This is a genomic window from Streptomyces griseobrunneus (assembly GCF_046713465.1).
Classification (GTDB): domain Bacteria; phylum Actinomycetota; class Actinomycetes; order Streptomycetales; family Streptomycetaceae; genus Streptomyces; species Streptomyces microflavus.
Map to the genome: position 1 here is coordinate 6984964 of NZ_CP177080.1, position 55365 is coordinate 7040328.

Below are 55365 nucleotides of genomic sequence, written 5' to 3' on the forward strand. Positions count from 1 at the left end.
CGGTTAGTGCACTTTCGGGTGTGCGAAGCTGAGAACTTAAGCGCCAGTAAACGGCGGTGGTAACTATAACCATCCTAAGGTAGCGAAATTCCTTGTCGGGTAAGTTCCGACCTGCACGAATGGCGTAACGACTTCTCGACTGTCTCAACCATAGGCCCGGTGAAATTGCACTACGAGTAAAGATGCTCGTTTCGCGCAGCAGGACGGAAAGACCCCGGGACCTTTACTATAGTTTGATATTGGTGTTCGGTTCGGCTTGTGTAGGATAGGTGGGAGACTTTGAAGCGGCCACGCCAGTGGTTGTGGAGTCGTCGTTGAAATACCACTCTGGTCGTGCTGGATGTCTAACCTGGGTCCGTGATCCGGATCAGGGACAGTGTCTGATGGGTAGTTTAACTGGGGCGGTTGCCTCCTAAAGAGTAACGGAGGCGCCCAAAGGTTCCCTCAGCCTGGTTGGCAATCAGGTGTTGAGTGTAAGTGCACAAGGGAGCTTGACTGTGAGACCGACGGGTCGAGCAGGGACGAAAGTCGGGACTAGTGATCCGGCAGTGGCTTGTGGAAGCGCTGTCGCTCAACGGATAAAAGGTACCCCGGGGATAACAGGCTGATCTTCCCCAAGAGTCCATATCGACGGGATGGTTTGGCACCTCGATGTCGGCTCGTCGCATCCTGGGGCTGGAGTCGGTCCCAAGGGTTGGGCTGTTCGCCCATTAAAGCGGTACGCGAGCTGGGTTTAGAACGTCGTGAGACAGTTCGGTCCCTATCCGCTGCGCGCGCAGGAATATTGAGAAGGGCTGTCCCTAGTACGAGAGGACCGGGACGGACGAACCTCTGGTGTGCCAGTTGTCCTGCCAAGGGCATGGCTGGTTGGCTACGTTCGGAAAGGATAACCGCTGAAAGCATCTAAGCGGGAAGCCTGCTTCGAGATGAGTATTCCCACCCCCTTTGAGGGGTTAAGGCTCCCAGTAGACGACTGGGTTGATAGGCCAGATGTGGAAGCCCGGTAACGGGTGGAGCTGACTGGTACTAATAGGCCGAGGGCTTGTCCTCAGTTGCTCGCGTCCACTGTGTTGGTTCTGAAATAACGAACTGCCGTGTTGTTGTCCGGTGTTGGTTAATTTCATAGTGTTTCGGTGGTCATTGCGTTAGGGAAACGCCCGGTTACATTCCGAACCCGGAAGCTAAGCCTTTCAGCGCCGATGGTACTGCAGGGGGGACCCTGTGGGAGAGTAGGACGCCGCCGAACAATTTTTCCGGGAAAGCCCCGTGCCATTGGCACGGGGCTTTTCTGCGTTCAGGCGATCCAGCGGTGTCGCTCCGCCCACCCCCGTGCACGTGCCGACAGAAGCTGAGGGTAAGGTCGGGGAGCATCATTCGCACGTTCTTCACAGGAGGCCCCCGGGTGGAGGTCCAGGAGACTCGGGTCCAGACGGACCGGGTCCTCACCATCCCCAACATCCTCAGCATGGCTCGCCTTGTCGGGGTACCGCTCTTCCTGTGGCTGATTCTCCGCCCCGTGTTCGGCGGGCCCAACAGTGATGGCTGGGCGCTGCTGGTGCTGATGCTCAGCGGCATCAGCGACTACCTGGACGGCAAGCTCGCCCGGCGGTGGAACCAGATCAGCAGTCTCGGTCGGCTCCTGGACCCGGCTGCCGACCGTCTCTACATCCTCTCGACCCTTCTCGGCCTCACCTGGCGCGAGATCCTGCCGCTCTGGCTCACCGCGGCCCTCCTGGCCCGTGAGCTCATGCTGCTGGTGATGGTGGCCATCCTGCGGCGCCATGGCTATCCGCCACCGCAGGTCAACTTCCTGGGGAAAGCTGCAACTTTCAACCTGATGTACGCGTTCCCCTTGTTGCTGCTCAGCGACGGGAGTGGTTGGCTGGCTACTGTGGCCGCCATTTTCGGATGGGCGTTCGCAGGATGGGGTACAACGCTGTATTGGTGGGCAGGGATCCTATACGTGGTCCAGGTCCGCCGGCTTGTCAGGGCGGATGCAGTAGCCGATTGAGCTCGTTGATGCGGTGCCGTGCAGTGTGGCCGGCCCGCGGTGTGATGTCTTGAATGATGCCCCGACGGGCGAACTCGGCTGACCGTCGTCTCTTTTAGGAGGACGTTTCCGACATGAAGGCCGTCGTGATGGCTGGTGGCGAAGGCACACGCCTGCGCCCCATGACCTCGAGCATGCCCAAGCCGCTCCTGCCCGTGGCCAATCGGCCGATCATGGAGCATGTACTGCGGCTGCTCAAGAGGCATGGGCTCAATGAGACAGTAGTGACCGTCCAGTTCCTCGCCTCCCTCGTCAAGAACTATTTCGGGGACGGCGAAGAGCTCGGGATGGAGCTCACCTATGCCAACGAGGAGAAGCCACTCGGCACCGCGGGGAGCGTGAAGAACGCCGAAGAGGCGTTGAAGGACGACACCTTCCTCGTCATTTCCGGTGACGCGCTCACCGACTTCGACCTCACCGACCTCATCGCCTTCCACAAGGAGAAGGGCGGACTCGTCACGGTCTGTCTGACCCGGGTCCCCAATCCGCTGGAATTCGGCATCACCATCGTCGACGAGAACGGGCAGGTCGAACGCTTCCTGGAGAAGCCGACCTGGGGCCAGGTCTTCTCGGACACCGTGAACACGGGCATCTACGTCATGGAGCCCGAGGTCTTCGACTACGTCCAGGCCGACACCTCCGTCGACTGGTCGGGTGATGTCTTCCCCCAGCTGATGAAGGAAGGCAAGCCGATCTACGGCTATATCGCCGAGGGCTACTGGGAAGACGTCGGCACGCACGAGAGCTATGTGAAGGCCCAGGCCGACGTCCTGGAGCGCAAGGTCGACGTGGAACTCGACGGCTTCGAGATCTCGCCCGGTGTATGGGTGGCCGAAGGCGCGGAGGTCCATCCGGACGCCGTGCTCCGCGGGCCGCTGTACATCGGTGACTACGCCAAGGTCGAGGCGGACGTCGAAATCCGGGAGCACACGGTCGTGGGGTCCAACGTGGTCGTCAAGACCGGTGCCTTTCTCCATAGGGCCGTGGTCCACGACAACGTCTACATCGGACAGCACAGCAACCTCCGGGGCTGCGTGGTCGGCAAGAACACCGACATCATGCGGGCGGCCCGGATCGAGGACGGCGCTGTCATCGGTGACGAATGCCTGGTCGGCGAGGAGTCGATCATCCAGGGCAACGTGCGGGTGTACCCGTTCAAGACCATCGAGGCCGGCGCGTTCGTCAACACCTCGGTGATCTGGGAATCCCGCGGGCAGGCACATCTCTTCGGGGCGCGCGGCGTCTCCGGAATCCTGAACGTCGAGATCACCCCCGAACTGGCGGTCCGGCTGGCGGGCGCCTACGCCACGACCCTGAAGAAGGGGTCGACGGTCACGACCGCCCGTGACCACTCCCGAGGTGCCCGCGCCCTCAAGCGGGCCGTCATCTCGGCCCTCCAGGCCAGCGCCATCGACGTACGTGACCTGGAGAACGTACCGCTGCCCGTGGCCCGGCAGCAGACGGCTCGGGGCAGTGCGGGCGGCATCATGATCCGTACATCGCCCGGAGTGCCCGACTCGGTGGACATCATGTTCATCGACGAGCGGGGCGCCGACCTCTCGCAGGCGCAGCAGCGCAAGCTGGACCGGGTCTACGCACGCCAGGAGTACCGCAGGGCCTTCCCCGGCGAGATCGGCGACCTGCACTTCCCGTCCAGCGTCTTCGACTCGTACACCGGCTCCCTGCTCCGCAACGTCGACATCGCGGGCATCGCCGACTCCGGGCTCAAGGTCGTCGTGGACGCGTCCAACGGTTCCGCCGGGCTCGTCCTGCCGAGCCTGCTCGGGCGGCTCGGCGTGGACGCCCTGACGATCAACCCGGGACTCGACGAATCGCGGCCCACCGAGTCCGCCGAGACGCGCCGCGCCGGCCTCGTAAGGCTCGGGGAGATCGTCTCCTCGGCCCGGGCGGCCTTCGGCGTCCGGTTCGACCCGGTCGGTGAGCGGCTCTCCCTCGTGGACGAGCTGGGCCGGATCATCGAGGACGACCGGGCTCTGCTGGTCATGCTGGACCTCGTCGCCGCCGAGCGGCGCAGCGGACGCGTCGCCCTGCCGGTGACGACCACGCGCGTGGCCGAGCAGGTGGCGGCCTACCACGGCACGCAGGTGGAATGGACGACCACCTCGCCCGACGACCTGACCCGGGTGGGACGCGAAGAGACCACCATCTTCGGAGGAGACGGGCGCGGCGGGTTCATCGTTCCCGAATTCAGCAGCGTCTTCGACGGGACGGCCGCTTTCGTCCGGCTCATCGGACTCGTCGCACGGACCCAGCTCACCTTGAGCCAGATCGATGCCCGCATTCCCCGGGCCCATGTCCTGCGCCGCGACCTCGCGACGCCCTGGGCGGTCAAGGGCCTCGTCATGCGCAGCGTCGTCGAGGCGGCCGGGGACCGCAGCGTGGACACCACGGACGGCGTCCGGGTGGTCGAGGCGGACGGCCGGTGGATCATGGTGCTGCCCGACCGGGCGGAGGCCGTCACCCATCTGTGGGCGGAAGGTCCGGACGACGCCTCGGCGCAGGCGCTGCTCGACGAGTGGTCCGCCGTGGTGGAGAGCGCGGGCGAGTGACCTCGTGAAGCCGGGTGCACCGGAACTCCCCGTCCAGGGCGTTCCGGTGCACCGGTGGGGCCATTCGGCGGCAGCCGTGGTGACGTGCGACGATGTGCGGCATGTCGCAGCAGCCCCCCGATCGGAGCACACCCTCGCCGCCCCCACGTCCCGACGCCTCCATGTCGCTGCTGAACAACGTGATGGACCACAGCCTCGACGACGGTTACGCGGAGGCCTCGGCCCGCCGCAGGGCCGACGGGAGCGCGGGGCTGCCCCGTACGCTCAAGTCGAAGCTCGGCCTGGCCGCCGGTCTGGTGGTGGCCGCCCTCGTGGTCACCCTCGGTGCCGCCGAGGCGCGGGTGTCGGCGCCGGTCGTCGCCAAGGAACGCGAAGAGCTGATCGACCGCATCAACGCGGAGACGCGGGCGGCCGACACTCTGGAGTCGGACGTCGACAAGCTCCGCAGCGACGTGAGCGAGCGGCAGCGCAAGGCCCTGGAACGTCATGGCGGGGACCAGGGGGAGCTGGTGGCCCTGCTGTCCGGGGCGACCCCGGTCGAGGGCCCCGGGGTGAAGCTCGTCGTGGACGACGCCAAGAACACCGATCAGGGCGGCGGTGGGCCCCGTGAGTCGTCGAGCTTCGCGGACACCGGCCGGGTGCGTGACCGGGACATGCAGCGGGTCGTCAACGGCCTGTGGGAGTCCGGCGCCGAGGCCATCGCCATCAACGGGCAAAGGCTGACGGCACTGTCGGCGATCCGCGCCGCGGGCGACGCCATACTGGTCGACAACCGGCCGCTCGTACCGCCGTACACGGTGCTCGCGGTGGGGGACGGGAAGAACCTCGCCGCCGCGTTCCAGGACAGCGCCGACGGCCAGTACCTCAACGCGCTCAAGGAGAGCTTCGACATCCGCACCAGCTTGTCCGAGCAGGCGAAGGTGCGGCTCCCCGCCGCGCCGAGCCTGATCGTCCGTACAGCAGAGCCGAAGGCCGCCGGCAGTGATGCGGCAGAATCAGGGAAGGGCACATCGTGATCGCCGTACTGGGCCTCGTCGTGGGAGTCGTGGTCGGACTGTTGGTCCGGCCCGAGGTACCGGCGGTGGTCGAGCCCTATCTCCCGATCGCCGTGGTCGCCGCGCTCGACGCGGTCTTCGGCGGCCTGCGTGCCATGCTCGACGGCATCTTCGTCGACAAGGTCTTCGTGGTGTCGTTCCTCTCCAACGTCGTCGTCGCCGCGTTGATCGTGTTCCTCGGCGACAAACTGGGTGTCGGCGCGCAGCTCTCCACCGGTGTGGTGGTCGTGCTCGGTATCCGGATCTTCTCCAACGCCGCCGCGATCCGCCGGCACGTCTTCCGGGCATGAGGCCGATGAACAACGATGAGAACGCGCGCAGCCGGCAGCCCGAACAGCCGGCGCAGCCGCCCGCCGCCGAGGAGGTCTCCGGACGTCAGAGGCTGCTGGCGGGCCTGTGGCCGCCCCGGCTGAGCCGGGCTCAACTCATCGTCGCGGTGCTGCTCTTCGGGCTCGGCCTGGGGCTGGCCATCCAGGTGCGGTCCACCAGCGACGACAGCACGCTGCGCGGGGCGCGGCAGGAGGACCTGGTCCGGATCCTCGACGAGGTCGACGACCGGACCCAGCGCCTCGCGGACGAGAAGCAGCGACTGGACGACCAGCGCACCGAGCTGGAGAACAGCTCGGACCAGGCCGAGGAGGCCCGGAAGCAGACGCTGGAAAAGGAACGGCAGCTGGGGATCCTCGCGGGTACGGTGGCCGCCCAGGGGCCCGGCATCACGCTGACGATCAGCGACCCGTCGGGCGCGGTCGCGGCCGACAAGCTCCTCGACACCGTCCAGGAGCTGCGTGCGGCCGGGGCCGAGGCCATCGAGGTCAACGGCGTCCGGGTGGTGGCCAATACGTACTTCGCCGGGGACGGCGGTGACATCCAGGTGGACGGCAAGAAGATCGACGCACCGTACGAGTTCAAGGTGATCGGCAAGCCGCAGGACCTGGAGCCCGCCCTCAACATCCCCGGCGGTGTGGTGCAGACGCTGGAGAAGGAACAGGCCACGGCGGTCGTGGAGCGCTCCGACGACATCGTCGTCGACGCCTTGCGACCGGCGAAGCGGCCTGACTACGCTCGGTCGTCGTCCCCATGAGTGCGCCGGGCCCGGGGGCTGGTGGACGAGGGCGCGAGGTTGCGGGGGGTCGGCGCACCGGATTGGTGGCGCGTGGTGGAAACTGTCGGGTGGATACGGACGTTGTGAAGATGTCCGGGTCGGCAGGTGTGTTCATTCAGGGTTCGTCCTGCCCCACGGGCGGGTCTATGTCGGTCAAGGGGAATCGCCCGTGAAGTTGTTTGCGAAGTTGTTCGGGAAGAGTGCACGCGAGGACAGCAACAGTGCTGCCCGCCACCGTGCTCCGCGCCACGGCCAGGGCGAGGAGCAGGAGGCGGAGCGTCCGCTCTTCCGCGATGAGGTGTCCGGTGACGGTGGGCCGGGTGGTCCCGGCGTGTCGTCCGTTGACCCTGCCGGTGCCGGGCGCATAGGTTTCGGCGAACCATCAACCTCACGTACGGGTGGAGGGTTCACCCCGGAGGGCTCGTCGATGCCGGTCTGTACGAGGTGCGGTCACCGCAATGCGGAGGCCAGTCGTTTCTGTTCCAACTGCGGCGCGCCGTTGCGGGGCGGTGTCCCCGAGCGCGCCTCGGAGACGACGTCCACGATCTCCATCTCCGGTCTTGAGGCGTACGAGGCCGAGGCGACGGGCCAGACGGCTCTGCCCTCGCTCTCCCCCGAGGCCCAGGCGGCCGTCGACGCGCTGCCCGGAGGCTCGGCGCTTCTCGTCGTGCGCCGCGGCCCCAATTCCGGGAGCCGCTTCCTGCTCGACAGTGACCTGACGACCGCCGGCCGTCACCCGCAGAGCGACATCTTTCTCGACGACGTGACCGTGTCGCGGCGTCATGTGGAGTTCCGCAGGGGTCCGGACGGTAGCTTCACCGTGGGTGACGTGGGCAGCCTCAACGGCACCTATGTCAACCGTGAGCGCATCGATTCGGTCCTGCTGTCCAACGGCGACGAAGTCCAGATCGGAAAGTACCGCCTGGTCTTCTATGCGAGCCCGCGGGGCGTGTGACCAGCCCCCGGACTCCGTCCGGGGGGACCCCCAGGAAGGCCCATGCTGCGAACACCGACAGGCGGTGCCGGTGACGGCACCGCCACCGCGGACGCGCGCTGGGTGAGCATCGGAACGGTGCTCACCCGGCTGCGCGAAGAGTTTCCGGAAGTCACGATCTCCAAGATCCGCTTTCTGGAGGCCGAGGGGCTCATCGAGCCGCAGCGGACTCCGTCCGGGTACCGGAAGTTCGCTCCCGGCGATGTGGAGCGCCTCGCGCAGGTGCTCCGCATGCAGCGGGACCACTATCTGCCGCTGAAGGTCATCCGGGAGCATCTGGACGCCCTGGCCCGGGGCGAGCAGCCCGTGCTGCCCTCGCCGGGCGGTCAGCGGGACCTCGGCGACGGGGTGTGGGACTCCCGCCCCGGTGCGGCGACCGCCGCGCGGATCGGGCGGGCCGAGCTCCTGGCGGCCGCCCAGGTCGACGAGGAGCAGCTGGAGGAGTGGGAGTCCTACGGGCTCATCGTCGTGGCTCCCGAGGGCGGCTACGACGCCGAGATGGTGACCGTGGCCAAGCTTGTGGCGGATCTGGGGCGATTCGGCCTGGAACCGCGCCATCTGCGCGCCATGCGCGCCTCCGCGGACCGTGAGGCGGGGCTGGTCGAGCAGCTGGTCGCCCCGCTGCGCCTGCACCGCAATCCGCAGACCAGGGCCCATGCCGAGGCCACCGCGAACGAGCTGGCCGAGCTCTCCGTACGGTTGCACGCGGCGCTCGTCCAGACGGCTCTGCGCAGCCGTCTGCACTGAGCTCGGGGGAGCCCGACTACCCAAACATGGCGAGCACGTCCTAGGGTTGCTGTGTGAACGAGCTCGACGTTGTCGGTGTCCGGGTGGAAATGCCCTCCAACCAACCGATCGTTCTCCTGCGTGAAGTGGGAGGCGACCGGTACCTCCCCATTTGGATCGGTCCTGGGGAGGCGACCGCCATTGCCTTCGCCCAGCAGGGCATGGCTCCGGCCAGGCCGCTGACCCATGACCTGTTCAAGGATGTGCTCGAGGCCGTGGGCCAGGAGCTCACCGAGGTCCGGATCACGGACCTTCGCGAAGGGGTCTTCTACGCGGAGCTCGTCTTCGCCAGCGGGGTCGAGGTGAGCGCCCGGCCCTCCGACGCCATAGCGCTCGCCTTGCGGACCGGCACGCCGATCTACGGCAGTGACGGCGTGCTGGACGATGCGGGCATCGCGATCCCCGACGAGCAGGAGGACGAGGTGGAGAAGTTCCGCGAATTCCTCGACCAGATCTCACCGGAGGACTTCGGTACCAACAGTCAGTGACCGTCCCGCAAGGGTGTCGTCAGCGCATCCGACAAGCCTTTCCCGGAAGCGAGACACGGGAAACCACCCTCAGGGTGATTATCACTCGGCGTGCCGAGTGTGGCGATCGTTGACGCACCCCCAGTGACTGCCTACCTTCGAGTGGGCAGGTCAAGGACGGAGGTCGGCGTGAGAAGCAGCGGCGACGGTACGGCGGCGGGTGGGCCGTATCCGCAGCACGGCAGTGGAGCCGACCACGCCATCAGGCAGCCGGTTCAGCCGGCCGCGGTGGCAGCGGACGGCGTGGCAGCGGCGAGCGATATCGGCTATCGCGGACCGACGGCGTGCGCGGCGGCGGGGATCACCTACCGCCAGCTGGACTACTGGGCCCGCACGGGGCTGGTCGAGCCCAGCGTGCGACCGGCCTACGGGTCGGGGACCCAGCGTCTCTACAGTTTCCGGGACGTGGTGCTCCTCAAGATCGTCAAGCGGTTCCTGGACACCGGGGTCGCTCTGCAGAACATCCGCACCACGGTCCAGCACCTGCGTGCCCGGGGTTTCCAGGATCTTGAGCGCATGACGCTGATGAGCGACGGGGCGACGGTCTACGAATGCTCCTCGCCCGACGAGGTCGTCAGCCTCCTCCAGGGCGGTCAGGGCGTCTTCGGGATCGCCGTGGGGGTCGTCTGGCGGGACGTGGACGTGGCGCTCTCCCAGCTCCACGGCGAGCGGGTCGACACCGGTGAGACCCTCATCGGCAACAACCCGGCCGACGAGCTCGCCCGGCGCCGCAACCGCGCCGGATGAGCGTCTGAGCGCACAGCGCAGGACAGAACGGGACGGCCCGGCACTCCACGGAGTGCCGGGCCGTCCCGTTGTCAGTGGCGTAGGGCAGCATCGGATGTGTGAGACCCGCGCCGACCATCCTCCACCTGGACATGGATGCCTTCTACGCCTCGGCGGAGCAGGCGGCCAAGCCCAGCCTGCGCGGAAAGGCGGTCGTCGTGGGCGGCCTCGGCCCCCGCGGGGTGGTCGCCACCGCCTCGTACGAGGCACGGGTCCTGGGCGTCCACTCCGCGATGCCGACGGCCCAGGCCAGACGGCTGGCGCCGAACGCGGCCTACCTGGTGCCCCGGTTCTCGCTGTACCGCACCGTGAGCGAGCAGGTGATGGAGCTCCTGGGGCGGCTCTCCCCGCTGGTGGAGCCGCTGAGCCTGGACGAGGCCTTCGTCGACCTGGAGGCGGGCGGGGTGGCGGACGACTCGGTGACGGCCCGGACGACGGGGGAGCGGCTGCGTACGGCCATCCGGGAGGTGACCGGGCTCAGCGGATCGGTCGGGCTCGCCGGATCGAAGATGCTCGCCAAGATCGCCTCCGAGCAGGCCAAGCCGGACGGCCTGGTGCTCATAGAGCCGGGCACCGAGCGCGAGCTGCTGGCCCCGATGTCCGTACGGACGCTGCCGGGGGTCGGACCCGCCACCGGGGACCATCTCCGGCGGGCCGGCATGACCACCGTCCACGACCTCGCGGAGGCCGGTGAGGACGAGCTCGTACGGCTGGTCGGCAAGGCCCACGGCCACGGTCTCCACCGGATGGCGCTGGGGCTCGACGACCGGCCGGTGGTCGCCGAGCGGGACGCCAAGTCCGTATCGGTGGAGGACACCTTCGACGTGGACCTGCACGACCGGGTGCGGGTGCGGGCGGAGGTGGAGCGGCTGGCGGTGCGCTGCGTGGAGCGGCTGCGGTCCGCCGACCGGTCGGGGCGCACGGTGGTGCTGAAGGTGCGCCGCTACGACTTCTCCACCCTGACCCGCTCCGAGACCCTCAGAGGCCCCACGGACGACCCCACGGTGGTCCGTGAGGCGGCCGCCAGGCTCCTGGAGGCCGTGGACACCACCGGGGGCGTACGCCTCCTGGGCGTGGGCGTCACGGGGCTCGCTGACTTCACCCAGGAGGATCTGTTCGCGCAGGCCGCCGACGCCCGGGAGCTGGCGGCGCGGTCGGAGGCGCCCGAGAAGCCCGCCGCGGACGACGGCGAGCGGGGCGGGGGACCGGCGGACGAGGAGCCCGCGCGGGTTAGCGCCGAGCTGCTCGCCGCCCGCCGCTGGCCCGCCGGACACGACGTACGCCACGCGGCGCACGGGCACGGCTGGGTGCAGGGGAGCGGGGTGGGCCGGGTGACGGTGCGGTTCGAGGAGCCCGGTGGTCCGGTCGGCCGGGTCGTCACGTTCCGCATCGACGACCCGGAGCTGAGCCCGGCCGATCCGCTGCCGCTGGTCCGCGACCCGGTCGACTACTCCTCCTGGCCGGCCAGCCTGCCGAAGTCACGGTCGGGGCCGCTCTCCGCCGCCGGAGGGGAGTCCAGACCGTAATGACGGTAGAGCTGCAGCTCCTGCTCCGGGGAGAGGTGCCGGCCGACGCCGAAGTCCGGCGCGCCCTTGATCAACGCGCGATCGAAGGGGACCCGCAGCGTGTCCTCGACGAATTCGCTGGGTTCCAGCGGGACGAAGGCGTCCCTGCTGAACAGACCGGTGCGGACGGCAGCCCACTCGGGCACCCCCGTCGCGTCGTCGAGATAGACCTCATCCACCGTTCCGATCTTGGCGCCCTTGCGATCGAATGCCTTGCGGCCGATCAGGCGGCGCGGATCGATATCGGTCTGCACGGTGCCTCCCACTGGTCGCGACTGCTCAGGGTGGTCCCTGTCGCTCCACCAGCACCACACAAGTGCAGATCCGTGGTGTCGGCCACTCGAGAGCTCCGGCGCAGTGGCCGCTGGTAGGCTGGCACTGGCTGCTGACCCCGTGCGGGAGAGTCCTCCGGTGCAGAATCCGGAGGCGCCGAAGGAGCAAATCCTCCCCGGAATCTCTCAGGCCCCCGTACCGCACGGACGAGGTCACTCTGGAAAGCAGGGCGGGTTTCGTGCGGGCACATGCCGGGACGGACCCGACCCTCACCGACGGTGAAAGTCGGCACGCCCCCGGGCGCGCCGGTGAAGCTCTCAGGTTGAGATGACAGAGGGGGAGGCCGTTCGGGCACCCGCGCCGTGGTGCCCCTCGCAGGTCGTGACAGACCAGGAGGCCTCCACCATGACCCCCCGTCGCACTCCGCTCTCCCAGCTGGAGCAGGGCATTCCGTTCGAGCAGCGCCACATAGGGCCCGACGCCGGAGCCCAGGCGAAGATGCTTGCCCAGGTCGGCTACGGCTCCCTGGACGAGCTGACCGCCGCCGCGGTGCCCGACGTGATCAAGAGTGCGGAGGCCCTGAACCTTCCCTCGGCCCGCACCGAGGCAGAGGTACTGGCCGAGCTGCGGTCGCTGGCCGACCGCAACAAGGTGCTCGCGCCGATGATCGGCCTCGGCTACTACGGCACCTTCACGCCGCCCGTCATCCTGCGCAACGTCATGGAGAACCCCGCGTGGTACACGGCCTACACGCCGTACCAGCCGGAGATCTCCCAGGGCCGCCTGGAGGCCCTGCTGAACTTCCAGACGATGGTCGCCGAGCTGACCGGGCTTCCCACCTCCGGCGCCTCGCTGCTCGACGAGGGCACCGCGGCCGCCGAGGCCATGGCGCTCGCCCGGCGCGTCGGCAAGGTCAAGAACGGCGTCTTCCTGATCGACGCCGACACCCTGCCGCAGACCGTCGCCGTGATCCAGACCCGCGCCGAGCCGACCGGCGTCGAGGTCGTCGTCGCGGACCTCAGCGACGGCATCCCCGCCGAGATCGCCGAGCGCGGCGTCTTCGGCGTCCTGCTCCAGTACCCGGGCGCCTCCGGTGCCGTGCGGGCCATCGAGCCCGTGATCGAGCAGGCCCACGAGCTGGGCGCCATCGTCACCGTCGCCGCCGACCTGCTGGCCCTCACGCTGCTCACCTCGCCCGGCGCGCTCGGCGCGGACATCGCGGTCGGCACCACCCAGCGCTTCGGCGTCCCCATGGGCTTCGGCGGCCCGCACGCCGGCTTCATGGCGGTCCGCGAGAAGTTCGCCCGCTCCCTGCCCGGCCGCCTCGTCGGTGTCTCCGTCGACGCCGACGGCAACAAGGCCTACCGCCTGGCCCTGCAGACCCGCGAGCAGCACATCCGCCGCGAGAAGGCCACCAGCAACATCTGTACGGCTCAGGTCCTGCTCGCCGTCATGGCCGGGATGTACGCCGTCTACCACGGCCCCGACGGACTGCGCACGATCGCCCGCCGCACCCACCGCTTCGCCACGATCCTCGCCGAGGGCCTGCGCGCCGCCGGCGTGGAGGTCGTGCACGGCGACTTCTTCGACACCCTGACTGTCAAGGCGCCCGGCAAGGCCGCGGACATCGTCGCCGACGCCCGCGAGCGTGGGGTCAACCTCCGCCGCGTCGACGCCGACCACGTCTCCATCGCCTGCGACGAGACCACCACCCGGTCCCAGATCGCCGCCGTCTGGGCCGCCTTCGGCGCCGACGGCGACATCGAGGCGCTGGACGGTTCGGCCGCCGAGGCGCTGCCCGATGCGCTGCTGCGCTCCGACGACATCCTGACCCACCCGGTCTTCCACCAGCACCGCTCCGAGACCGCGATGCTGCGCTATTTGCGCAAGCTCGCCGACCGCGACTACGCGCTGGACCGCGGCATGATCCCGCTCGGCTCCTGCACCATGAAGCTGAACGCGACCGCCGAGATGGAGTCCATCACCTGGCCCGAGTTCGGCGCGCTGCACCCCTTCGCCCCGGCCGAGCAGGCGCAGGGCTTCCTCACGCTCATCCGCGAGCTGGAGGAGCGCCTCGCCGAGGTCACCGGTTACGACGCCGTCTCCATCCAGCCGAACGCCGGCTCCCAGGGCGAGTTCGCCGGCCTGCTGGCCGTCCGGGCGTACCACCGGGCCAACGGCGACGACCAGCGCACCGTCTGCCTGATCCCCTCCTCCGCGCACGGCACCAACGCCGCGAGCGCGGTCATGGCGGGCATGAAGGTCGTCGTGGTGAAGACCGCCGACGACGGCGAGGTCGACATCGCGGACCTGCGGGCCAAGATCGAGCAGCACCGCGACGAGCTGGCCGTGCTCATGATCACCTACCCCTCCACGCACGGGGTCTTCGAGGAGCACGTCGCCGACATCTGCGGCGAGGTGCACGACGCGGGCGGCCAGGTCTACGTCGACGGCGCCAACCTCAACGCGCTGGTCGGGCTCGCCAAGCCCGGCAAGTTCGGCGGCGACGTCTCGCACCTGAACCTGCACAAGACCTTCTGCATCCCGCACGGCGGCGGCGGCCCCGGCGTCGGCCCGGTCGGCGTCCGTGCGCACCTCGCCCCCTACCTCCCCAACCACCCGCTCCAGCCCGCCGCGGGCCCGGAGACCGGTGTGGGCCCGATCTCGGCCGCCCCGTGGGGCTCGGCGGGCATCCTGCCGATCTCATGGGCGTACGTCCGCCTGATGGGCGGCGAGGGGCTCAAGCGCGCCACGCAGGTCGCCGTGCTGGCCGCCAACTACATCGCCAAGCGCCTGGAGCCGCACTTCCCGATCCTGTACAACGGCCCGGCCGGACTGGTCGCGCATGAGTGCATCGTCGACCTGCGGCCGATCTCCAAGGCGACCGGCGTCTCCATCGACGACGTCGCCAAGCGCCTGATCGACTACGGCTTCCACTCGCCCACCATGTCGTTCCCGGTGGCCGGCACGCTGATGATCGAGCCGACGGAGAGCGAGGACCTCGCGGAGCTCGACCGGTTCTGCGACACCATGATCGCGATCCGCGCCGAGATCGAGAAGGTCGCATCCGGCGAGTGGAGCGCGGACGACAACCCGCTGGCCAACGCCCCGCACACCGCGGCCGCGCTCGGCGGTGAGTGGAACCACGGCTACAGCCGCGAGGAGGCCGTCTTCCCGGCCGGGGTGTCCGCCGCGGACAAGTACTGGCCGCCGGTGCGCCGCATCGACGGTGCCTTCGGCGACCGCAACCTGGTCTGCTCCTGCCCGCCGCTGGAGGAGTACGACAACTGACGCCCAGGGGCTCACGCCTGACATGCGTCGGGGCCGGTGCGGGGATCTCCCCGGGCCGGCCCCTTCTCCGTACAGCCTTGTCCGTAGGTGTGCCTCAGGCGGCCTTCACCACGCGGCCTGCCACCAGCGGCCGGTGCGGTGCGATGATCTGACCGTCCGGCAGCAGCTCGCCGGTGTCCTCGAAGAGCAGGACACCGTTGCACAGAAGGCTCCAGCCCTGTTCCGGGTGGTGTGCCGTCAGGCGGGCCGCCTCCCTGTCGGGGGAGTCGGCGGTGGGGCAGGGTGGCTGGTGCTGGCACATGGATGCGTTCTTTCGCTGCGTCGAGTCGAGTGTCCTGCGGCTGGATGAGAGGTTCATGGCCGCCCCCGTATCAGTCGGTCCGGTCCCAGTGTTGCCCTACGGGGTTGATTCCGCAGGGATTTCGCTGCAGCTCCCGTACTCCTCTCATGACGCATCACCCGCGCGGACGGTTCACCGCAACTGCACTGTCACTTCGGGTGGTTCGGGGTGGCCGGACCGGGCTAGTCCGAGTGGGTAAGAAAGAGCCCCCGCAGTGGCCCGTTCCGCCGTCGGGCGTTACGGGCCACTGCGGGGGCCGGTTGTCCTCGGCCGCCGGTCAGGCGGAGCTGAGCAGCGGGCCGGGTGCCACGCGCAGGGTCATCACGGGCAGCAGATCGGCGACCCGGTGCGGCCGGTGCGCGGCGATGCCCGGCGGCGCCGGCGCCAGGGGCACCAGGACGTCGGCCGGGGCGAGCACACCGCCGGAGGCGTCGGAGGCGTCGTCTTCGGTGCTGTCGTGCAGCCAGAGGGTGAGCATGTACAGCTCGGGGATGGAGAGAAGTCTCGCCTGGTACGCCGTGGGCGAGGCCTCCGCCTGGCGGACCGCGAGCTCCGTCGAGGCGAGATACGGACCCTCGAAGAAGTGCGAGAAGCTCCAGCCGTCCGGGGTGAGCATGGTGTCCGCGGCGGCGATCGCGCGGCCCTCGCTCCGGATCAGGAAGCGCCAGGCCGCGAGGCGGGTTCGAGGTGCGGTCCTGGTCGGAGCGATCCGGTCCAGAACATGCACGGGAAGCGGCAGTTCGGGGCTGAGCGGTCCCTGGACGGACCGGAGGGCGGAGGTGCGCGCCTCGCGGACCGCGGTGGGAGAACCGAGGGCCGCGAGAACGCTGCGCAGGGCGGGCGCGGGAGCCGAGGGGACATGCAGCGGCATAGTGGGTCGCCTCTCACTTCGGAGACACGGTGATGCGTGGGCGGGTGCAGACGGCGCTGTCGGCGTGCGGGGCCAGAGGAGGCCGGTGACGGGCCGGTTGCGTCAACTCTCTGCCTCGTCAGGCGGAGTTTATACGACACGTGTTCACTCAGTGTTTCCGCTAGTTGCCGGGGACATTTCGCGCAAGGCGACAACCGGACTTCGAAATGCGGTTTTCCTGGTGATTTGCTCGGCCGATTTCAGCCCTCGCCTGTGCCTCTTTCGGTGGCACGGTCGGCCGAAACTCGTCGGTGATTCCACCACGCACTCTCCGGGCGAAAATGCCGATGGGCGCGTGCCGTAGGAATGTGCCCCCGGTCTCCGTCATCCAGCCTATCGGGTTTCCGGTGCTCCGTGGGGCGTTACGGATCACTTCCACTGGGCATTATCGATCGTGATGCGCACGGCCCGGTCAGCGGGCCGACCACTGGAGGAGGGACCCCTAGATGGGGGAGAAGGTCGTGGCGGGAGCCGTTGACCTGTCCGATCGGCAGGCATACCGCTCCAAGCTCAACCAGTGCCTGGAGGGGCTGGGCAGACTGCTGGCGGAGCGGAGGTTCGACCGTCCGAGGAACCTGATGGGGCTGGAGATAGAGCTGAATCTCGCGGGCTCCGACGGCATGCCGAGGATGATGAATCAAGAAGTGCTCCAGCGCATCGCGAGCCGGGATTTCCAGACCGAACTAGGGATGTTCAATCTGGAAGTAAATATCGTTCCGCACCGGCTCGGCGGCCGGGTATTCGATCAGCTCTCGGAGGAGTTGCGGACCGGTCTCGCCTACGCCCACCGCAAGGCCGGTGAGGTGGACGCGGGGATCGTCATGATCGGAATCCTGCCGACGCTCGGCGAGCACGACGTGGTCTCGGCGAATCTCTCGGACGTGGACCGCTACACGCTGCTCAACGATCAAATGGCGGCGGCCCGGGGAGAGGATTTCGCCCTGGATATCGAAGGTGTCGAGCACCTGGTCTGCTCCTCGCCCTCGATCGCCCCCGAATCGGCCTGCACCTCGGTCCAGTTGCATCTCCAGGTGACGCCCGCCCGGTTCGCCGACGTGTGGAACGCGGCTCAGGCGATCGCCTCCGTCCAGATCGCGCTGGGTGCCAACGCCCCGTTCCTCTTCGGCAAGGAGCTCTGGCGGGAGTCCCGCCCCCCGCTGTTCCAGCAGGCCACCGACGTACGGCCGCCGGAGCTGGCGAACCAGGGTGTACGGCCCAGGACCTGGTTCGGGGAGCGCTGGATCACCTCCGCCTACGAGCTCTTCGAGGAGAACCTGCGCTACTTCCCGCCGCTGCTGCCGATCTGCGACGACGAGGAGCCGCTGCGGGTCCTCGACGAGGGCGGGGTGCCGGAGCTGGCCGAGCTTGTCCTGCACAACGGGACGGTCTACCGCTGGAACCGCCCGGTGTACGGGATGGCCGACGGGGTTCCGCACCTGCGGGTGGAGAACCGGGTGCTGCCGGCCGGGCCGACCGTCACGGACGTCATCGCCAACGCCGCGTTCTACTACGGGCTCGTACGGGCGCTCGCCGAGGAGTCCCGGCCGGTGTGGAGCAGGCTGCCGTTCGAGGCCGCCGAGGAGAACTTCGACGAGGCCTGCCGGCACGGCATCGAGGCCGAGCTGCTCTGGCCGCGGCCGGGCCGCTCCGGCGGACTCGCCAGGATCCCCGCCGTACAGCTGGTGCTGGAGGAACTGCTGCCGCTGGCCGCCGCGGGTCTCGACGCCTGGCACATCGAGCCCGCCGACCGGGACCGCTACCTCGGGGTGATCGAGGAGCGCTGCAAGCGGCGGGTCAACGGGGCCTCCTGGCAGGTCGCCACATACCGCCGGGCGCTGGAGGCGGGGCTCGGCCGGGAGGCGGCGCTGGCGGCCACCACCCGGCGGTACGCCGAGCTGATGCACGCGGGGGAGCCGGTGCACACCTGGCCGGTGGGGTTCCCGGCGCCCTGATTCCCGGCGCCCTGGGGCGATCCCGTACGGGGACGGGGAGAGGCAGTTCCGTTACGCGGACGGGGGCGGCGGGCCCGGCCGGGCGTCGGGCACGATGTGCGCCGGGCCGGGCGCGCCGCCGGGGCGGCCCGCACCGGCCGGGGCGCCACCCCGCCGGGCCCGCCGCCCTCACTCCTGGGCGGCGCGTCCGTTCTGCCCGGCCGTCATGATGGCCTGGAGGATGACCGCCTGGATCTCCACCGGGTCGCTCACCTCGTACCCGTCGCCCCCGGTGATCCGCGCGATCTCCGCCACTTCCTCGCGGTCGGCGTCCGGGCCCACCGCGATGGCGATGATCGGAACGGGACGCTCCGGGTCGGCGAGCTGCTTGAGCTCAGCGATCAGCGCACTCCGGGAGATGCCGTCCTCGTCCTGGTTGGAGCCGTCGGTCAGGATCACCAGGGCGTTGAACTTGCCCTTCACATACGTCGACAGGGCCTCCTTGTAGGAGGCCAGCGTCGTGTCGTACAACCCGGTCGCTCCGCCCGGAACGGGCTGCAGCCCCGCGAAAGCCGCCGCGAGCTTCTCCTGGTGGGTGGAACCGCCCTGGGCGGGGTCGCCCAGGCGGCGCGTCGGCATCAGCTTGCGGTAGTCCTTCTTGCCGTCCAGCGTGGTGGCGAACTCCCACAGGCCGATCTCGTCGTCCGCGGTGAACTGGGTGAGCGCCTGGATGAGCGATTCCTTGGTGACGTCCATCCGCGACTGGCCGCGTCCCGGCACCGGTGTGGACATCGAACCCGAGGCGTCGACGACCGTGGTCAGCCGGGCGCTCTGGACGGTGATCGTCCACATTCCCAGCATCTCCTGGAGATCCTTCGCCGACGGTGCCTCGGCCGCCGATGTGGCGTACGGCTGCGGAGACTTGCCGCCCGCCGCCGCTACGACGGCGTTCTGGGCCTCGCCGCCGGCGGGCCGGAACCCGTACCGGGCGAACACGGCCCGGGAGCTCGTGTCGTTGAGCAGGGTCATGAAGCGCAGTGCCGCCCGGGACTGGGCCAGGGTCAGCTTCTCCTCGTCGACCAGCGTGTACGGGTAGTCCAGCAGCGGGGTGCCGTCCTCCGGGTAGAAGAGGTTGAGCTTGCCGCTGCCGGCCGCCTCCGCGTTGTGGGTGAAGGCGGCCTGTTCGGATATCAGGACCGCCTGATTACGTTTCGGATTGCCCTCCTCGGCGCCGGAGCCGCTCCGCGCCAGGGTCTCCAGCACCTGCGCGTCGCTGTCCGACATCCGCTCGGCCAGCACCTTCGCGGTCTCCGCGACCCTGGTGTCGCTGTCCCCGCCCTGCTGCCCGGACGAGGCGGCGATGCTGGTGAGGGCCAGCAGACCGGTGGCGCTGCGCGCCGGATCGGCCGCGCCGAGGCGGACCTTGTCCGAGGTGAGCGCCGCAGTGACCACCTCTGCCCAGGAGTACGTCTTCTTCGGCCAGCCCAACCGCTGCGACGCGGACGGCACCATGGCGAGACCCACCGGTGAGGAGGCCACCGAGTCCGAGGGAGAGATGGGGGTGCCCGTGCCGAGACCCTCGGCCCGGTCCAGCCAGAGGTCGGAGTCCGGCAGCCAGACCTGGAAGTCCGGGGCCTCGCCGCCGCCCGCGAGCGTGTCGGCCACTTTGTAGGAGTCGCGGGCCACCACGTCCACGTCGAGGCAGTGGCCGTCGGATCTCACCTCGTTCGCGAGGGTCTCCTCGGCTATGGCGCGAACCGCCGGTGCGATGTCCGGTGAGGCGGCCAGGGACAGGTGCACGGCGGAGTCCTCGCAGGATTCGGAGAACGACAGCAGGCCGCCCTTGACCGCCACCCCTGTTCCCGTCGCCACCGCGAGGACGAGCAGAGTGGCGACGGCGATGGTGCGACGCCGGCGCCGGGGAGACGCGTCCCCGCGTTCTTCCGGCGCGTAGGCGTCGGGCAAGCTGTGACGTCCCATGTCGGTGGTGCCCCCTGAAGACGAACGATGAACGATGAACAAGGAAAAGGGGGACCTCACCATCGGCGATGGTGGTCGTCCCCCGGCTTGTCGCGCATGATCTTCGTACCCGCATTCGAGACCCTAGCGGGACGGTGGGTGGGATGAGACGCGATTGCAGAACAAAAGGCAGGTGTACCGGTGGAGGTGGGGCGCGTGGCTGATTCTTATCCTCAAGAGGGCGCATCACGAAGGATCTTGCGGTCGGAGACCGTGCTGGTCCTGGCGCTCTCGCTGGGCGCGAGTGCGTTGTCCGCGCTCATCAGTTTTGTCGGATCGCTGACAAAACCGGGGGGTTTGAAGGATCAGGCGGCGACGCTGAACGGTTCGTACGCCCCCGGCCGTCCATGGCTGGATCTGGCTTGGCAAATGTTCGGAATCGCAACGGCCCTGGTGCCGGTCGCCCTGGTGGCGCACCTGCTGATCAGGGAAGGGGCGAGCCTGCGGACCATCGGATTCGACCGCACCAGGCCGTGGTTCGACCTCGGTCGCGGGACCCTGGTCGCGGCCGGCATCGGCAGCGCCGGGCTCGCCTTCTACCTGGTGGCCAGGGCGAGCGGGTTCAACCTCACCGTCGTCCCGGAGTCGCTGCCCGACGTCTGGTGGAAGTTCCCCGTACTGATCCTCTCCGCGGCGCAGAACTCCGTGGTCGAGGAGGTCATCGTGGTCGCCTACCTGCTGCGGAGGCTGGACCAGCTGGGCTGGACACCTATGGCCTCGCTCGCGGCCAGCTCCGTGCTGCGCGGCTCGTACCACCTGTACCAGGGGATCGGCGGCTTCATCGGCAACCTGGTGATGGGCGTCGTCTTCGTGCTGCTGTACCGGCGCTGGGGGCGGGTGGGGCCGCTGGTCGTCGCCCATACGCTGCTCGACATCGGGGCGTTCGTCGGGTACGCGCTGCTCGCCGGGAGGGTGGACTGGCTGCCGACGCCTTGAGGAGGGGCGGGGCTTCCTGCGTGTGGCTTCGCAGGACGCCCCGCAGGACGATCAGAAGGCTGTGAGCAGCTCCCCGTCGATGACGGTGACCGCCGTGCCCGTCAGCAGGGTGCGCCCGCCGCGCAGTGCCGTGCGTACGAGGCCCGAGCGGGCGGACGCCTGCAGACCGGTGAGGTCGTCCCGGCCGAACCGGGCCGACCAGAACGGGGCCAGCGCGGTGTGGGCGCTGCCGGTCACCGGGTCCTCGTCGATGCCGACCCCGGGGAAGAAGCCGCGCGAGACGAAGTCGTAGCCGTGGGCGGGGTCCTCGGCGGCGGCCGTGGCGATGATGCCGCGCCGCGAGTGGGCCACGAGGGCGGCGAAGTCCGGGGCGAGAGCCCGTACGGTCGCCTCGTCGCGGAGCTCGACGAGCAGGTCGCCGATGTGCTCACCGGTGTCGTGGACCGAGACCGGCTCCGCCCCCAGCGCCTCGGCGAGCCCGGGCGGCGCGGTCTCCTCGCGGAGCGGGGCGGTGGGGAAGTCGAGGGTGAGGGTGCCGTCCGGGTGGGCGGTGGAGGTGAGGATCCCGCAGCGCGCGGTGAAACGTACGGTGCCGGTGGCCCGCCCCGTGGTCTGCAGGACGTGCGCGGTGGCGAGCGTGGCGTGCCCGCACATGTCGACCTCGGTCGCCGGGGTGAACCAGCGCAGCGCCCAATCGGCCTCGCCGCCCGGTGGCAGCGGGTGGGCGAAGGCCGTCTCGGAGAGGTTGACCTCGGTGGCGATCTCCTGGAGCCGTTCGGCGTCAGGGAAGGCGGCGGATTCCAGCAGGAGGACACCTGCGGGGTTGCCGGAGAAGGGGCGGTCGGTGAACGCGTCGACGATACGAATCCTCATGGGGCGACCGTAGAACGCCCGCGCGGCGACGGACCAAGGCCAATCCGGGGTTCCTGGCCCCCGTGCCGGTGGTCCCGGCCGGATGGGGCCGGGTCCGGGCGCGCGTCGGCGGTTCAGGGGCAGGGGGCGCTGCCGTTGCGGCGGGGGAGGCCGGGCCGGGTGTCGTGCGACCAGGTGTGGGTGCAGCCGGGGCACTGGAGGTGCAGGACCGGACCGTCGTTGGCGATCAGATAGCGCCAGTGCTCGCCGCAGGTGCGGCGGTCCGCGCAGGTCACGCAGTGGCGGGCGTCGTCGCAGGCGGGGCAGGCCAGCCAGGCTCGGTGGGCGATGTCCGCCTGCGGATCAATGGGCAGCCGCGCGGCCCGGATCCCCGTCCGGAAGGACACCGGCGGCCACCAGCCGGTCGTAGGTGCGCTGCTGGTCGGCGTCCAGGCCCGAGTAGAGCAGGGCGTAGGCCTCGTCCTCGCCGCGGAGGGCGGCCATCGGGTCCCAGTCTGGCCCGAGCGCGGCGACGACCGCGGCCCGTCGCCGTGCTTCCTCGAAGGTCAGGTCGATCGTGAAGGGGACGAGCTCGGCGGTCCTGTCCTGATTCATGGCTGCGCTTCCGGGTGTGAGGGGTGAAACCTCACCATCTGTACCAGGCCTCCGGGGCGGCAGCGAAGGGTGACCTAGGGCGCGTATTGAGTCGTGATCATGTGTCTCGGGCGAGGTCTTTGATCCAGATCATGGAGGCCCGGAGGTGGAGTCCGGCTTGGTAGCTCTCGGGGGTCTTGTCGTAGCGGGTCGCGATGCCACGCCAGGCTTTCATCTTGTTGATCAGGCGCTCGACGGTGTTCCTCGACTTGTAGAGCTCGGCGTCGTGGCTGACCGGCCGGCCGCCTCGGCGGCCCTTCTTCTTCCGGTTGGCAGCCTGGTCCTTCTTCTCCGGGATGACCGCCTTGATCTGCCGTTTGCGCAGGTAGGCGCGGTTGCCGCGGGAGGACGCCTTGTCCCCGGCGACCGCGTCCGGACGGGTGCGGGGGCGTCCGGACGGGCCCCGGACCCGGACTTTGCGCAGGACGGGGCGGCCCGGGACGGGCACGTGATCGACCTGTACTGTCCTGTCAGATCACTTGACGCTGTCAGTGGGTCCAGATGACCCCGCCGGGGCGCCAAACAAGGACGGAAGCAGCGCGATGATGACGTCCAAGGAAACCGCGTACGCCAAGGGCGGCCTGCCACAGGCGGTATTCGATCCGGCACGCCTCGCGGCGGTGGCGGCCAGCGGGCTGCTCGACACCGCGCCGGAGGGAACCTTCGACGATCTCGCCAGGCTCGCGATGGCGATCACGGGGGCGCCGAAGGCGTTCTTCACCGTCGCCGACGGGCGCCGCTCGTTCTGGAAGAGCGCGATGGGCATGGACCCCGGTAGGGCGCGGGAGAACGATATTCGCGACAGCCCGTGCCATATCCTGGTCGGCACCGGGCAGCCGCTCATCGCGGAAGACGCACTCACCGACGCCAGGATCAAGGATCTCCCGGCCATCGGCGCCCTGAGCATCGGGGCGTGGGCGGGCTTCCCCGTCGTCTCGCCCGACGGGCACGTCCTGGGCGGGTTCTGCGTCGTCGACCACAAGGCGCGCCCCTTCATTCCCACGCAGATAGACGCCCTGCGGACGCTGGCCCGGTCGGTGTCCTCCGAGATCGCCCTGCGCCACGCCCTGCGCGAGGCCCGCGCCTCCGCGGACGCCTCCGCCGCACTGGCCCGCACCCTCCAGGACAGCCTCCTGCCGCCGCGCCTGCCCGACACCCCCGGCGTGGACGTCGCCGCCGTGCACCTGCCGGCCGACGCCACCGGCGCGGCCGGGGCCGATGTCGTCGGTGACTTCTACGACCTGTTCCACACCCAGGGCGACACCTGGACCGCCATCATGGGCGACGTGTGCGGCAAGGGCATCGACGCCGCGAAAGTCACCGCCCTGGCCCGCTACACCGTGCGTGCCGAAGCCACTCAGCACCCCAGCCCCGCCGCGGTGCTCCACCGCCTGCACCAGGCACTGACGGACCAGAAGATCAGCGACCGCTTCCTCACCGCGGCCCTCCTCACCTTCCACCCTGCCACCGACGGCCCGGGCATCAGCGGGATGTACGCCAGTGCCGGGCACCCGCCCGCCCTCATCCGCCGGGCCGACGGCACCGTTGACGAGCTGAACGCAGCGGGCATGCTCCTCAGCCCACTGCTCCCCGCCAACCTCGACCACCACCACGAGACCGCCTTCCAGCTCCGCCCGGGCGATGCCCTGTTGCTGTACACCGACGGCATCACCGAGGCCCGCAGCGCCGACAAGGGGCCCCTGTTCGGCGACGACCGCCTCGCCGACGTCCTGGCCTCCACCCACGGCCTCGATGCCACCGCCACCTTGGACCACCTGTGGCGCGAAGCCTCCCGTCACGCTGGCGGACACGCTGTCGACGACACCGCCCTGATGCTCCTGCGCATCGCGCCCTGACCGCACCACTCACACACCCGGCCCGGAGAGCAGATGAACACCACTGCCGTCCCCGTAACTGACCTGACCGAGCACGCGCCCGACCGGCCCGGCCAGGCGCGGGCCGCGCTCATCCGCCGCCAGGTCGACGCCCTGCTCACCGAGCTGGAGCACCACGACCCGCACACCCAGCTCACCACTCTCGCCGACCTGCGGGCCACTCTCGACCAGACCCTGACGCATACCCTTGTCGCCGCCATGGCCCATGCCCGCCAGGAAGGCTGGGGCCTGCGCCGCATCGCCACCGCCTCCCACTGCTCCCATGAACAGGTCCGCACTCTGCTCGCCCAGCACGCCCACCAACCGGCGCCCCCACCACCGACGCGGCTTTCCGGGCCATAGCTTCCCGACGGTCGTCAGGCCGATCACCTGTGCTAGAAGCGCATGATCACCGGCCTAGCGTTAACCGCTGTACCGCTGTTCCAAGCGCCGCGTCCAGGCCCACCGGCGCGCCGCCGAAGCCCGGAAAGGGGACGGATGAAAACGGACCGCGCCCCTTCTGGGGTCTGTAGCCTTCGGGCAACTTGACCTGTTCCGAAGCAAGTTGAACTTCACAACAATTGAAGGGGGGCCCCATGGCGCTCGAATCGGGCAGGTGGGAAATGATCACCGAGCAGAACTACGATGCCTTCCTCAAGGCCGTCAATGTCGGCATGATCCAGCGCACCCTGGCTGCGAAGGAAAAGCCCACTGAGGTGCTGACGATCACGGACGACCGGTGGGAGCTGACCGTCCAGACGGCGCTGAATACCTACAAGCAGTCCTTCGTCCTCGGCGAGCCCACCGACTTCGGGGGCGACGCGGGGCAGACCGGGACGGTCACGGTCTCCAGGGACTTGGACACCCTGACCGAGGTCCGGACGACGACGGGTGGCCAGTCCACTGTGGTCAAGAAGTACACCTCGTACGGAATGGAAGCCACCTTCACCGCGGGCGGCGTGATGGCCACCCGCGTGTACAAGCGCCTCTAGGGCGCGTATCCAGTCGTGATCAACTTGCCGGATTCGCCCTCGTGTCGAGGGCGTATCCGGTAGACCGTCTTGTATGACACGGGCGCAACTGACGTATAAGGAGTGGGAGTTCATCGGGCCGTATTTGCCTATCGGTGAGTACGGGCCGTATCCCGAGCGGCTGCGGCAGCAGTTCGAGGGCGTGATCTGGCGGTTCGGAACGGGTGGGCAGTGGCGGGAGATGCCGGCCGAGTTCGGGCCTTGGCCGACCGTCCACAACCGTTTCCGTCAGTGGCGGGACGCGGGCGTCTTCGAGGCCCTGCTGGAGGGCCTGATCGCCGAGGCCGCGAAGCGGTGCGAGGTGGATCTCTCGCTGGTCAGCGTGGACTCCACCACCGTCCGGGCCCACCACGACGGTGCCGGGATGCACCTGGATGACGAGGTCCTGACCGCCTTGGAGAAGGCCGCCGCCGAGACGGAGAAGGCCCGGCAAAAGGGGGCGCTTCGGAGGGACAAGACAGGCAGAGCGCCGGAAGCGGGCCCGCGCGAGAAGAGCGGAGGCGTATCCGGCGCCGGCACAGTCCGGCTGAAGGCCGGCCTGTTCGGGCGGTCGCGGGGCGGGCAGACCAGCAAGGTCCACCTCGCCGCCGAGCGGAAGTGCCGCCCGCTGGCGATCGTCCTGACCGCAGGACAAGCCGCCGACAGCCCCCAGTTCATTCCCGTCCTGCGCAAAGTCCGGGTCCGGGGCCCGTCCGGCCGCCCCCGCACCCGTCCGGACGCGGTCGCCGGGGACAAGGCGTCCTCCCGCGGCAACCGCGCCTACCTGCGCAAACGGCAGATCAAGGCGGTCATCCCGGAGAAGAAGGACCAGGCTGCCAACCGGAAGAAGAAGGGCCGCCGAGGCGGCCGGCCGGTCAGCCACGACGCCGAGCTCTACAAGTCGAGGAACACCGTCGAGCGCCTGATCAACAAGATGAAAGCCTGGCGTGGCATCGCGACCCGCTACGACAAGACCCCCGAGAGCTACCAAGCCGGACTCCACCTCCGGGCCTCCATGATCTGGATCAAAGACCTCGCCCGAGACACATGATCACGACTCAATACGCGCCCTAGTCGCCCGGCCGGGAGCCGGCTCCGCCTTCCCGGCGGTGTGTTCCCGGATCGGCGGGCGAGGGTGGGCGGTTGTGGATACGGGGTGTGACGGGGGCGGCCCCGGCCCGCGCGCGGCCTTGTGGCGCACGTCATAGCGGGAGCCTCCGGCCCAGGCGGACGAGCGGGGACGCGGCCATCACCGCCGGGGACAGCATCATGCCCACGGCCGTCACCAGGAGACTGGTGCGCAGCCCCCACTCCTGCGCGAGGGCGCCGCCGAGCAGCGAGCCGAGCGGGGTGAACCCCATGCCGACAAAGGTGATCGTCGCGGCCACGCGGCCCTGCATCCCGTCCGGGGTGACGGCCTGCCGTACCGACATGACCGTGACGTTCACCAGCTGGCCGAAGGTCCCGAACACGAAGTTGACCGCCAGGAGTGCGGCCACCGTCACCGCCGAGGAGCCGTACAGGGCGGGCACCCACAGCAGCGCCCCGTTACCGAGCACCGCGGCGGACACGAGGACCACGCCATGGCCGTACCGGCCCGGCAGACGCGCGGCCAGGACCGAGCCGAGGAGCGCGCCCGGGCCGGTCGCCGCGAGGGCCAGGCCGACGGTGGCGCCCGTCAGGTGCAGTTCGCGCGGGAGGAAGAGCAGGTAGACGGTCATCAGGGCCGCGAAGGAGAACTGGAAGGCGGCCGAGGCGAGGCACACGGCCCGCAGCAGGGCATGCCCGGCGACGAAGCGAAGCCCCTCACGGATCGGCTGCCGGACCCGTGGGGAACGTTCCGGACGCTCCGCGACCGGTGTGGCGCGGCCGGGTACGGCCTCGGCCCGGCGGATCCGCCGCAGGGACACGAACGACACCGCGAAGAAGAACGCGCCGGAGGCGGCGGCGACCGGCGCCGACAGCAGCGACACCAACGCGCCGCCGAGAGCGGGGCCGCCGATCTGCGCGGCGGACCGGCTGCCCTCCAGCGCACTGTTGCCCTGCATGAGCTGATCGCGCCTCACCAGCCGTACGAGGGAAGCCTGATAGGCCACGTCGAAGAGGACGGACAGCGCGCCGACGGTGAAGGCGACGACGAACAGCGTGGGGAGCCCGAGGAGCCCGAGGAGACCGGCCACGGCGGCCGCGCCCAGCGCCACGGCCCGGGCGGCGTCCGTCAGCACCATCACCGTGCGGGCCCGCCACCGGTCCACCCACGCGCCCGCGAGGAGGGAGAGCAACAGGATGGGCGCCTGCCCCACGGCACGGAGGGCGCCCAACTGGCCGGCGCCGGCGTCGAGGGTCAGGACGGCGAAGAGCGGCAGAACGACGAGCGTCGTGTGTTCGCCGAGCTGGGAGGCCGTCTGGCCCGCCCAGAGTCTGCGGAAGTCGGCGTCCCGCCATACGGAGGAGGAAGCAGCAGAAGAGGACGAAGCGGAGGCGGGGGAAGCGGATGAGGGGGACGGCACAGAAACCCCTGGGGTCGCCGGAACGAGGACCGCCCGCCCGGCGCGCGGAGGCGCGCCCGGGCTTCGGGCGGGGAAATGGGCTCGCTGTGCCGCGATCTCAGAGGCAGCACGCGATGACGGGCCGGTCTCGGCCTACGACGTCAACGCGCGCTCGGGCGACCGGGAATGCCTCACCGCTTCCCTCGTGGGTGACTCACCGCCCCGAACGCCGGCCTCGGTCTTTCACCCGGGTCGGGGCGGCCAGTTCCGCCGTTCATGCGAAATGACCTCTGAGTGGGGACGATGAACCTTGTCGAGTGGTTCTGTCGGTCCGGGTGGAAGGCATCTCCTGCGTGAAGGCTATCGGCCGCGTTAACCGCACGGCGTATCGCCTTGGGGGACAGGGCGTCGGGGTCGGCTTGGCCGGGTGTTCAGCTGTCGCCGGGTGCGTCGACGAAGGTGGCGCCGATCTCCGTCATCCGCTCGGCCGCGTAGGCCGGGTCGATCAGGGCTTCAGGGGTGTGGATGCCCGGCGGGACGGCTTCGCCACGCAGACCGAGCTGCCGCTCGACACCGAGGGCGATGCCGAGTGCGGTCAGGGGGCGCTGTCCTGCCCGGTGGACGAGGTAACGGCTTGCGCTGAGCGGTGCACCCGTCGGGCCCACTCCTTCGAGGTCGATCCGGATCTCGATGGAAGCGGGGTCGCCGCGGCGCCTGGCCGCAGATTCACCGACGGCCATGTCGAAGCGGACGTTCGGTGCGCCGGTCGCCAGGGCGAGGCTCGGTACGTCGAGGATGGCGATGCTCCGGCCGGGCAGGACGACGCCGTCGGTACTGGGCACATCCGCCTGGGCGTCGGGGCCGTCGACCCAGGTGAAGACGCCGTCACGGCGCACCGTCCCCGCCGTGGTGGCGGTGGACCACCGCTCCAGATCCGCTGTTCCCACGGGTCCGCCGGTGTCCGACTCGTCCAGTACGGCGCCGGTCCGGATGGTGTCGACCCGGTGGAACTCCCGGGCTGATTCCAGCGTCGCGAGGACGACGATGCCGGCGCAGAAGTGGCTGGCCACCAGGATCGGCGAGGTGCTTGCCCGCTGTGCGCCCGCGACGACTTCCGGTGCGATCTCCACAAGGCCGCTGGAGATGCTGAGGTAGGGCAACCCGTGGTCCTGCGCGTAGTGGAGCCCGTTCAGGTGGTCGTCCCACAGTGCGGCGACCACTGCCGAGTAGCTGTGCTCGGCCGGGAGGCCGAGATCGCTGCGCCGCAGGTCGATGGTCACGGCTGTTGCGGCGCCGAGTTCGTCGGCCACCCGCTGTGCGCGGTCGATGGCCACCACCTCGACCCGCCTGTCCAAGCAGGCCAGGCGGGAGCAGCTGCTCAACACCGCCGTGACGATCGTGCGAACCCAGGGCGCCGACAGCCTGACTCTGGTCACCCTCGCGGAGGCGGCCGGGGTGAGCAGGCCGATCGTGTACGACCACTTCGGCACTCGCCCCGGGCTGCTGCCCGCGCTCTACCGACGCCTCGACGGACGTCACCGAGCCGCGATCGCGGAGGCGGTGCGGGAGGCCGCGCCCACCGCTGACGAGGTCGCACGCGTCATCAGCGCCGCGTACTTCGCCTGCGCCACGGACATGCCGGAACTCGGCGCCATTTCCGCCGCGCTGAAGGGAAATCCGGAGATGGAGGCGATCCGGCGCGAGATGCTCGGCAGTTGCACCGACCTGATGGCCGCCGCGCTGCTACCGCACTCCGGCCTCGCACCCGAAGTCCTCCGGCTTCGATGCGTCGGAATGCTGAGCGCGGCCGAGGCAGTTGCCGCCGAGCTGAACCAAGGACGGGCATCCGCCGACGACGCGGTCACCGCACTGACCGACCTGATCATGGGCGGCCTCAACGCCCGGACCGACCGTTGAGCCCCAGGGCTTCTAGCCCCAGGGCTTCGCTCGGGGCGAGGCCGTTCGTGGTGCCGTAGACGCGAAAGTACCTTCTGAGCAGGTGCCCATGGCCCGGGCGCCGATGAGCCTTCCCGGCGAGGACGAACCGACGCCCGCAGCCACTCGCTTGCCGGTGGACAGGCCGTCCGCCCGTCACCCTCAGAAGGTGCCGAAGAAGCGGTGCCACCAACTGGGGCGCTCCACGTGGTGGTGCAGCCGGCTCGGACCGTCGTAGGTGCTCCAGGAGCTCTTCGGGAAGGACCGGATAGCCGAGATCGCCCAGGGCCCGATCGGCCTTGCAGAGATCACCTGGGTCCAGTTCGCCTGCGGTTGGCGCCTCTTCGGTATCCGTGTCCCACGGACTGTTGCTGCTGCGGGCGCAGTGACGCGTCCCTACTCGCTGGAGTCCTGAGTGTCCTGCTCGGTGGCGCACCGGCATGCGAAGTCACCCTCCAGTCGCGTTGTCCGTTGCCATTCAACTCGGCCGCCCGAACGTGCTCCGGTGGCCGTTCGGTCGTCGCTGTGGAACTGAGGCGGTGACCGGCTCCACCGCCGAAGGACCGGCGTGGTCCATCACGGCGATGCCTTGCCAGGCGATAGATTCCGATATATCGTTGACGCATCGCGACAGATCGACGATGGAAGGAGCGTAGCGATGCGTTCACACGGATACGAGCATGAGCATGAGCACGGACCGGGGCATTACGGGCCCGGTCATCACGGTCGGGGCGGTCGAGGAGGTCTCGATGGACGCCGGGCAGCCTTCGGGCCGTTCGGGCCGCCGTTCGGCGGGGGTCCCTTCGGTGGTGGGCGTGGCCGGGGTGGAGGGCGGGGCAGGGCGCGGCGCGGTGATGTGCGCGCGTCGATCCTGGCCCTGCTGAAGGACCGGTCGATGCACGGGTACGAGATGATCCAGGAGATCGGCGAGCGCAGTGGCGGGGCCTGGAAGCCCAGCCCCGGCTCGGTCTACCCGACGCTTCAGCTGCTGGAGGACGAGGGGCTGATCATCAGCGCGAGCGAGGGCGGCAAGAAGCTGTTCACGCTCACCGACTCCGGGCGCGGTGAGGCCGAGTCCGGCCCCGAGGCTCCCTGGGAGGAGGCCGGGCGCGGTGCGGACTGGGAGGGCGTGAATGAGATCCGGCAGGCCGGATTCGGGCTGATGGAGGCGTTCGGGCAGGTCTGGAAGACCGGCTCGGCCGATCAGCGGAAGAAGGCGCTGGCCGTCATCAACGACGCCCGTAAGAAGCTCTACCTGATTCTCGCCGACGAGCACTGAGCAGGTGGTCGCCGGCCGGCGCGAAAGGGGCCCCGCTCCCGGCGGGGCCCCTTTCACGTCCGTGCGGTGAGGGTCAGGGCGTGACCAGGCCGTCGAGCTTCCGCAGGGACTCCTGGAGCGCCGCCGTCGCGGAGTCCTTGAGTTTGCCGCCCATCAGCGAGACCGCCGCGCCGGTGAACTCGCCCTCGATGCGCACCGCGGTGGCATCTCCGTCCGGGGACGCCGTCAGGGCGTAGCGCATGGCGAGGTTGACCCCCATCGGGCCCTTGCCCCGGGTCGTCAGCAGCCGGCCGTCCTCCAGTTCGTCGACCGTCCAGGTCACTTCGGCGGGGAAGCCCATGAGCTTCATGTTCTCCTCATAGGTGGCCCCGAGCTCCAGGGTGGCCGGGCCGCCCTTGGGGAAGCTGGTGTGGGTGGCGTTCCACTCGCCGTACGACGAGAAGTCCGTCAGTTGCGCCCAGACCTTCTCGGCGGGTGCTTCGATGCGTGCCTCCGCGCTGACTTCGGCCATGCGACCACCCCTGGTTCGTCCGGTTACGGTGCTGCGGAACGTAACGGCAGCGGGGTGAACCTTCAATACTGATGCACCGTCAGATGTGCTGGGGTCGCCGGGTTCCGCCAGATCTCCGCCGCGTCGAAACGGTCCGACGCGCGTGGGTGCGGGCCCTCGTCGTGGCAGTGGAAAGCGGCCCAGAACAGATCGGCGGGCAGGGCGTCGTCCGGTGCGTATACGCGGTAGACGTACTGCATCCCGTCCTGGGCGAGCAGAGCGACCATCCAGAACACCCGTGGTTCCCTCCGCCCGGAGCCGGTGCGTGCTGTTGCGTGCTGTGGAGTGAGTGACGTACGGGCAGGGGGTGGCGGTTGCCCGGGGGGGTGCGGCGCCAACCGGCGCGCCCCCCTGCGGGCGATGGTTGTACGCCGTGGCGCGATCTCATCCGCAGGGATGAGTGGTCGCTCCGGTGTGCCCAACTTGGGTGGGACGCGTGAATGGGTCGCTCCGCCGATGCTTCGCCGCCCGGGGACTGATGGGGTGGAGATGTGCAAAACCGGACGCCGCGGATCCCCGAACAGCCCGCCCCCAACCCCGTCGGACCCGACGCCAGATTCACCGTCGAACTGGCCTCGGTGGTGACGGGTGCGCGCAGGCGTGCGCTGCGGGACGGTGACCGGCAGATCGACACCGCCCACCTTCTGCACTCCCTCATCGAGAGCGACCCCGAGGTCCGCGAGGCCTTCGACGGCGGACCGCGGCTGGCGAAGGTGCTCGGCTACCTCGTGCAGCGCAGCATCGGTTACGGGCTCCGCTGGCAGGGGTCGGTGGAGGACTCCGGGGCCGTTCCCGTCCTGCGGGACCCCGCCGCGGAGGGGTGGTCGCCGTCGGCCGTCACCGCGATGGAGGACGCACTGCACCGGGCCGGGCTGCGTGGGGAGCCGCGCGCCGGTGGGCTCGATCTCCTCGCCGCGCTGGCCGCCGACGGGGAGTGCCGCGCGGTGGAGGTCCTGGCGCGCGCGGGCGTGGACGCGCGGTGGCTGTCGGGGCGTGCGGCGGAGCGTACGGCCGAGGCGTCTCGGCAGGTGTGACGGCGCGGCGTACGGCCGCAGTGTCTCGACAGGTGTCACAGAGGTGACGGTGCTGTCGGCTGCTGTCATGATGTGCCGATGCACGCGTCTCGGGGTACTCAGAAACGTAGCGCCGGCCTGGGGCTCGCCCTGCTTTCGGCCTTCGCCTTCGGCGGCTCGGGGGTAGCCGCCAAGCCGCTCATCGAGGCGGGGCTCGACCCGCTGCACGTGGTGTGGCTCCGGGTGACGGGCGCCGCAGTCATCATGCTGCCGATCGCCTGGCGCCACCGGAACCTCGTCCGCGAGCGGCCCGCCCTGCTCGCCGGGTTCGGGCTCTTCGCCGTGGCCGGTGTGCAGGCCTGCTACTTCGCCGCGATCTCCCGCATCCCGGTCGGTGTCGCGCTCCTCGTCGAGTATCTGGCCCCCGCTCTCGTCCTGGCCTGGGTCCGGTTCGTCCAGCGCAGGCCCGTCACCCGGGCAGCGGCGCTCGGCGTGGTCCTGGCGGTCGGCGGCCTCGCCTGTGTGGTCGAGGTCTGGGCCGGGCTCGGCTTCGACGCCCTCGGGCTGCTGCTCGCCCTCGGTGCCGCCTGCTGCCAGGTGGGCTACTTCGTCCTCTCCGACCACGGCGGCCAGGAGGGCAAGGGCGACGACGGCCGGCGCGTCGAACCTCCGCACCCGCTCGGCGTCATCGCGTACGGACTGATCGTCGGAGCCCTTGTCCTGACTGTTGTCGCGCGCCCATGGGGCATGGACTGGTCGCTGCTCGGCGGGACCGCGGGCATGAACGGCAACGGGGTCCCCGCCTGGCTGCTGCTCGGCTGGATCGTGCTGATCGCCACGGTGCTCGCGTACGCCACTGGCGTCGTCTCCGTCCGGATGCTCTCGCCGCAGGTGGCCGGGGTCGTCGCCTGCCTGGAGGCGGTCATCGCGACCGTGCTGGCCTGGGTGCTGCTCGGCGAGCACCTCTCCGCCCCGCAGCTCATCGGCGGCTTCGTCGTCCTGACCGGCGCGTTCATCGCGCAGTCGGCCGCCCCGAAACCGCCGTCGGGGCCCGTCGCCGCAGGTGGGGGCGCGGCGGCCGCCGTCACGGAGGGCGGGTTGTCCGCCGGGCGGGCCTCGCATTAGTGTGCCGGTCATGCATCTGACTGTGCTTCCGCCGCCTGCCGCCTAGCGCGGGCGGCCACTCCTGACGAAGACCGGGCTCGGGCAGTCCCCGAGCGGTTCGTCGCTGCCCGCATGCGGAGTCGAGCGACCACCATCCCGTCTTCCTCCTCTGGAGCGGTCATATGTCTGTTCCCGTTGTTCCCGCGCTGCCCGTCGGGCGGAGCCTGCTGTATCTCGTCATCGCCGGAGTCGCCTGGGGGACCGCCGGTGCGGCCGCCTCGCTGATCTTCCGGGTCAGCGATCTCGGTCCCCTAGCCCTGTCCTTCTGGCGCTGCGCCGGCGGCCTCGTCCTGCTGGCGGGGGCGCTCGTCGTACGTCCCCGGCGCGCACCCCGGCAGCCCGAGCCCCGGCGTCGCCGGCTGCTGCGCATCCTCGGCACGGGGGTCGGTCTCACCGTGTTCCAGAGCGCGTACTTCGCGGCCGTCGAGGTCACCGGCCTCGCGGTGGGCACCGTCGTCACGCTCGGTGCCGGGCCCGTCCTGATCGCCGTGGGCGCACGGCTGATGCTCGGCGAACACCTCGGCCGGGGCGGCTTGGCCGCCGTGACCGGGGCGCTGACCGGTCTGGCCGTGCTGGTCCTGGGCGGCGAGGGCGGCGACGTGGTCCCGGCCGGGGTGCTGTTCGCGCTGCTCTCCGCCGCCGGATACGCGGCGATCACCCTGCTCACCCGGTGGCTCGGGCGGGACGGCGGCGGCGGTGACGCGCTGGCCACCAGCGCCTGGGCGTTCGGCATCGGGGCGGTGGGGCTGCTGCCCATGGCCGTGGCCGAGGGCCTCGTGCCGCACACCGCCGAGACGGGACAGGTGCTGTGGCTGCTCGTCTACGTGGCGGCGGTGCCCACCGCGCTCGCGTACGCGCTGTACTTCGCCGGGGCCGCCGCCGTCCGCTCGGCCACCGTCTCCGTCATCATGCTTCTGGAGCCGGTGAGCGCCGCGCTCATCGCGGTGACCGTCCTGCGGGAGCGCCTGACGGCGGCCACCGTCGTCGGAACGCTGCTCCTCCTGGCCGCCGTGGCCGGGCTGGCCCTGGCCGAGGCGCGGGGCGCCGCGGTCACGCGCCGGCGGGAGGCCGAGCCGGTGGCGGTGTAGCGGGCAGGGGCCTGGAGCGTAGTGCCGAGGCTCCGGGCCCCGCCTTCCTCCGGATGGCCGGGATCAGAGAGCGCGGAGGTAGTCCGGTACGCCGATGGCCGGGTCCAGGTCGTCCGCCGGGACCGGTGGTGCGTAGCCCCGGGTGAGCGGCACGATCCCGGTCCAGTGGGGGAGGTCGATGTCCTCCGGCTCGTCGTTGGGGCCGCCGGTGCGGACCTTCGCGGAGACCTCGTCGAGGTCCAGCCGGATCACCGCCGTCGCGGCCAGCTCCTTGGCGTCGGCCGGGCGCGCGTCCCGGGAGCGGCCGGGGACGGCCTGGTCGACGATCGCGTCGAGGGCGATGCGCCGCTCCTCGGGGTCGGTCACGGCGGTGGCGGTGCCGTGCACCACCACGGAGCGGTAGTTCAGCGAGTGGTGGAAGGCGGACCTGGCCAGCACCAGGGCGTCGACATGGGTGACGGTCAGGCAGACCGGCAGGCCCGGGTCCGCGGCCCGGGCGTTCCGCAGCGGCCGGGATCCGGTCGACCCGTGGACGTACAGGCTCTCCCCGACCCGGCCGAACATGGTCGGCAGCACGACCGGCGCCCCGTCCCGGACGAAGCCGAGGTGGCAGAGGTAGGTCTCGTCGAGTATCGAGTGGACCAGCTCACGGTCGTAGGAGGCGCGCTCCTTTGCCCGGGTGGGGACCGTGCGGCCGGTGGGCGTGTAGGGGGCGGTGACGCCGGGGCCCGTGGTGTCGGGCGGTGCGGTGTCCTGCATTGCGTACTCCATTGCACTAGTGCATACTGTTGTTTGTGCTAGGAGAGTATCGGATCAGTGGGCGGCGCGCATCGGAAATCGCCGCCAGTGTGGAGCGCGGGGTCGGTTCCGGAGACCTCGCACCCGGTCATGTGCTGCCCCCGATGCGGGAGTTGGCCGCACGACTGGAGGTCAACCCGAACACCGTGGCGGCCGCCTACCGGACGCTGCGCGAGCGCGGAGTGATCGAGACGGCGGGCCGGCGGGGGAGCCGGGTGCGGCCGCGTCCGGCCAGTACCCCCCGCGGCTCCCTGCGCATCGAGGCACCGCCGGGCGTACGTGATCTGGGCGAGGGCAACCCCGATCCGGCCCTGCTGCCGGCGCTCGGCCCGGCGCTCGCCGCGGCCGCCGCGATCGACGCCGGGCACCCGGTTCTGTACGGGGAAGCGTCCGTGGTTCCGGAGTTCGCCGCGTACGCACGGGGAGCGATGGACGCCGACGGGGTGCCGGAGGGGCCGGTCGTGGTGACCTCCGGCGCCCTCGACGCCATCGAGCGGGTGCTCGCGGCGCACCTGAGGCCTGGCGACGCGGTGGCGGTGGAGGACCCGGGGTGGGGCAGTGTGCTCGACCTCGTACCGGCGCTCGGGCTGCGCGCCGTACCGGTCGGGGTCGACGACGACGGGCCGCTGGTCGCGGACGTGGAGCGGGTGCTGCGGGCCGGGGCGCGGGCGCTCGTCGTCACCGACCGGGCGCAGAACCCCACCGGCGCCTCCGTGAGCGGGCGCCGCGCCGGGGAGCTGAAGGCCGTGCTCGCCCGCCACCCGGACGTGCTGCTGATCGAGGACGACCACGGCCACGCCATCGTGGACCTGCCGCTGCACCCGCTGGCGGGCACCACGGACCACTGGGCGTTCGTCCGGTCGGCGGCCAAGGCGTACGGGCCCGACCTGCGGGTCGCCGTGCTCACCGGGGACGCGGTCACGGTCGACCGGGTCGCGGGCCGGCAACGGCTGGGGCCCGGCTGGGTCAGCCGGCTGCTCCAGCGTGCGGTGCTCCACCTGTGGACCTCCGACGCCGTCGACACCGCCGCTGTCGCGCGGTCCTACGCGGAGCGCCGTGACGCCCTCGTGCACGCCCTGGCGGAGCGCGGGGTGGTCGCCCGGGGGCGCAGCGGGATGAACGTGTGGGTGCCCGTCAGCGACGAGACCGGGGCCATCGCCCGGCTGCTCCACGCGGGCTGGGCCGTGGCCCCCGGGGCGCGCTTCCGGATGGCCGCGCCCCAGGCGGTGCGGCTCACCGTCTCCCCGCTGACGGCTGCGGACATCGGGCCGCTGGCGGACGCGGTGGCGGCGGCGGCCGGGCCCGCGCGGCCGGTGACGTACGGCTGAACAGCCTTGCCGTGCGGGGTGGTCAGGTCCGGCTGAGGCATCCTGCCGTGCACGGCGGGCAGGCCCGGTCCGAGGCGCCAGGCCGTGCCGGGCGGTCAGGTCCTGCTGAGCCGCTCCGTCCGGTCGCCTGCGGTACGGGCCCGTGCCGCAGGCGACGGGCGGCTCTGGGTGAGGGCCGCGCCCGCCAGGACGATCAGCGCGCCCACCGGGGTGTTCCAGCTGAGCTGTTCGCCGAGCAGGGCGACGCCCGCCGCGGTGGCGATCACCGGGATGAAGTAGGTGACCATCTGCCCGGTCGTCGGGCCGACCTCCTGGACCAGCCCGTACTGGAGCAGGACGGCAAGACCCGTGCCGAGTGCGCCGAGCGCCAGGACGGAAAGGGTCGGCAGCAGCGGGAACGTCTCCGGGGCCGAGGTGAACACCGGTGTCACCACGGCTAGTTGCAGCGTCCCGACGAAGAGCTGGCTGCCGGTGAGCGTCAGCGTCGACGAGCCGGTCCCGGCCAGCGTACGGCGGACGTAGATCCAGCCGACCGCGTAGCTGAACGATGCCAGCAACGCCATCCCCGTGCCGGGCAGGTCCAGGCCGGAGAAGCCCTGCCAGGCACCCAGCACCGTCAGCACGCCGAGGAAGCCGACGCCCAGCCCCGCGACGCGGCGGCGGGTCGGGCGGTCCTCCGAGAGGGCGACCGCCGAGAGGGCCATGCCCCACAGGGGTGAGGTCGCGTTGCAGATGCCGGCGAGGGTGGAGGGGATGGTCAGTTCGGCGTACGAGAAGAGGGAGAACGGCAGCGCGTTGAGGAAGAACGCCGCCACGGTGATGTGCCCCCAGGTCCGGGCCGAGCGCGGCAACTGCTCGCGGCGCATGGCCATCGCGACGGCCAGGACGGCGGTCCCGGCCAGCAGCCTGCCGAGCGTGACCTGGAACGGCGCGTACCCCTCGGTGCCCACCTTGATGAGCAGGAAGCTGAACCCCCAGATCAGGGAGAGCGCGGCGAACCGGATCCGCCAGTCCACGGCCGGGCGCGGGGCGCCGGGGGCCGGCTGGAGCGGAGCGGCGGGACCGGACGGGAGTGGGGGCGCGGACGCGGCCGGAGGGGCGATGGACTGCTGGCAGGGGGCGCTCATGGCTCAACGATGACGAAAAGCACTGCTTAGAACAAGCGAGAGTTTCTGCGCCCATTCGCGTAGCATCGCTTACATGTTGAATCTGGAGCGGCTGCGCACGCTGGACGCCCTCGCCCGGTACGGCTCCGTCAGCGGGGCCGCCGGGGGGCTGCATGTCACCACGTCGGCGGTCTCGCAGCAGATGGCCAAGCTGGAGCGCGAGGTCGGACAGCAGCTGCTCGCCAGGAACGGCCGCGGGGTCCGCCTCACCGACGCGGGCCGGCTGCTCGCGGATCACGCCGCGCGGATCCTGTCACAGGTGGAGCTCGCCCAGTCCGACATCGAGGCCCAGCGGGGCGAGGTGGTCGGCGAGGTGACGCTCTCCGCGTTTCCCACGGCGGCACGCGGACTGCTGCCCGCCACGCTCACCGCCCTGCGCGCGGACCACCCCGAACTGAGGGTCCGGACCCGGGAGCTGGAGCCGGAGCAGGGGCTCCTGGCGGTACTGCGGGGCGATGTCGACGTGGCCGTGGCGCTCGACTGGAGCAACAAGCGGCTGCCCGTGCCCGGCGGCCTGACCAAGGTCGAACTCCTCGACGACGCACCGGACATCGCCATGCCCGCCGGGCATCCGCTGGCGGACCGGGCCGAGGTGGAGCTGGAGGACTTCGCGCAGGACGAATGGGTCTCCTGGCCCGAGGGCGAATTCTGTTACGAGTGGCTCATGTTCACCCTTCGCTCCCGGGGGATCGAACCGCGCATCTCCCACCTGGCCGGAGAGCACCACACGCAACTCGCCCTGATCGCAGCCGGGTTCGGGGTCTGCGTGGCGCCCCGGCTGGGCCGGGGCCCTGTTCCCGAGGGGGTCTCCCTGGTGCCGGTGCGGCAGACCATGCGCCGTCACATCCACGCCGTCTGGCGTACGGACGCCGACCGCCGCCCCTCGGTCCGCGCCGCAGTCGAGTCGCTGCGTGCGGCGGGGCGGCGCGTGGCGGCCGGGGCGCCCGCGGTGGGGTGACTACCGTCCCAGCCCCGCGAGTTTGCGGAAGTCCCACGAGGTGATGGTGTCCGGGGTGAGCCGCAGCCAGGCGTGGCGCCCGTCGTGCGGCATCTCCGTCATCCCGAAGTACTTCGCCGGGAACAACCGCTCCGGTACGTCGAGTCCGGGGCACGGCTCGCCCGTGCGCGGGGCCTCGCCGACGAACTCCGCCGTACCGGACAGCTCCACGCCGCGCAGTTCGTCGTACGCCTCCCCGTCGTCGACCACGACGGCGATCCGCGGGTCCGCGCGCAGCTGGGACCAGCGCAGGCTGCGGGTGATGGAGTACAGCCAGAGCGAGGAGCCGTCCCAGACGAACCAGAGCGCGCCGATGTGCGGAGCGCCGTCGGCGGCGAGCGTGGCGACCCGGCAGGTCCGCTGCTCGCCGAGGTAGGCGTCCCGCTCCCCGGGGGTCATCATGATCCGGCGGCCGCGTCGCTGGGTGTCGGTCATGCGGTGTCCTCCCCTTGTCATCTGACGATGTGTCAGAAATCATGGGGGCATCTTCCGTGCGGCGCAATGCCGTTCGCCGTGCGGAAGACGCAAGAAGCGAAACAGGCAGAAGCAGCAGAAGGAGGACCGCCGTGGCGTCCGGAGCATCCCAGGAACGGCTCGCCGCGCTGCTGGCCCCCGCCACCACCGTACTGCTGACCGTCGAATGCCAGCAGGGGGTCGTGGGGCCGGACAGCGCCCTGCCCGAACTCGCCGGGGCCGCCCGCTCGTCGGGCGCGCTCGACAACATCGCCCGGCTGGTCGCCGCCGCCCATGAGGGCGGGGTCCAGGTCATGCACGCCGTCGCGGAGAGCCGCCCCGACGGACGCGGCGCCAACCGCAACGCCCGGCTCTTCCGCGCCGCCGCCCGTCTCCCCGTCCAGCAGCACGCCGGTACCACCGCCGTACGGGTCGCGGCGCCCATCCAGGTCGCGGACGAGGACCTCGTCGTACGCCGGCTGCACGGGCTCTCGCCGCTCGCCGGTACCGACGTCGACGCACTCCTGCGCAACCTCGGCTGCCGCACGCTCGTCGTCACCGGGGTCTCGGCCAATGTCGCGATCCCCAACGCGGTGTTCGACGCCGTCAACCTCGGCTATACGGCCGTCGTCCCGTCCGACGCGATCGCGGGGGTGCCCGCCGAGTACACCCCCGCCATGATCCGCAACACCCTCGCCCTGGTCGCCACCATCGCCACCACCGACGACATCCTGGGCCACTGGAAGGCGCCCCGCAGGCGGGCCGGGGTTACGCCGAGGTGATCGAGTGCGGGTGGGCGGGCGCTACGCCAGGGTGATCGAGTCGCCCGCCACCGAGATCTCCCGCGTGGGCAGCGGCTGGGTGGCGGGTCCGCCGGTGGGGCTGCCGGTCGCCGCGTCGAACGTCGAATTGTGGCAGGGGCAGGTGATGACGTTGTCCACAACGTCCTTGACCGCGCAGCCCTGATGGGTGCACGTGGCCGAGAACGCCTTGAACTCACCGGCGCTCGGCTGGGTCACCACGACCTTCTGCGCGGCGAAGACGACCCCGCCGCCCTCGGGGATGTCCGCCGTTTTCGCCAGGACGGCCCCGCCCGCACCGCCGCTCCCCGGCTGCTCGACCGACTCCGCGCCCCCCGACCCGTCCGAACCCCCGCAGGCGGTGAGTGCGGCGGCCGCCCCGGCCGCACCCACCGCCAGGACGACGGTGCGGCGTTCGAGGAGGATCCGGCGCTCCTGCGTTGCGCTCATCGTGGCAATTCCCTTCATCCGTATCCATGAATGTGCCCTTCGGCCATGGATACGGAGAGCAGGGCGCCGGTGTTCAGGGCGAGCCGTCGCTCGGCCGGCCTGCCGCGCTCGGGCGCTACGGTCAGGGGTGCAGCAGCCGCTGCCAGTCCTCCGGGACGCGGTCGGACGGGCCGGGGGTCGGCTGGTCGGCCGGGTGGGCGTCCGGCGGGGCCAGTCCCGGGCCGGACTCGTGCAGGTCGCCGGTGGCGAAGTTCCAGTACCACTCCTCGCCCGGTTCGAAGCTCTGCGCCAGCGGATGCCCGCTGGACCTCCAGTGAGCGGTGGCGTGCTGCCCGGGTGACGAGTCGCAGCAGCCGACGTGCCCGCACTGGGCGCATCTACGCAGGTGGAACCACCAGCCGCCCGTCGTGTCGCAGTCCGCGCAGCCGCTGCCGCTGGGTGGGGTGCTCGGGTCGACTCCGTCGATCTCGGTCATGAGGACTCCTCGGATGTACTCGATCCATCTTCGGTCCGGGCATCGGTCCCCGCATCAGGGGCGGTCAGCGGCAGCAGCACCCGGAACCGGGTGTCGCCCGGCACGGACTCGACCTCCAGGCTGCCGTGGTGCTTGTTGACGACGATCCGCCAGGAGATGTCCAGCCCCAGCCCCGTACCCTGACCGACCGGCTTGGTCGTGAAGAACGGGTCGAAGATGCGGCCGCGGATCTCCTCGGGCACCCCGGGACCCGTGTCGCGGAACTCCACCAGCAGGCGGTCGCCCTCCCGGGCCGTGCGCACCGTCAGCGTGCCCTCACCGCCGGCGCCCCCGATCGCCTGTACCGCGTTGTCGACGAGATTGGTCCACACCTGGTTCAGCTCCGCCGGGTACGCGGGCACCTGGGGCAGGGAGCGGTCGTACTCCTTGACCAGGCGGATCTGCGGGCCGATCTTGCCCGACAGCATCAACAGCGTGCTGTCGAGGAGTTCGTGGACGTCGACGTCGCGATGCGGGGCCCGGTCGAGCTGTGCGTACTGCTTCGCCGCGTCGACCAGATGCGAGATGCGCGTGGTGGAGTCGTGGATCTCATCCATCAACAGCTCGGTCTCGACCGTGTAGTTGAGCCAGCCCACCGCCCCGGGCAGGATCTCCTCGTCCACCGTCACCGCGACCTGGTCCAGCCACTCCGTGTCCAGCCCCGCCTGCACGAACGTGGGTGCGATCCGCCAGCCCTCCGACACCCCGTGGTCCTCCAGCCAGTCGCTGATCCCGTCCTCCCGGTCGGCCGCCTCCAGAGGGCTCAGCACCGGCGCCTTGGCAACGCGTTCGGCGGTACGTTCCTGGATCTCGATCAGTGAGGCCAGTGCCTCGCGCGAGTACGTGCCCTGCGCGATAAGGGACAGCTTGTGCCGCATCCGGCCGACCCGTTCCCGCAGCGTCGCCGTCGCACGGACCGCGGCCGCCGCCGGGTTGTTGAGCTCGTGCGTCAGTCCCGCGGACAGGGACCCGAGGGCCAGCAGGCGCTCGCGCTGCCCGATGGCCCGCTGGGTGTTCCTGGTCCCGAAGAACAGGCCCTCCAGCAGGTGCGCCGCCATGGGGAACCACTCCCGCATGACGTCCGCGAACGACTGGGCGGGCAGGACGAAGAACCGCGTCGGCTCCGTCACCCGCATCGAGTTGTTGTACGTCTGGGGAACCCGGTCGCCCAGATAGGCCTGCATCGCGCCCGAGTACACGCCGCGTTGTGAGGTGCGGGTGACCTCGACGTCATCCCCGCCGACACGGCGGGAGAGGACCACGGTGCCCTCGATCATGACGTAGAAGCATGTGGCGGGGTCGCCCTCGGTGTACACGGGACCGGGCTCGAAGCGTTCCACGCGGCCCTCGGCGCACAGTCTCCCGAGCTGTTCGGGGGAGAGCTTCTCGAACAGGAAGAGTGACCCGATCTCCTGCCGGTCACATGGCAGGACCTGTGCGTTCACGACTGCTCCAGATACCGGTGGACGAGCATCACGGCCATCGCGCCCTCGCCCACGGCGGACGCGACGCGCTTCGCGGACAGGGCGCGGGCGTCACCCGCCACGAACACGCCGGGGGCGCTGGTCTCCAGGTGGTACGGGGGCCGGTCGAGCTCCCAGCCGACCGGTGGCCGTCCGTCCGGCGTCAGGTCCGGTCCGGCGAGGATGAAGCCGTACCGGTCGCGCAGCACCGTCCCGTCCAGCCAGTCCGTCAGCGGGGCCGCGCCGATGAAGACGAACATCCACTGCACGTCGACCGTCTCGCTGCCGCCGGTCGCCTCGTCCCTCAGCGTCAGGCGCTCCAGGTGCTCCGCCCCATGGGCCTCGCCGACCACCGTCCGGGTTCGGACCGTGATGTTGGGGGTCTCCTCGATCTGCTGGATCAGGTAGTAGGACATCGACGCGGTGAGGGACTCGCCGCGCACCAGGAGGGTCACCGACTTCGCCCCTCGTGAGAGGAACACGGCCGCCTGCCCGGCGGAGTTCGCCCCACCGACGACGTACACGTCCTGACCCTCGCAGGACGACGCCTCGGTCAGCGCGGAGCCGTAGTACACCCCGCGTCCCGTCAGGTCGTCGCAGCCCGGCGCGCCGAGCTGCCGGTAGGACACCCCGGTCGCCAGGATGACGCTGTGCGCGGCGACGGCCGAGCCGTCGGAGAAGCGCACCACACGGGCGGCGCCCTTGGCCTCCAGCCCGGTGACCTCACGGGCAGTGAGGATCTCCGCTCCGAAACGGGTCGCCTGACGTCGGGCGCGGTCCGTGAGCTGGGCACCGGAGACACCGTCGGGGAAGCCGAGGTAGTTCTCGATCCGGGAGCTCTGACCGGCCTGGCCTCCTGTCGCAGACCGCTCGACCAGCACCGTGCGCAGTCCCTCGGAAGCTCCGTAGACGGCTGCACCGAGCCCGGCGGGACCGCCGCCGATCACCACGAGGTCGTAGAACTCGGCGCTCGGCGCGGTCGCGAGACCGACGTGCGCGGCGAGGTCCGCCGGCTCCGGTTCGGTCAGTACCGTGCCGTCCGGGGTGAGGACCAGCGGCAGGCGCCGGCCGTCGGCACCGGCCGCCTCCAGCAGCCGGCTCCCCTCGGGCTCGTCCGAGGAGTACCAGCGGTAGGGCACCTGGTTCCTGGCCAGGAACTCGCGTACCCGTGAGGAGGGAGCCGACCACCGGTGCCCCACCACCTTCGTCGCCGGTACCGGCCGGAAGTCGCTGGAGCGCCACGCCGTGAGGAGGTCGTCCACGACCGGATAGAGCTTCTCCTCCGGCGGGTCCCAGGGCTTGAGCAGGTAGTGGTCCAGGTCGACGACGTTGATCGCGTCGATGGCGGCGTCGGTGTCCGCGTACGCGGTCAGGAGCACCCGCCGCGCTCCGGGGTAGACGCCGATGGCCTCTTCCAGGAACTCGATGCCGTTCATCTGCGGCATCCGGTAGTCCGCCAGGATCACGGCGACCAGATCCCCCCGCAGCTTCAGCTCCCGCAGTGCATCGATGGCCGACCCCCCGGACTCGGCCCGCACGATCCGGTAGTCGCCCCCGTACCTGCGCCGCAGATCCCGCGCGATGGCCCGCGACACCCCGGGGTCGTCATCCACCGTCAGAATGACGGTCCGTCCTGCGTCGGTGGCCTGCGCCATGGTCCTCCGCCCTGCGACGTGCGCGCCTTTCGAGCTGCCCGCACCGGCTCGCCCATCGTAGGCTCGATCGCCGGGCCCCGCTCTCCGGCGCGGAGCAGCCGGGCCACAGCCCGCCCGTCGATCTGGTGAGGCAGTCATGACAGCAGCTGTCATTGCGTGCGATGGGGCCATGGGACGGTGGGCGCCTGACGGGACAGGTCGACTGGAGCAAGCGGCGTTGGACCTGTTCAGCGAGGTCGGTTACGAACAGACCACGGTGAAGCAGACCGCGGAGCAGGCAGGACTGACGGAGCGGACCTTCTTCCGTCATTCCAGCGACAAGCGCGAGGTCCTCTTCCCGCAGTCGCAGCCCTGGAGGCGGCTCTCGTCGCTGCCCTGCGCGAGGTCCACGCGGAGCAGGGTCCTGGGCGGTGGTGGTGCGGAAGTAGTGACCTGCGTCGATGTCGTCGAGCAGGGTCGGGTGAGTGGGCTCCCAGCCGAGAAGCTCGCGTGTCCGCTCACCGGAGGCGGGCTGGTCGACGACAGAGGATCATTCCCAGGAATCCGAAGTGCTGCGGCTCCTTGGGCGCGACGGGCACATCCAGGTGCCGGCCGATGGCCTCGGCGATGTCCCGGCTGCCTTCTCCAGGGCCAGCCGGTACGCGCGGGCGGTGTCCAGCCGGTGCATCGCCGGCCGGCGGCTGCTGCCGTCGCCGACATGGCCGGAGACACCCGTCCGGCGGGCCACGTCGATCAGGTTCGCGATGAAGCCGTGGTCGCCCTCGCCGTGGTTCGTCCGCGGAGGCCGTACGACCGCGGACCGCACGCCCTGGTCCGCGAAGCCCACCGCCGGCCCGTCGGCGGCGGCGCGTGCGGAGGGTCCGTTCTCCTCCAGCGCGACATCGAGATCGGTCCTGATTCCGTCGCCCTCGGTTGCGACGTTCCCGGAACGACCGGGGTTCCGCCCGTCACGACGAACGGCTTGCCGGACCCCGCGAAGGCGCGCGCCCGCCGACGCGAGGGCGGCGGCGCCGCGCGGCCGGGGGGCGGGCTCCGCCTCGGTGGCCCGGACGCTCCTCGTCGGCGATCAGCCTTGGTCACTATGCTCGCTTCATGCCGGAAGCCGGCAGTGAGCGGCGCGGCACCGGAGGGGTGTTGTACGGCTCCACGCCCCGCAGAAGTTGTCCATGGATTGCAAGGCTGAAGAGATTGGTGGCCTGGGAAGTGCTGGAAGAGGTCACCGCGACCCGCTACGTCACGCCCCTGCGGGAGGGCGGCTCGCTCCCGGGGATCGTCGAGGCCGACGATCTCGGTACGTATGTCATGAAGTTGTCTACCTGGTGGCGCTGAGCTGCGGATTTGCGATCCTACGGGCCCCTGACCTGCGTGGATGTGTCTTTCGCTGTCTTTCAGTTTCGTGCTGCGTTATGTAGCCGATTCTCCCCACGCGCTCCCCACGCCTTCGAATACTCCCCAGATTCTCCCCAGGGGTGCTGATGTCGCGAGCACTGTGCCTGGGGCGGGCGGGTGTTCGCTGGCTGTATAGCCAGCACGCAGAGTGATCACGGAGCGCCGTGCCGACCCCCGTCAGCGGCTGACGGAGTTGAGTTTGCGAGGCAGGCGCTGGCGGTTTCCGGTCCCACATAAACTCGGTACAGCGAGTATCCCGGCTACCGAAATCGGCTACCGCCAACTTTTGCAGTGGGCTGATCGGTTGGGCACTGTACGGCGGGCCGGGGTTGTGGGGACCGGGAGTTATGGAGCTTCCCTGTCTCGATATCTCCGTGACCGGAACGTCGTGGTCATCGAGGTGAACTGGCCGGACCGCTCGCTTCGCCGACGGCAGGGGAAGTCTGATGCGGTTGATGTGCAGGCTGCTGCCATGGCAGTACTGAGTGGCCGCGCACACGCCTTCGCCAAGTCCGGTGATGGGCCAGTGCGGATCGCCCGCTTGTGCAAGGTGGCCAAAGACTCTGCCGTCAAAGCCCGCACCCAGGCCACCAACCAGCTGAAGGCGGTCTTGGTCACCGCCGATCCGGCGCTGCGGGAGGGACTGGCCGGATTGAACCGCCGGCCGCTGATCAGCGCCTGCGCGGCGTTGAGCGAAGAGGCCGGGGACCACGATCCTGTCCGGCAGGCCACGCGGTTCATTCTGTGCTCGCTGGCTCAGAGGGCTGCGGCTTCCCGGCCTTGCTGCGGCGTGATGTTGAGGCTTTGTCGTGTCGGTGCGGGTGCGCGGAGAAGCTTTCGGGGGATGTCGTCGAAGGTGTGGAGTCCGGTGGCGTCGCCGGTGGTGCGGCGCAGGCGCCGGTCGTTGAAGGTGAGGGTTTCCTCGCCGTACCGGCAGGTGTGGTCGAGGGGTTCCATGGTGAACGTCAGCCCGCGGTCCTGTGCCTTTCCGGGGATTCGTCGGAGGTGCCGACGAGGACACGCCATTCGTCGCGGTCTTCGGTCGGTACCCACATGCGGGAGATGGTGTGCGGCTTGTTCTGTGCCGGGATGCGCATGGGTATGAGCCGCCGTCGGCGCGTGAGGCCACGAGTTCGTCGATCTCGGTGTGCCGTTTCTGCGGGATGCACAGGGCGGGCAGTTCCCAGAGTGCGTGGGCGCGCCCGCATGCCTGCCGGTCGTGTCCCGTGGCGGGGCAGCGGCGTTCACTGAGCGTTTTCAGGGTGACCACTGATCGAGTGACGGTGGAGGTGCCCGCAACGCACGAGGTCCCCGTGCCGTTGAGGGAGGTGTTCGACGTCTCAACTCGTCAGCGCAGGAGCCCCGTTGGTTATCCATCCTGCCGCACTCGACCTCCCCCACGCTCTGGTCGAGTGGGTCACCATGCTCATCGTCACCCGCGAGGGGGAGCGCCGCTGCAAGCTTCCTCCGCACCAGCGCGCGCTGGTCGGCCTGGTGTACCTGCGCAAGCACGACACCCTCGCGCAGATAGCCGACGGCTTCGGCATCTCCGTCGGCACCGCCCACGCCTACACCTGCGCCGTCATCGCTCTGCTTGCCGACCGGACCCCGGGCCTGCTGAAGGTCCTGCGCACGAATGATCCGGACTATGTCCTGCTGGACGGCACGTTGGCGGAGTGCGACCGCATCGGCGACAGTACGGCCGACTACTCCGCCAAGCACCGCCGCCACGGCGTGAACGTGCAGGTCGTCACGGACCCGACCGGAAGGGTGCTGTGGATCTCGCCGGCGCTGCCCGGCCGGTGCCACGACCTGACCGCGGCCCGCACCCACCGGATCATCCGGATCTGCACCCGGTAGGGGATTCCCGTCCTTGCCGACCGCGCCTACCAAGGCGCTGGACCGTGGGTGACCACCGGGAAGAAGCGACCGCCCGGCGGAGAACTGACTGCAACCGAACGCACCGTCAACCGAGCCCTGGCCGGAGCAAGAGCACCTGTCGAACGCGGCATGGCGCGGCTCAAGACCTGGCGGATCTTCCGGAGATCCCGCTGCAGCCCGAACCGAATGACGTCAATCGCCAAGGCTGTCCTCACCCTGGAGCAGCACCGCTGAAAAAGCTCACTGAACCTCTTTCATCCTCTGTAGTCGCAGGTCAGTAGGGTGTGGACGGCCTGGACGATGGTGCCGATACGGCGGGTGGAGCATCGGGCTCGTCGGAGGATTCGCCAGGTCTTCAGTTGTGCGAAGGCGCGTTCGCCAGGAGCTCTCAGCCGGGCGTGGTCCCGGTTGAACTGCTGGTAGTGCTCGGGCTGTTCGCGGTGGTGGTGGTAGGGGGTGCGGAAGGTGGCGCCGGCGCCCTGGTAGGCGCGGTCGGCCAGGACGAGGATCTGTCGGGTGAGGCACGCCTGGACGATGCCGTGGGCGCGGGCGGAGGTCAGGTCGTGGGTGCGGCCGGGCGTCGCGCGGGAAAACCACAGAGGGGTGCCGTCCGGGGCGGCGATGACCTGCACATTCATGCCGTGCTTGCGGTGCTTTTGCGAGTAGTACGGCTCGTCCGCGCGGATTCGGTCGGTGGGATCAGGGTGCCGTCGACGATGACGTGGTCGCCCTCGCCGAGGCCGGTGAGGGCTTCGTGGAGTCCGGGCGCCCAGGAAGCCAGGACGTCCAGAGTCTCGTCCACGTACCGCCAGGCGGTGGCCTGGGATATCCCGAAACCCGCTCCGAGCTGAGAGAACGTCTCGTTCTTACGCAGATGGACGAGTGTGAGCAGTGCTTGCTTGAAGCAACCGAGCTTGCGCCAGCGGGTGTTGCGTGCCAGGCGGTGCTCGTACAGCAGCCAGGAAACATGCTCGACGAGCTCGTGAGGGACGTCGAGCATGGCAGGATACGGAACCAACAGGGCCTCTTCGATCACCGGTGTGTTGAGTGAGATCACCACGCCAACGACGAGAGGCCCTGTCTCGTCACCACACCTGCTGACCAGCCCGTTCACCTGCCAGCACAGGATGAAAGAGGCTCACTGAAGCGGCTGCATTTCCAGCACTGGAGGTGGCGGACCAGAACGACCGTGCCGCCCTCGTTGAGGATCTTTCCGAGGGCGCCCATGTCGGCCTGGCTCATGGCCTGCCGACGCCGGTTGGCGTTGGTGGACAGGAACGTGCCGCATTTACTCCCTGTTGAACGCCCTTTGAGTGAGCCGACCAGAGTGGGAGGTGCCAGCCGATCACGGCCCTTTCCGCCATGGGAGGGGCTTCTCATCCCGTTCGTTTCGGCGGTGCGAGCCGCACAGGCGTGGTTGATGTGGTGCGGGCAGACACCGTTGGTGTCGTTCGTCGTATTCGTTCTGCACCCAGGACCCGGGAAGCCGGGTGCCTTGTCGTTTGGCTGCGGGGCCACCTGCATCGGCATCTCCCGTTTCTTAATGCCCCTTCCCTAACCCTTTACGGAGCGATTCCATGACCTACTCGTACGCCCCCCGTCCCGTCCCCCTTCCTTCCGCGTCGCTGGCCACGCCCGACCATCCGCCCTCCGCCGTGGCCGCACGCCGACAGGAGGCCGGAGCCAGGGCGACCGTCGTTCTGGTCCACGGCGCCTTCGCCGACGCATCGAGCTGGAACGCCACCGTCACGCGGCTGCGCCTCGCCGGATACCCGGTGGTGGCACTGGCCAACCCGCTGCGTGGCCTCGACTACGACGCTGCTTATGTCCGCGGGCGACTCCACGCCGTGACGGGTCCGAAGATTGTGGTCGGTCATTCCTATGGCGGCGCCGTCATCACCAATGCCGCTGCGGGCGCGCATGAGGTGAGGGCCCTGGTGTACGTCGCCGCCTTCATTCCGGAAGACGACGAGACCCTCGGCACCCTGATGGAGCAGCACCCGGATTCCGCGATTCCGCCGCTGCCTCAGCAGACCTTCTCCTACACCCTGGCCGACGCGACCACGGGGACGGACGTCTTCCTCGACCCCGTGAGGTTCCGTGCGTCCTTCGCAGCCGACGTTTCCGAGGAGGAGTCCGCGTTGATGGCCGCCTCCCAGCGTCCCGTTTCCGTCGCTGCATTCGGTCAGCCCACCCGGCAGGCCGCGTGGAAGAAGCTGCCCTCCTGGGCCCTGATCGCCACTGAGGACCAAGCCATTGGAGCGCCCCTGGAACGCTTCATGGCGGAGCGGGCCGGGGCTCGGATCACGGAGGTCGCAGGCTCCCATGCCGTCATGGTCAGTAACCCCGGCGCGGTGAGCCGCATCATCGAACAGGCGGATCTGGCCACCCGCTGATCCCGAGATCTCTGCGCCGCCCGGTGCGGACCTCGGACCGCAGTCCCCTGCCATGGCTCACGCGCTTGGTACGAGAGCCCGCAGAACTCCCGCCACCACCCCGCGAAAGGCCACCCAGATGTCCCGGATAGCTTCCGACCGTTCCGTCGAGCGTTCCCTTCCCGCAGAGGCGGCGGGCGGGGTCTATCGAGAGATCACGGAGATCGGAGCACCGGTTCTCCACCGACGCTGCGCGGACGTCACTGAATTCGGCACCGAAGAGTTGTCCCGGCTCCTGCGGGACATGTTTTTCACCATGCATGTCGCCCACGGAGTGGGCCTCGCCGCCAACCAGATCGGTGTCGACTTGCGGCTGTTCGTCTATGACTGTCCCGGCGAACAGGGCGAGCGTCATATCGGGCATATCCTCAATCCCGAACTCCGTTCCACCGGCGACGGCTCTCTTCTCACCCGCAGGGAGGGGTGCCTGTCGGTTCCCGGAGCAGCCCGGGAGCTGACCCGATCCGCCGACGTCACCGTGTGGGGCCAGGACTGGCGGGGGGACTCCGTCACGCTGTCGGCGACCGGTCTCTTCGCCCGCTGCCTCCAACACGAGACCGACCACACCGACGGCACTCTGTACGTCGACCGGCTCACGCCGGAGGACAGGCACCACACCCTGACGCAGAGGGACGACCACCGCGCCGCAGCCCTCGCCGAGCGCGCCCAGCGGGCGCGCTCGATGGCCGGAGGCTGAAGGACAACTCGTGCGAAGAGCCCTGCCCGCTCCTCGCTCGCCCACGGCCGACTCACCGCTCCTGGCACTCGCCGGACGAAACGGAATCCGCACCACCATGCCGCAACCCACTCGCCCCAAGCCGCCGGACCGTCCGCCGACCCCGGCCGCGTTCCCCGCATCCGCCGGTGCCGGCCCCTCACCACGACGGGAGCGACCTCGTCACGGACTCGTCAGTACCTCTCCCGTCACGCTCCTTCTCGCCTTCGCCGGCCTCTATCTCCTCGCCGTGTGGACGCCCCTCGGCCAGGCGGCGGAGAACGCTCTGGTGCGCGGCTACGCCGACGACGCGCGAATCCTCGCGCTGACCGAGTCCTGGGGACTGCCGCCCTTCACGAATGAAGAGGCGACGCTCTTGGCGGGCGCGGCCCTGATCGTCGTGGTCGCCGCGCTGCGTCGACGCTGGCGGGAGGGCTGCGCGGCGCTCGTGACGGTGGTGGGCACACTCGCCGTCACGGAACTCCTCAGCAGGTTCGTTCTCGGTCGCCCCGATCTGGTGCACGCACCGCAATCCTTGATCGCGCCGAGCTTTCCCAGTGGGCACGTCGCCATCGCCGTGGCGCTGGTCCTCGGCTGCGTCCTCGTTGCGTCGGCGAGCGTGCGCCCGTACGTCGTCGCCGTGGGCTGCCTGTGGATCGCGGTCACCGTCGGAGGCGTTCAGTCGCTCTACTGGCATCGCCCCAGCGACGTGCTCGGTGCCACTCTCCTGGCTTGCGCCTGTTACGGCCTCGCGGTGCGGCTCCTGAAGATGGCGACCGTGCCCGCTGCCACGCGGTCACGCGCCCGGCTCCCCCTGGCCGTCGCCGCCGTCGGTGCCCTACTGGCGAGCTCACGCGAGGATGCTGTGGCGCGTCCGCTGGTGTTCGCCGCGGCTGCGCTCGCCTGTGCTGCGCTGGTGCACGTCACCGTCCTACCCCCGTCGTCCGTCACCCGCGCACCGCGTGCGCATCGTGAGTAACGTGATGCGCCTGCGCCGGCGGGTACGGCGAAGGCCGGTGGAGATCCAGGAGATCTTCACCGGCCCGGGAGGACATGAAGGGCAGCGGCTTGCCGCGATGGCCCTATGCGGCGCGGCGCCTGCGCGCCGCTTCGTAGGCCGCGCTGCGGTCCTTCGACAGTTGGTCCCGCGGCGCCACCACGCCAGCGGGCAGCCGCAGGGGGTCGAACGGCGGCTCCGTAGAGGGCTCTTGGGGGCCGGTGAGGGTGAGGGAGCCGAGCGGGACCGTCTCCGTGCCGGTCCACAGCCGGGTCGGGTCGTGCAGCTCGTCCGTCTGGTCCGGAAGGTGGGCGGTCAGTTCGAAGCGGGCCGGCAAGCGTGCGGCAAGGTCCCGGGTGAGGTAGTCGTGCGGCAGTGCCAGAGCCTGTTGCGGTTCCAGGGACGGCAGCGGTTGGAGGGGCTTCAGGCTCAGGCGTACCCAACGGGTGCTTCCCGCTCCGTCCGTCAGGCCGAAGGTGTGCACGGCGTGGTAGGTCACCCCGGTGAAGCTCGTGACGGGCCGGGCCTTCTTGGCGAAGCCCAACGCGGTGGCGGCCTCGGGGTGGTCGCGCAGGAACGCAGGAACGGCCGCGGGGTCACCGGACCGAGTGGCCCGGAGAAATTCGACCAGGTGCGCTCCGGTGCGGACGAAGAAGACCGGCAGGGTGAAGGTGACGAGATCCAGGTCCCCGACCCGGATCGCGAGACCTTGGTCTCCGGGGTCCCCGTCGTGCCCGCCGGAGCCGCCCAGGGTGGTGGAGAAGCGGGCCGTCGCCGGCGTACGGGGTGCGGCGAACACCGACGCGGTACTCAAATCGGCTGCTTGGGGTGAGGGGATGAATGCGCCCTGTGCCCAGGTACCGCGGGCGTGCAGCAGTCGCTGCGAGGGAGCCGCGTCGGTGGCCGCGGCCAGTTGTTCCACGAGATGAGCACCTGTGTCCTGCGTCTTGCTGTTCATGGCACAGACCGTAGGGACGGGGATTTGTCCAGCGCATCGGTCACCGTATCGGTCGCGCACAAGCACACAACGATGTTGTACGGATGGCGGGAAATGACTCTTTACGGTCGCGGCAAGGAAGTGACGGAGCTCGACAACATGCTCCACGCAGCGCGGAAGGGCGTGGGGGCTGCGCTGATGGTCTGGGGAGAGCCCGGCATCGGGAAGAGCGCGCTGCTGGACAGCACGACCGCCGCTGCGGCCGACTTCACGGTACTGAGCTGTCGCGGCACCAGGATGGAGTCCGGGCTGGCCTTCGCCGCGCTGCACGAGCTGCTCTGGCCGGCGGTGGACCTGATCGACACCCTGCCCGCGCCGCAGGCGGCCGCGCTGCACGGGGCGCTGGGACACAGCGGGGAGGCGGCGGATCGCTTCCTGATCGGGGTGGCCACCCTCACCCTGCTCTCCGAGCTTGCCGGTGAGAAACCGGTGCTGATCACCGTGGACGACGCGGAACTCCTCGACGGGCCGACCGCCGAGTGCCTGTCCTTCGTCGTGCGCAGACTGCGCACCGAGCCGATCGCCCTGCTGCTCGCGGGAGACAGCGATCCCGCGACGGACGGCCGGTGGGAACTGCTGCCCGGCTTGGAGCTCACCCCGTTGCCCGACACCGACGCCGGCGATCTCGTACGCCACCACAGACCCGGTGCGGACGAGACGGACGTGTACCGGACGGTCCGGCTGGCCGCCGGGAATCCGCTGGCACTGCGCGAGCTGCCGTTCGCCCGCGAGACTGCCGGGGAGGTGGGGGAGGCGGGCGATGCGACGGAACGCGTCCCCGTCGGCCCCCGGCTGCGGCGCGCCTTCGGGGTGCGTGCCGCCCAGCTCTCCCCCTGCGCGCAGACAGTGCTGCTGGTCGCGGCGGTCGAAGACCTGGGCGACCACCGCACGGTGCGCGAGGCGGCGACCGCACTGGGTGCCGGACCGGCCGCATGGGACGAGGCCATGCGTTCCGGGCTCCTCCTGGTTGCCGACGGGCGGGTACGGTTTCGGACGCCGCTGCTGGCCGCCGTGGTGTACGAGCAGGCACCGTTCGCCCAGCGGCAGCCGGCGCACCGTGCGCTCGCCCAGGCCCTGCAGGGCGCGGACGGCACCGACCTGCGGGCCTGGCACCTGGCCGCCGCGGCCGACACCGCCGACGAGGAGGTGGCCGCGCTTCTGGAGCACTGCGCGCGCAACGGCTGGACACGGGGCGGCTACGCGTCGGCGGCGCGTGCGCTGTGCCGGGCGGCCGAACTGTCTCCCGTACCCACGGACGCGGCTCGGCGGTACGCGTTGGGTGCGCTGGCCACCTGGGGAGACGGGCAGGTCGGTGCGGCACGAGAGTTGCTCGACCGGGCCGACCGCCTTTCGGACGCGGAGACGGTGGTCCGCGAGAGCGAAGGGCTGCGGGGCATCATCGAGTTCGCGCACGGCGACCAGGCAGAGGCGCACCGGATGTTGCTCCACGCCACCCGTTCGGTGTCCGATCCGGAGAAGGCCGTGCAGCTGGCATGCCTGGCGGTACGGGCCGGCTGGTCGGGCGGCTCCACGGAGCGCCAGGCCGAGGCGCTGCACCGGCTGGAGGAACTGGCAGGCGACGCGCGAGCCGCTGAAGCTGAACTCCTTCCCATGATCAGGAACTGGTGGGGCGACGGGCCGGGCCCCGGCATGACGGCCCCGGCCGACGAGGCATTCGCTCAACTCACCAAGGCTTCATGGCAGTTGATTCCGCCCGCGCCACTGGCCGTGGCGTGGGGCGTGGAGCAGCCGCTGGCCAGGGCGTATCAGAAAGAGTTGGAGGTGCTGCGGCGGACCGGGGAAGTCAGCCCCTTGGTGCTGACCGTCCCGCAGACGGCCACGATCGACATCGTGCTCGGGCGGTGGACGGAGGCGGCGGCCAACGCCACCGAGACCCTCCACATGGCCCAAGAGATAGGCGCAGACCACGCGGCTTCACAGTGCCGCAACACGCTCGCGTGGCTGGCCGCCCTGAGAGGCGACGAATCCTCCGTCGCTGAACTCACGTCCAGGACGCTGGAGTTGTCGGTACCACGAGGGGGGCGTGCGCTGACGGCCGCCGCCTACTGGAACCGGGGCATGGCAGCCCTGTTCGCGGGACGCGCCCAGGACGCCCTGGAGATCCTGCTGCGGCTGGCCGAACCTGGGCACCGGGCGGCACACACCACGTTCGCACTGCTCGCGGCCGCCGACACGGTGGAAGCGGCGAGTAGCGCGAGCCGTCCGGAGGACGGAGCGGACGCGCTGCGATGCCTGAAGAACTGGGCGGAGCACACTGGGG

Annotated in this window: 50 protein-coding genes, 2 rRNA genes, 6 pseudogenes and 1 riboswitch (2 of these 59 cut by a window edge); of the genes and pseudogenes, 35 read left to right on the forward strand and 23 right to left on the reverse strand. The window is 70.2% G+C overall.

All coding sequences use genetic code 11. The features are described from left to right. The 12 genes from ACK8N7_RS31815 to ACK8N7_RS31870 form a co-directional block, all read left to right on the forward strand. A 23S ribosomal RNA gene (locus ACK8N7_RS31815) occupies positions 1-1050 on the forward strand; it begins 2076 nt to the left of the window's first position. Between the two features lie 79 nt (positions 1051-1129). Beyond that, a 5S ribosomal RNA gene (gene rrf, locus ACK8N7_RS31820) occupies positions 1130-1246 on the forward strand. A 156-nt stretch (positions 1247-1402) separates the two neighbouring features. Then, positions 1403-2011, forward strand: a complete 609-nt coding sequence (gene clsA, locus ACK8N7_RS31825) for a cardiolipin synthase ClsA (protein WP_326706916.1) — start codon at positions 1403-1405, stop codon at positions 2009-2011. Positions 2012-2124: 113 nt separating this feature from the next. Further along, positions 2125-4620, forward strand: a complete 2496-nt coding sequence (locus tag ACK8N7_RS31830; RefSeq protein ID WP_018516182.1) for a mannose-1-phosphate guanyltransferase — start codon at positions 2125-2127, stop codon at positions 4618-4620. Positions 4621-4721: 101 nt separating this feature from the next. Further along, a complete protein-coding gene (locus ACK8N7_RS31835; RefSeq protein ID WP_403219589.1) occupies positions 4722-5636 on the forward strand; it encodes a DUF881 domain-containing protein in 915 nt (304 codons plus the stop codon). Beyond that, positions 5633-5965: a small basic family protein gene (locus ACK8N7_RS31840; protein ID WP_003970459.1), complete on the forward strand. Its 333-nt coding sequence runs from the start codon at positions 5633-5635 to the stop codon at positions 5963-5965. The genes ACK8N7_RS31835 and ACK8N7_RS31840 overlap by 4 nt, the downstream gene beginning before the upstream one ends. A gap of 5 nt (positions 5966-5970) precedes the next feature. Continuing rightward, entirely contained in the window at positions 5971-6759 is a 789-nt protein-coding gene (locus ACK8N7_RS31845; RefSeq protein WP_500444672.1) for a DUF881 domain-containing protein, read from the forward strand. A 190-nt stretch (positions 6760-6949) separates the two neighbouring features. Next, positions 6950-7735: an FHA domain-containing protein gene (locus ACK8N7_RS31850; RefSeq protein ID WP_403219586.1), complete on the forward strand. Its 786-nt coding sequence runs from the start codon at positions 6950-6952 to the stop codon at positions 7733-7735. 42 nt (positions 7736-7777) lie between these two features. Continuing rightward, complete coding sequence (ftsR, locus tag ACK8N7_RS31855; RefSeq protein ID WP_403219584.1) at positions 7778-8521, forward strand: transcriptional regulator FtsR; 744 nt, start codon at positions 7778-7780, stop codon at positions 8519-8521. Positions 8522-8574: 53 nt separating this feature from the next. After that, positions 8575-9048, forward strand: a complete 474-nt coding sequence (locus tag ACK8N7_RS31860) for a bifunctional nuclease family protein (RefSeq protein ID WP_006123076.1) — start codon at positions 8575-8577, stop codon at positions 9046-9048. Positions 9049-9216: 168 nt separating this feature from the next. Continuing rightward, positions 9217-9834, forward strand: coding sequence for a MerR family transcriptional regulator (locus ACK8N7_RS31865; RefSeq protein ID WP_015607268.1), 618 nt, complete (start codon positions 9217-9219; stop codon positions 9832-9834). Positions 9835-9932: 98 nt separating this feature from the next. Beyond that, a complete protein-coding gene (locus ACK8N7_RS31870; protein ID WP_403219582.1) occupies positions 9933-11399 on the forward strand; it encodes a DNA polymerase IV in 1467 nt (488 codons plus the stop codon). Here ACK8N7_RS31870 and ACK8N7_RS31875 read toward each other — a convergent pair. After that, complete coding sequence (locus ACK8N7_RS31875; RefSeq protein ID WP_015607266.1) at positions 11321-11692, reverse strand: PRC-barrel domain-containing protein; 372 nt, start codon at positions 11690-11692, stop codon at positions 11321-11323. The two genes, ACK8N7_RS31870 and ACK8N7_RS31875, sit on opposite strands and share 79 nt — an antisense overlap. Before the next feature lie 132 nt (positions 11693-11824). Continuing rightward, positions 11825-11922, forward strand: a riboswitch (glycine riboswitch). 194 nt (positions 11923-12116) lie between these two features. Here ACK8N7_RS31875 and gcvP point away from each other — a divergent pair. Further along, positions 12117-15002 carry an aminomethyl-transferring glycine dehydrogenase gene (gene gcvP / locus ACK8N7_RS31880; RefSeq protein ID WP_403219581.1) on the forward strand — a complete coding sequence of 962 codons (2886 nt, stop codon included), beginning with the start codon at positions 12117-12119 and terminating at the stop codon, positions 15000-15002. 94 nt (positions 15003-15096) lie between these two features. On the opposite strand, the gene ACK8N7_RS31885 is transcribed toward gcvP, so the two are convergent. Both ACK8N7_RS31885 and ACK8N7_RS31890 read right to left on the reverse strand, forming a co-directional pair. Continuing rightward, positions 15097-15303 carry a DUF5999 family protein gene (locus ACK8N7_RS31885; RefSeq protein WP_032758970.1) on the reverse strand — a complete coding sequence of 69 codons (207 nt, stop codon included), beginning with the start codon at positions 15301-15303 and terminating at the stop codon, positions 15097-15099. Positions 15304-15619: 316 nt separating this feature from the next. Continuing rightward, positions 15620-16213 (reverse strand): hypothetical protein, encoded by a 594-nt coding sequence (locus ACK8N7_RS31890; RefSeq protein ID WP_015607263.1) that lies wholly within the window; start codon positions 16211-16213, stop codon positions 15620-15622. A 485-nt stretch (positions 16214-16698) separates the two neighbouring features. Between ACK8N7_RS31890 and ACK8N7_RS31895 the strand changes: the two genes are divergently transcribed. Beyond that, a complete protein-coding gene (locus tag ACK8N7_RS31895) occupies positions 16699-18204 on the forward strand; it encodes a glutamate-cysteine ligase family protein (RefSeq protein WP_219155002.1) in 1506 nt (501 codons plus the stop codon). 168 nt (positions 18205-18372) lie between these two features. Here ACK8N7_RS31895 and ACK8N7_RS31900 read toward each other — a convergent pair whose 3' ends face one another. Further along, positions 18373-20163 (reverse strand): substrate-binding and VWA domain-containing protein, encoded by a 1791-nt coding sequence (locus ACK8N7_RS31900; RefSeq protein ID WP_403219578.1) that lies wholly within the window; start codon positions 20161-20163, stop codon positions 18373-18375. A gap of 195 nt (positions 20164-20358) precedes the next feature. Between ACK8N7_RS31900 and ACK8N7_RS31905 the strand changes: the two genes are divergently transcribed. Next, complete coding sequence (locus ACK8N7_RS31905; protein WP_403219575.1) at positions 20359-21138, forward strand: CPBP family intramembrane glutamic endopeptidase; 780 nt, start codon at positions 20359-20361, stop codon at positions 21136-21138. 51 nt (positions 21139-21189) lie between these two features. Here the strand turns inward: ACK8N7_RS31905 and ACK8N7_RS31910 are convergent, their stop codons facing one another. The 4 genes and pseudogenes from ACK8N7_RS31910 to ACK8N7_RS31925 all read right to left on the reverse strand — a co-directional run. Continuing rightward, positions 21190-22011: a PhzF family phenazine biosynthesis protein gene (locus ACK8N7_RS31910; RefSeq protein WP_403219572.1), complete on the reverse strand. Its 822-nt coding sequence runs from the start codon at positions 22009-22011 to the stop codon at positions 21190-21192. 113 nt (positions 22012-22124) lie between these two features. Further along, entirely contained in the window at positions 22125-22397 is a 273-nt protein-coding gene (locus tag ACK8N7_RS31915; RefSeq protein WP_403219570.1) for a hypothetical protein, read from the reverse strand. Next, positions 22354-22605: a DUF6400 family protein gene (locus tag ACK8N7_RS31920; RefSeq protein ID WP_403219567.1), complete on the reverse strand. Its 252-nt coding sequence runs from the start codon at positions 22603-22605 to the stop codon at positions 22354-22356. Before ACK8N7_RS31920 ends, ACK8N7_RS31915 begins: the two co-directional genes overlap by 44 nt. Positions 22606-22702: 97 nt before the next feature. Beyond that, a pseudogene (locus tag ACK8N7_RS31925) lies at positions 22703-23074 on the reverse strand (transposase); the annotation flags it as partial. Positions 23075-23189: 115 nt separating this feature from the next. Between ACK8N7_RS31925 and ACK8N7_RS31930 the strand changes: the two are divergent. The 4 genes from ACK8N7_RS31930 to ACK8N7_RS31945 all read left to right on the forward strand — a co-directional run bounded on the left by ACK8N7_RS31930 (position 23190) and on the right by ACK8N7_RS31945 (position 26579). Next, positions 23190-24500, forward strand: a complete 1311-nt coding sequence (locus tag ACK8N7_RS31930) for a PP2C family protein-serine/threonine phosphatase (RefSeq protein ID WP_500444673.1) — start codon at positions 23190-23192, stop codon at positions 24498-24500. Positions 24501-24533: 33 nt separating this feature from the next. Further along, complete coding sequence (locus tag ACK8N7_RS31935; RefSeq protein ID WP_403219990.1) at positions 24534-24881, forward strand: hypothetical protein; 348 nt, start codon at positions 24534-24536, stop codon at positions 24879-24881. 233 nt (positions 24882-25114) lie between these two features. Then, complete coding sequence (locus ACK8N7_RS31940; RefSeq protein ID WP_500444674.1) at positions 25115-25510, forward strand: lipocalin/fatty-acid binding family protein; 396 nt, start codon at positions 25115-25117, stop codon at positions 25508-25510. Positions 25511-25583: 73 nt separating this feature from the next. Beyond that, a complete protein-coding gene (locus tag ACK8N7_RS31945) occupies positions 25584-26579 on the forward strand; it encodes an IS5 family transposase (RefSeq protein WP_500444675.1) in 996 nt (331 codons plus the stop codon). Between the two features lie 151 nt (positions 26580-26730). Here the strand turns inward: ACK8N7_RS31945 and ACK8N7_RS31950 are convergent, their stop codons facing one another. Continuing rightward, entirely contained in the window at positions 26731-28038 is a 1308-nt protein-coding gene (locus ACK8N7_RS31950; RefSeq protein WP_403215826.1) for an MFS transporter, read from the reverse strand. A 410-nt stretch (positions 28039-28448) separates the two neighbouring features. Next, positions 28449-29354, reverse strand: coding sequence for a saccharopine dehydrogenase (locus tag ACK8N7_RS31955; protein ID WP_403215828.1), 906 nt, complete (start codon positions 29352-29354; stop codon positions 28449-28451). Here ACK8N7_RS31955 and ACK8N7_RS31960 point away from each other — a divergent pair. Next, entirely contained in the window at positions 29344-29934 is a 591-nt protein-coding gene (locus tag ACK8N7_RS31960) for a TetR/AcrR family transcriptional regulator (RefSeq protein WP_403215830.1), read from the forward strand. The two genes, ACK8N7_RS31955 and ACK8N7_RS31960, sit on opposite strands and share 11 nt — an antisense overlap. Before the next feature lie 676 nt (positions 29935-30610). Then, positions 30611-31231, forward strand: coding sequence for a PadR family transcriptional regulator (locus ACK8N7_RS31965; RefSeq protein WP_403215832.1), 621 nt, complete (start codon positions 30611-30613; stop codon positions 31229-31231). A 73-nt stretch (positions 31232-31304) separates the two neighbouring features. Here ACK8N7_RS31965 and ACK8N7_RS31970 read toward each other — a convergent pair whose 3' ends face one another. Both ACK8N7_RS31970 and ACK8N7_RS31975 read right to left on the reverse strand, forming a co-directional pair. Then, positions 31305-31742 carry a type II toxin-antitoxin system Rv0910 family toxin gene (locus ACK8N7_RS31970; RefSeq protein WP_403215834.1) on the reverse strand — a complete coding sequence of 146 codons (438 nt, stop codon included), beginning with the start codon at positions 31740-31742 and terminating at the stop codon, positions 31305-31307. Positions 31743-31804: 62 nt separating this feature from the next. Next, complete coding sequence (locus ACK8N7_RS31975; RefSeq protein ID WP_403215836.1) at positions 31805-32017, reverse strand: hypothetical protein; 213 nt, start codon at positions 32015-32017, stop codon at positions 31805-31807. A 255-nt stretch (positions 32018-32272) separates the two neighbouring features. On the opposite strand from ACK8N7_RS31975, the gene ACK8N7_RS31980 reads away from it, so the two are divergent. From ACK8N7_RS31980 to ACK8N7_RS31990, 3 genes are all read left to right on the forward strand, one after another. Further along, the gene (locus ACK8N7_RS31980; protein WP_403215838.1) at positions 32273-32815 is read left to right on the forward strand and encodes a Clp protease N-terminal domain-containing protein; all 543 of its coding nucleotides are present in this window, start codon (positions 32273-32275) and stop codon (positions 32813-32815) included. Between the two features lie 78 nt (positions 32816-32893). Further along, positions 32894-33919 carry an EamA family transporter gene (locus ACK8N7_RS31985; protein ID WP_403215840.1) on the forward strand — a complete coding sequence of 342 codons (1026 nt, stop codon included), beginning with the start codon at positions 32894-32896 and terminating at the stop codon, positions 33917-33919. Positions 33920-34080: 161 nt separating this feature from the next. After that, on the forward strand, positions 34081-35046 hold the full coding sequence (locus ACK8N7_RS31990) for a DMT family transporter (RefSeq protein ID WP_403215842.1): 966 nt from the start codon (positions 34081-34083) through the stop codon (positions 35044-35046). Positions 35047-35109: 63 nt separating this feature from the next. Here the strand turns inward: ACK8N7_RS31990 and ACK8N7_RS31995 are convergent, their stop codons facing one another. After that, positions 35110-35805, reverse strand: coding sequence for a pyridoxamine 5'-phosphate oxidase family protein (locus ACK8N7_RS31995; protein ID WP_403215844.1), 696 nt, complete (start codon positions 35803-35805; stop codon positions 35110-35112). Between the two features lie 35 nt (positions 35806-35840). Here ACK8N7_RS31995 and ACK8N7_RS32000 point away from each other — a divergent pair, with 35 nt between their 5' ends. After that, a complete protein-coding gene (locus ACK8N7_RS32000; protein ID WP_403215846.1) occupies positions 35841-37172 on the forward strand; it encodes an aminotransferase class I/II-fold pyridoxal phosphate-dependent enzyme in 1332 nt (443 codons plus the stop codon). Between the two features lie 95 nt (positions 37173-37267). Here ACK8N7_RS32000 and ACK8N7_RS32005 read toward each other — a convergent pair whose 3' ends face one another. Further along, on the reverse strand, positions 37268-38299 hold the full coding sequence (locus ACK8N7_RS32005; RefSeq protein WP_403215847.1) for a DMT family transporter: 1032 nt from the start codon (positions 38297-38299) through the stop codon (positions 37268-37270). Positions 38300-38372: 73 nt separating this feature from the next. Between ACK8N7_RS32005 and ACK8N7_RS32010 the strand changes: the two genes are divergently transcribed. Next, on the forward strand, positions 38373-39296 hold the full coding sequence (locus tag ACK8N7_RS32010; RefSeq protein ID WP_015607243.1) for a LysR family transcriptional regulator: 924 nt from the start codon (positions 38373-38375) through the stop codon (positions 39294-39296). Here ACK8N7_RS32010 and ACK8N7_RS32015 read toward each other — a convergent pair whose 3' ends face one another. Further along, on the reverse strand, positions 39297-39770 hold the full coding sequence (locus tag ACK8N7_RS32015) for a pyridoxamine 5'-phosphate oxidase family protein (RefSeq protein ID WP_403215849.1): 474 nt from the start codon (positions 39768-39770) through the stop codon (positions 39297-39299). 131 nt (positions 39771-39901) lie between these two features. On the opposite strand from ACK8N7_RS32015, the gene ACK8N7_RS32020 reads away from it, so the two are divergent. After that, on the forward strand, positions 39902-40570 hold the full coding sequence (locus tag ACK8N7_RS32020) for a cysteine hydrolase family protein (protein WP_500444676.1): 669 nt from the start codon (positions 39902-39904) through the stop codon (positions 40568-40570). Between the two features lie 21 nt (positions 40571-40591). On the opposite strand, the gene ACK8N7_RS32025 is transcribed toward ACK8N7_RS32020, so the two are convergent. The 4 genes from ACK8N7_RS32025 to ACK8N7_RS32040 all read right to left on the reverse strand — a co-directional run bounded on the left by ACK8N7_RS32025 (position 40592) and on the right by ACK8N7_RS32040 (position 44670). Then, complete coding sequence (locus ACK8N7_RS32025) at positions 40592-41038, reverse strand: Rieske (2Fe-2S) protein (RefSeq protein ID WP_500444677.1); 447 nt, start codon at positions 41036-41038, stop codon at positions 40592-40594. Between the two features lie 121 nt (positions 41039-41159). Further along, positions 41160-41513, reverse strand: a complete 354-nt coding sequence (locus ACK8N7_RS32030; protein WP_500444678.1) for a UBP-type zinc finger domain-containing protein — start codon at positions 41511-41513, stop codon at positions 41160-41162. Next, positions 41510-42997: an ATP-binding protein gene (locus ACK8N7_RS32035; protein WP_403215857.1), complete on the reverse strand. Its 1488-nt coding sequence runs from the start codon at positions 42995-42997 to the stop codon at positions 41510-41512. The genes ACK8N7_RS32030 and ACK8N7_RS32035 overlap by 4 nt, the downstream gene beginning before the upstream one ends. Beyond that, on the reverse strand, positions 42994-44670 hold the full coding sequence (locus tag ACK8N7_RS32040; protein ID WP_403215859.1) for an NAD(P)/FAD-dependent oxidoreductase: 1677 nt from the start codon (positions 44668-44670) through the stop codon (positions 42994-42996). Before ACK8N7_RS32040 ends, ACK8N7_RS32035 begins: the two co-directional genes overlap by 4 nt. 169 nt (positions 44671-44839) lie before the next feature. On the opposite strand from ACK8N7_RS32040, the pseudogene ACK8N7_RS32045 reads away from it, so the two are divergent. After that, positions 44840-44947, forward strand: a pseudogene (locus ACK8N7_RS32045) (TetR family transcriptional regulator); the annotation flags it as partial. A 252-nt stretch (positions 44948-45199) separates the two neighbouring features. Here ACK8N7_RS32045 and ACK8N7_RS32050 read toward each other — a convergent pair. Then, complete coding sequence (locus tag ACK8N7_RS32050) at positions 45200-45496, reverse strand: hypothetical protein (protein WP_500445955.1); 297 nt, start codon at positions 45494-45496, stop codon at positions 45200-45202. 377 nt (positions 45497-45873) lie between these two features. Between ACK8N7_RS32050 and ACK8N7_RS32055 the strand changes: the two are divergent. Both ACK8N7_RS32055 and ACK8N7_RS32060 read left to right on the forward strand, forming a co-directional pair. Continuing rightward, positions 45874-45984: pseudogene (locus ACK8N7_RS32055) on the forward strand (HipA family kinase); the annotation flags it as partial. Between the two features lie 223 nt (positions 45985-46207). Next, positions 46208-46666 (forward strand): annotated as a pseudogene (locus tag ACK8N7_RS32060) (IS110 family transposase); the annotation flags it as partial. A 149-nt stretch (positions 46667-46815) separates the two neighbouring features. On the opposite strand, the gene ACK8N7_RS32065 reads toward ACK8N7_RS32060, so the two are convergent. After that, entirely contained in the window at positions 46816-47016 is a 201-nt protein-coding gene (locus ACK8N7_RS32065) for a hypothetical protein (RefSeq protein ID WP_500445957.1), read from the reverse strand. Between the two features lie 408 nt (positions 47017-47424). Between ACK8N7_RS32065 and ACK8N7_RS32070 the strand changes: the two are divergent. Next, positions 47425-48174, forward strand: a pseudogene (locus tag ACK8N7_RS32070) (transposase). Positions 48175-48194: 20 nt separating this feature from the next. Here ACK8N7_RS32070 and ACK8N7_RS32075 read toward each other — a convergent pair. Then, a pseudogene (locus ACK8N7_RS32075) lies at positions 48195-49000 on the reverse strand (IS5 family transposase). Between the two features lie 517 nt (positions 49001-49517). Here ACK8N7_RS32075 and ACK8N7_RS32080 point away from each other — a divergent pair. The 3 genes from ACK8N7_RS32080 (at position 49518) to ACK8N7_RS32090 (ending at position 52069) form a co-directional block, all read left to right on the forward strand. After that, the gene (locus tag ACK8N7_RS32080) at positions 49518-50336 is read left to right on the forward strand and encodes an alpha/beta fold hydrolase (RefSeq protein ID WP_500444679.1); all 819 of its coding nucleotides are present in this window, start codon (positions 49518-49520) and stop codon (positions 50334-50336) included. A 118-nt stretch (positions 50337-50454) separates the two neighbouring features. Further along, positions 50455-51072 (forward strand): peptide deformylase, encoded by a 618-nt coding sequence (gene def, locus ACK8N7_RS32085; protein ID WP_403215865.1) that lies wholly within the window; start codon positions 50455-50457, stop codon positions 51070-51072. A 97-nt stretch (positions 51073-51169) separates the two neighbouring features. Continuing rightward, on the forward strand, positions 51170-52069 hold the full coding sequence (locus ACK8N7_RS32090) for a phosphatase PAP2 family protein (RefSeq protein WP_500444680.1): 900 nt from the start codon (positions 51170-51172) through the stop codon (positions 52067-52069). 103 nt (positions 52070-52172) lie between these two features. Here the strand turns inward: ACK8N7_RS32090 and ACK8N7_RS32095 are convergent, their stop codons facing one another. Then, a complete protein-coding gene (locus tag ACK8N7_RS32095; RefSeq protein ID WP_500444681.1) occupies positions 52173-53045 on the reverse strand; it encodes a catalase in 873 nt (290 codons plus the stop codon). Between the two features lie 93 nt (positions 53046-53138). Here ACK8N7_RS32095 and ACK8N7_RS32100 point away from each other — a divergent pair, with 93 nt between their 5' ends. Continuing rightward, positions 53139-55365: the 5' portion of an AAA family ATPase gene (locus ACK8N7_RS32100; RefSeq protein WP_500444682.1), read on the forward strand. 554 nt of this gene lie beyond the right edge of the window; 2227 of the gene's 2781 nt are visible here — the first part of the coding sequence; its start codon is at positions 53139-53141; its stop codon lies beyond the right edge, outside the window.

What these genes read in the sequence shown, in the direction of transcription:
- ACK8N7_RS31935 (WP_403219990.1), top strand. Translation starts at nt 24,534, where the DNA reads ATGAACACCACTGCCGTCCCCGTAACTGACCTGACCGAGCACGCGCCC.
- ACK8N7_RS31835 (WP_403219589.1), top strand. Translation starts at nt 4,722, where the DNA reads ATGTCGCAGCAGCCCCCCGATCGGAGCACACCCTCGCCGCCCCCACGT.
- ACK8N7_RS32010 (WP_015607243.1), top strand. Translation starts at nt 38,373, where the DNA reads ATGTTGAATCTGGAGCGGCTGCGCACGCTGGACGCCCTCGCCCGGTAC.
- ACK8N7_RS32025 (WP_500444677.1), bottom strand. Translation starts at nt 41,038, where the DNA reads ATGAGCGCAACGCAGGAGCGCCGGATCCTCCTCGAACGCCGCACCGTC.
- ACK8N7_RS31910 (WP_403219572.1), bottom strand. Translation starts at nt 22,011, where the DNA reads ATGAGGATTCGTATCGTCGACGCGTTCACCGACCGCCCCTTCTCCGGC.
- ACK8N7_RS31885 (WP_032758970.1), bottom strand. Translation starts at nt 15,303, where the DNA reads ATGTGCCAGCACCAGCCACCCTGCCCCACCGCCGACTCCCCCGACAGG.
- ACK8N7_RS32030 (WP_500444678.1), bottom strand. Translation starts at nt 41,513, where the DNA reads ATGACCGAGATCGACGGAGTCGACCCGAGCACCCCACCCAGCGGCAGC.
- ACK8N7_RS32095 (WP_500444681.1), bottom strand. Translation starts at nt 53,045, where the DNA reads ATGAACAGCAAGACGCAGGACACAGGTGCTCATCTCGTGGAACAACTG.
- gcvP (WP_403219581.1), top strand. Translation starts at nt 12,117, where the DNA reads ATGACCCCCCGTCGCACTCCGCTCTCCCAGCTGGAGCAGGGCATTCCG.
- ACK8N7_RS31995 (WP_403215844.1), bottom strand. Translation starts at nt 35,805, where the DNA reads ATGCAGGACACCGCACCGCCCGACACCACGGGCCCCGGCGTCACCGCC.
- ACK8N7_RS32015 (WP_403215849.1), bottom strand. Translation starts at nt 39,770, where the DNA reads ATGACCGACACCCAGCGACGCGGCCGCCGGATCATGATGACCCCCGGG.
- ACK8N7_RS32065 (WP_500445957.1), bottom strand. Translation starts at nt 47,016, where the DNA reads ATGGAACCCCTCGACCACACCTGCCGGTACGGCGAGGAAACCCTCACC.
- ACK8N7_RS31890 (WP_015607263.1), bottom strand. Translation starts at nt 16,213, where the DNA reads ATGCCGCTGCATGTCCCCTCGGCTCCCGCGCCCGCCCTGCGCAGCGTT.
- ACK8N7_RS31965 (WP_403215832.1), top strand. Translation starts at nt 30,611, where the DNA reads ATGCGTTCACACGGATACGAGCATGAGCATGAGCACGGACCGGGGCAT.
- ACK8N7_RS31970 (WP_403215834.1), bottom strand. Translation starts at nt 31,742, where the DNA reads ATGGCCGAAGTCAGCGCGGAGGCACGCATCGAAGCACCCGCCGAGAAG.
- ACK8N7_RS31930 (WP_500444673.1), top strand. Translation starts at nt 23,190, where the DNA reads ATGACGTCCAAGGAAACCGCGTACGCCAAGGGCGGCCTGCCACAGGCG.
- ACK8N7_RS32090 (WP_500444680.1), top strand. Translation starts at nt 51,170, where the DNA reads ATGCCGCAACCCACTCGCCCCAAGCCGCCGGACCGTCCGCCGACCCCG.
- ACK8N7_RS32005 (WP_403215847.1), bottom strand. Translation starts at nt 38,299, where the DNA reads ATGAGCGCCCCCTGCCAGCAGTCCATCGCCCCTCCGGCCGCGTCCGCG.
- ACK8N7_RS32040 (WP_403215859.1), bottom strand. Translation starts at nt 44,670, where the DNA reads ATGGCGCAGGCCACCGACGCAGGACGGACCGTCATTCTGACGGTGGAT.
- ACK8N7_RS31940 (WP_500444674.1), top strand. Translation starts at nt 25,115, where the DNA reads ATGGCGCTCGAATCGGGCAGGTGGGAAATGATCACCGAGCAGAACTAC.
- ACK8N7_RS31830 (WP_018516182.1), top strand. Translation starts at nt 2,125, where the DNA reads ATGAAGGCCGTCGTGATGGCTGGTGGCGAAGGCACACGCCTGCGCCCC.
- ACK8N7_RS31960 (WP_403215830.1), top strand. Translation starts at nt 29,344, where the DNA reads ATGGCCACCACCTCGACCCGCCTGTCCAAGCAGGCCAGGCGGGAGCAG.
- ACK8N7_RS31920 (WP_403219567.1), bottom strand. Translation starts at nt 22,605, where the DNA reads ATGAATCAGGACAGGACCGCCGAGCTCGTCCCCTTCACGATCGACCTG.
- ACK8N7_RS31990 (WP_403215842.1), top strand. Translation starts at nt 34,081, where the DNA reads ATGTCTGTTCCCGTTGTTCCCGCGCTGCCCGTCGGGCGGAGCCTGCTG.
- ftsR (WP_403219584.1), top strand. Translation starts at nt 7,778, where the DNA reads ATGCTGCGAACACCGACAGGCGGTGCCGGTGACGGCACCGCCACCGCG.
- ACK8N7_RS31845 (WP_500444672.1), top strand. Translation starts at nt 5,971, where the DNA reads ATGAACAACGATGAGAACGCGCGCAGCCGGCAGCCCGAACAGCCGGCG.
- ACK8N7_RS31945 (WP_500444675.1), top strand. Translation starts at nt 25,584, where the DNA reads ATGACACGGGCGCAACTGACGTATAAGGAGTGGGAGTTCATCGGGCCG.
- ACK8N7_RS31985 (WP_403215840.1), top strand. Translation starts at nt 32,894, where the DNA reads ATGCACGCGTCTCGGGGTACTCAGAAACGTAGCGCCGGCCTGGGGCTC.
- ACK8N7_RS32080 (WP_500444679.1), top strand. Translation starts at nt 49,518, where the DNA reads ATGACCTACTCGTACGCCCCCCGTCCCGTCCCCCTTCCTTCCGCGTCG.
- ACK8N7_RS31900 (WP_403219578.1), bottom strand. Translation starts at nt 20,163, where the DNA reads ATGGGACGTCACAGCTTGCCCGACGCCTACGCGCCGGAAGAACGCGGG.
- ACK8N7_RS31895 (WP_219155002.1), top strand. Translation starts at nt 16,699, where the DNA reads ATGGGGGAGAAGGTCGTGGCGGGAGCCGTTGACCTGTCCGATCGGCAG.
- def (WP_403215865.1), top strand. Translation starts at nt 50,455, where the DNA reads ATGTCCCGGATAGCTTCCGACCGTTCCGTCGAGCGTTCCCTTCCCGCA.